The organism is Duganella sp. sic0402, assembly GCF_019219065.1.
Classification (GTDB): domain Bacteria; phylum Pseudomonadota; class Gammaproteobacteria; order Burkholderiales; family Burkholderiaceae_D; genus Rugamonas.
The window spans coordinates 111,842-168,662 of the sequence record NZ_JAHUWK010000004.1 but is presented as its reverse complement, the minus strand read 5'-3'; the positions used below and the strand labels follow the sequence as shown (position 1 = coordinate 168,662).

Annotated in this window: 49 protein-coding genes and 2 tRNA genes (2 of these 51 cut by a window edge); 20 read left to right on the top strand and 31 right to left on the bottom strand. The window is 61.7% G+C overall.

Going from position 1 to position 56,821, the window contains the following annotated elements:
• From KW842_RS12605 to KW842_RS12585, 5 genes are all read right to left on the bottom strand, one after another.
• Positions 1-3,226, bottom strand: partial view of a response regulator gene (locus KW842_RS12605; RefSeq protein WP_218304449.1) — the 5' portion only. It extends 173 nt beyond the left edge of the window; only the first 3,226 of its 3,399 coding nucleotides appear in the window; the start codon lies at positions 3,224-3,226; its stop codon lies beyond the left edge, outside the window.
• A 77-nt stretch (positions 3,227-3,303) separates the two neighbouring features.
• Complete coding sequence (locus KW842_RS12600; RefSeq protein ID WP_218304448.1) at positions 3,304-3,669, bottom strand: hypothetical protein; 366 nt, start codon at positions 3,667-3,669, stop codon at positions 3,304-3,306.
• A 93-nt stretch (positions 3,670-3,762) separates the two neighbouring features.
• On the bottom strand, positions 3,763-3,903 hold the full coding sequence (locus KW842_RS12595; protein ID WP_218304447.1) for a hypothetical protein: 141 nt from the start codon (positions 3,901-3,903) through the stop codon (positions 3,763-3,765).
• Positions 3,904-4,103: 200 nt separating this feature from the next.
• On the bottom strand, positions 4,104-4,244 hold the full coding sequence (locus KW842_RS12590; RefSeq protein ID WP_218304446.1) for a hypothetical protein: 141 nt from the start codon (positions 4,242-4,244) through the stop codon (positions 4,104-4,106).
• A 111-nt stretch (positions 4,245-4,355) separates the two neighbouring features.
• Positions 4,356-5,060 (bottom strand): SIMPL domain-containing protein, encoded by a 705-nt coding sequence (locus KW842_RS12585; protein ID WP_218304445.1) that lies wholly within the window; start codon positions 5,058-5,060, stop codon positions 4,356-4,358.
• A 113-nt stretch (positions 5,061-5,173) separates the two neighbouring features.
• Between KW842_RS12585 and KW842_RS12580 the strand changes: the two genes are divergently transcribed.
• The 6 genes from KW842_RS12580 to KW842_RS12555 all read left to right on the top strand — a co-directional run bounded on the left by KW842_RS12580 (position 5,174) and on the right by KW842_RS12555 (position 11,948).
• Positions 5,174-5,707 carry a UPF0149 family protein gene (locus KW842_RS12580; RefSeq protein ID WP_218304444.1) on the top strand — a complete coding sequence of 178 codons (534 nt, stop codon included), beginning with the start codon at positions 5,174-5,176 and terminating at the stop codon, positions 5,705-5,707.
• 63 nt (positions 5,708-5,770) lie between these two features.
• Positions 5,771-6,286 carry an RNA polymerase sigma factor gene (locus tag KW842_RS12575; RefSeq protein ID WP_218304443.1) on the top strand — a complete coding sequence of 172 codons (516 nt, stop codon included), beginning with the start codon at positions 5,771-5,773 and terminating at the stop codon, positions 6,284-6,286.
• 52 nt (positions 6,287-6,338) lie between these two features.
• Positions 6,339-7,484: a FecR domain-containing protein gene (locus tag KW842_RS12570; protein WP_218304442.1), complete on the top strand. Its 1,146-nt coding sequence runs from the start codon at positions 6,339-6,341 to the stop codon at positions 7,482-7,484.
• An 84-nt stretch (positions 7,485-7,568) separates the two neighbouring features.
• Entirely contained in the window at positions 7,569-10,025 is a 2,457-nt protein-coding gene (locus KW842_RS12565) for a TonB-dependent receptor (protein ID WP_218304441.1), read from the top strand.
• Positions 10,026-10,029: 4 nt separating this feature from the next.
• Positions 10,030-11,658: a PepSY domain-containing protein gene (locus tag KW842_RS12560; RefSeq protein WP_218304440.1), complete on the top strand. Its 1,629-nt coding sequence runs from the start codon at positions 10,030-10,032 to the stop codon at positions 11,656-11,658.
• Positions 11,655-11,948: a DUF3649 domain-containing protein gene (locus KW842_RS12555; RefSeq protein WP_218304439.1), complete on the top strand. Its 294-nt coding sequence runs from the start codon at positions 11,655-11,657 to the stop codon at positions 11,946-11,948. The genes KW842_RS12560 and KW842_RS12555 overlap by 4 nt, the downstream gene beginning before the upstream one ends.
• Here the strand turns inward: KW842_RS12555 and KW842_RS12550 are convergent.
• From KW842_RS12550 to KW842_RS12520, 7 genes are all read right to left on the bottom strand, one after another.
• Entirely contained in the window at positions 11,935-12,441 is a 507-nt protein-coding gene (locus tag KW842_RS12550) for a hypothetical protein (RefSeq protein ID WP_218304438.1), read from the bottom strand. The genes KW842_RS12555 and KW842_RS12550 overlap by 14 nt on opposite strands.
• A gap of 116 nt (positions 12,442-12,557) precedes the next feature.
• Positions 12,558-15,437 (bottom strand): TonB-dependent receptor, encoded by a 2,880-nt coding sequence (locus KW842_RS12545; RefSeq protein WP_218304437.1) that lies wholly within the window; start codon positions 15,435-15,437, stop codon positions 12,558-12,560.
• Positions 15,438-16,196: 759 nt separating this feature from the next.
• Complete coding sequence (locus KW842_RS12540; protein WP_218304436.1) at positions 16,197-16,643, bottom strand: hypothetical protein; 447 nt, start codon at positions 16,641-16,643, stop codon at positions 16,197-16,199.
• Between the two features lie 196 nt (positions 16,644-16,839).
• A tRNA-Ser gene (locus tag KW842_RS12535) sits at positions 16,840-16,929 on the bottom strand.
• Between the two features lie 40 nt (positions 16,930-16,969).
• Positions 16,970-17,059: transfer RNA gene (locus KW842_RS12530), tRNA-Ser, on the bottom strand.
• 80 nt (positions 17,060-17,139) lie between these two features.
• Positions 17,140-18,429 carry a serine--tRNA ligase gene (gene serS / locus KW842_RS12525; protein ID WP_218304435.1) on the bottom strand — a complete coding sequence of 430 codons (1,290 nt, stop codon included), beginning with the start codon at positions 18,427-18,429 and terminating at the stop codon, positions 17,140-17,142.
• A 92-nt stretch (positions 18,430-18,521) separates the two neighbouring features.
• A complete protein-coding gene (locus KW842_RS12520) occupies positions 18,522-18,728 on the bottom strand; it encodes a hypothetical protein (RefSeq protein WP_218304434.1) in 207 nt (68 codons plus the stop codon).
• 243 nt (positions 18,729-18,971) lie between these two features.
• On the opposite strand from KW842_RS12520, the gene KW842_RS12515 reads away from it, so the two are divergent.
• Positions 18,972-19,388 carry a hypothetical protein gene (locus tag KW842_RS12515; RefSeq protein WP_218304433.1) on the top strand — a complete coding sequence of 139 codons (417 nt, stop codon included), beginning with the start codon at positions 18,972-18,974 and terminating at the stop codon, positions 19,386-19,388.
• A 9-nt stretch (positions 19,389-19,397) separates the two neighbouring features.
• Here KW842_RS12515 and KW842_RS12510 read toward each other — a convergent pair whose 3' ends face one another.
• The gene (locus tag KW842_RS12510) at positions 19,398-20,228 is read right to left on the bottom strand and encodes an alpha/beta fold hydrolase (protein ID WP_218304432.1); all 831 of its coding nucleotides are present in this window, start codon (positions 20,226-20,228) and stop codon (positions 19,398-19,400) included.
• 130 nt (positions 20,229-20,358) lie between these two features.
• Between KW842_RS12510 and KW842_RS12505 the strand changes: the two genes are divergently transcribed.
• The 3 genes from KW842_RS12505 to KW842_RS12495 all read left to right on the top strand — a co-directional run bounded on the left by KW842_RS12505 (position 20,359) and on the right by KW842_RS12495 (position 22,815).
• On the top strand, positions 20,359-21,327 hold the full coding sequence (locus KW842_RS12505; protein WP_218304431.1) for a helix-turn-helix transcriptional regulator: 969 nt from the start codon (positions 20,359-20,361) through the stop codon (positions 21,325-21,327).
• Positions 21,324-22,274 (top strand): helix-turn-helix transcriptional regulator, encoded by a 951-nt coding sequence (locus tag KW842_RS12500; RefSeq protein ID WP_218304430.1) that lies wholly within the window; start codon positions 21,324-21,326, stop codon positions 22,272-22,274. The genes KW842_RS12505 and KW842_RS12500 overlap by 4 nt, the downstream gene beginning before the upstream one ends.
• Positions 22,275-22,350: 76 nt before the next feature.
• Positions 22,351-22,815, top strand: coding sequence for a hypothetical protein (locus KW842_RS12495; RefSeq protein ID WP_218304429.1), 465 nt, complete (start codon positions 22,351-22,353; stop codon positions 22,813-22,815).
• Here KW842_RS12495 and KW842_RS12490 read toward each other — a convergent pair whose 3' ends face one another.
• The 3 genes from KW842_RS12490 to KW842_RS12480 all read right to left on the bottom strand — a co-directional run bounded on the left by KW842_RS12490 (position 22,816) and on the right by KW842_RS12480 (position 27,235).
• Positions 22,816-24,120 carry a replication-associated recombination protein A gene (locus KW842_RS12490; RefSeq protein WP_218304428.1) on the bottom strand — a complete coding sequence of 435 codons (1,305 nt, stop codon included), beginning with the start codon at positions 24,118-24,120 and terminating at the stop codon, positions 22,816-22,818.
• A gap of 63 nt (positions 24,121-24,183) precedes the next feature.
• A complete protein-coding gene (gene lolA, locus KW842_RS12485) occupies positions 24,184-24,816 on the bottom strand; it encodes an outer membrane lipoprotein chaperone LolA (RefSeq protein ID WP_218304427.1) in 633 nt (210 codons plus the stop codon).
• A gap of 10 nt (positions 24,817-24,826) precedes the next feature.
• Positions 24,827-27,235, bottom strand: a complete 2,409-nt coding sequence (locus KW842_RS12480) for a DNA translocase FtsK (RefSeq protein WP_218304426.1) — start codon at positions 27,233-27,235, stop codon at positions 24,827-24,829.
• 216 nt (positions 27,236-27,451) lie between these two features.
• Here KW842_RS12480 and trxB point away from each other — a divergent pair, with 216 nt between their 5' ends.
• Both trxB and KW842_RS12470 read left to right on the top strand, forming a co-directional pair.
• On the top strand, positions 27,452-28,405 hold the full coding sequence (gene trxB, locus KW842_RS12475; RefSeq protein WP_218304425.1) for a thioredoxin-disulfide reductase: 954 nt from the start codon (positions 27,452-27,454) through the stop codon (positions 28,403-28,405).
• Between the two features lie 5 nt (positions 28,406-28,410).
• Positions 28,411-29,076, top strand: a complete 666-nt coding sequence (locus tag KW842_RS12470; RefSeq protein ID WP_218304424.1) for a Smr/MutS family protein — start codon at positions 28,411-28,413, stop codon at positions 29,074-29,076.
• A 2-nt stretch (positions 29,077-29,078) separates the two neighbouring features.
• Here the strand turns inward: KW842_RS12470 and KW842_RS12465 are convergent, their stop codons facing one another.
• A complete protein-coding gene (locus KW842_RS12465; protein WP_218304423.1) occupies positions 29,079-30,173 on the bottom strand; it encodes an NADH:flavin oxidoreductase/NADH oxidase in 1,095 nt (364 codons plus the stop codon).
• Between the two features lie 9 nt (positions 30,174-30,182).
• On the bottom strand, positions 30,183-30,695 hold the full coding sequence (locus tag KW842_RS12460; RefSeq protein ID WP_218304422.1) for an SRPBCC domain-containing protein: 513 nt from the start codon (positions 30,693-30,695) through the stop codon (positions 30,183-30,185).
• Positions 30,696-30,775: 80 nt separating this feature from the next.
• On the opposite strand from KW842_RS12460, the gene KW842_RS12455 reads away from it, so the two are divergent.
• Both KW842_RS12455 and KW842_RS12450 read left to right on the top strand, forming a co-directional pair.
• Entirely contained in the window at positions 30,776-31,678 is a 903-nt protein-coding gene (locus KW842_RS12455) for a LysR family transcriptional regulator (protein WP_218304421.1), read from the top strand.
• Positions 31,679-31,749: 71 nt separating this feature from the next.
• Complete coding sequence (locus tag KW842_RS12450; RefSeq protein WP_218304420.1) at positions 31,750-32,385, top strand: trimeric intracellular cation channel family protein; 636 nt, start codon at positions 31,750-31,752, stop codon at positions 32,383-32,385.
• Positions 32,386-32,387: 2 nt separating this feature from the next.
• Here KW842_RS12450 and KW842_RS12445 read toward each other — a convergent pair whose 3' ends face one another.
• The 4 genes from KW842_RS12445 to KW842_RS12430 form a co-directional block, all read right to left on the bottom strand.
• A complete protein-coding gene (locus KW842_RS12445; RefSeq protein WP_218304419.1) occupies positions 32,388-35,441 on the bottom strand; it encodes a TonB-dependent receptor in 3,054 nt (1,017 codons plus the stop codon).
• Positions 35,442-35,523: 82 nt separating this feature from the next.
• Positions 35,524-37,074 carry a tryptophan halogenase family protein gene (locus KW842_RS12440; protein WP_229223655.1) on the bottom strand — a complete coding sequence of 517 codons (1,551 nt, stop codon included), beginning with the start codon at positions 37,072-37,074 and terminating at the stop codon, positions 35,524-35,526.
• Positions 37,075-37,488: 414 nt separating this feature from the next.
• Entirely contained in the window at positions 37,489-37,827 is a 339-nt protein-coding gene (locus tag KW842_RS12435) for a P-II family nitrogen regulator (protein WP_019922031.1), read from the bottom strand.
• Between the two features lie 105 nt (positions 37,828-37,932).
• Positions 37,933-39,987 (bottom strand): NAD(+) synthase, encoded by a 2,055-nt coding sequence (locus KW842_RS12430; protein ID WP_218304418.1) that lies wholly within the window; start codon positions 39,985-39,987, stop codon positions 37,933-37,935.
• A 93-nt stretch (positions 39,988-40,080) separates the two neighbouring features.
• On the opposite strand from KW842_RS12430, the gene KW842_RS12425 reads away from it, so the two are divergent.
• Positions 40,081-41,214: a GNAT family N-acetyltransferase gene (locus KW842_RS12425; protein WP_373925175.1), complete on the top strand. Its 1,134-nt coding sequence runs from the start codon at positions 40,081-40,083 to the stop codon at positions 41,212-41,214.
• Here the strand turns inward: KW842_RS12425 and KW842_RS12420 are convergent.
• Positions 41,205-42,419 (bottom strand): hypothetical protein, encoded by a 1,215-nt coding sequence (locus tag KW842_RS12420; RefSeq protein ID WP_229223654.1) that lies wholly within the window; start codon positions 42,417-42,419, stop codon positions 41,205-41,207. The genes KW842_RS12425 and KW842_RS12420 overlap by 10 nt on opposite strands.
• A 276-nt stretch (positions 42,420-42,695) precedes the next feature.
• On the opposite strand from KW842_RS12420, the gene KW842_RS12415 reads away from it, so the two are divergent.
• A complete protein-coding gene (locus KW842_RS12415; RefSeq protein ID WP_218304416.1) occupies positions 42,696-43,310 on the top strand; it encodes a Crp/Fnr family transcriptional regulator in 615 nt (204 codons plus the stop codon).
• A gap of 26 nt (positions 43,311-43,336) precedes the next feature.
• Here the strand turns inward: KW842_RS12415 and ppa are convergent, their stop codons facing one another.
• The gene (gene ppa / locus KW842_RS12410; RefSeq protein WP_218304415.1) at positions 43,337-43,876 is read right to left on the bottom strand and encodes an inorganic diphosphatase; all 540 of its coding nucleotides are present in this window, start codon (positions 43,874-43,876) and stop codon (positions 43,337-43,339) included.
• Positions 43,877-44,001: 125 nt separating this feature from the next.
• Here ppa and KW842_RS12405 point away from each other — a divergent pair, with 125 nt between their 5' ends.
• Positions 44,002-45,063: an MBL fold metallo-hydrolase gene (locus tag KW842_RS12405; RefSeq protein WP_218304414.1), complete on the top strand. Its 1,062-nt coding sequence runs from the start codon at positions 44,002-44,004 to the stop codon at positions 45,061-45,063.
• A gap of 204 nt (positions 45,064-45,267) precedes the next feature.
• On the opposite strand, the gene KW842_RS12400 is transcribed toward KW842_RS12405, so the two are convergent.
• From KW842_RS12400 to hemC, 4 genes are read right to left on the bottom strand one after another with little or no spacing between them, the layout of a single operon-like run.
• Positions 45,268-46,464: a heme biosynthesis protein HemY gene (locus KW842_RS12400; protein ID WP_218304413.1), complete on the bottom strand. Its 1,197-nt coding sequence runs from the start codon at positions 46,462-46,464 to the stop codon at positions 45,268-45,270.
• Positions 46,465-46,466: 2 nt separating this feature from the next.
• The gene (locus KW842_RS12395; RefSeq protein WP_218304412.1) at positions 46,467-47,621 is read right to left on the bottom strand and encodes a uroporphyrinogen-III C-methyltransferase; all 1,155 of its coding nucleotides are present in this window, start codon (positions 47,619-47,621) and stop codon (positions 46,467-46,469) included.
• Positions 47,618-48,397, bottom strand: coding sequence for a uroporphyrinogen-III synthase (locus tag KW842_RS12390; RefSeq protein WP_218304411.1), 780 nt, complete (start codon positions 48,395-48,397; stop codon positions 47,618-47,620). The genes KW842_RS12395 and KW842_RS12390 overlap by 4 nt, the downstream gene beginning before the upstream one ends.
• Before the next feature lie 7 nt (positions 48,398-48,404).
• The gene (hemC, locus tag KW842_RS12385) at positions 48,405-49,439 is read right to left on the bottom strand and encodes a hydroxymethylbilane synthase (protein ID WP_255584099.1); all 1,035 of its coding nucleotides are present in this window, start codon (positions 49,437-49,439) and stop codon (positions 48,405-48,407) included.
• A gap of 146 nt (positions 49,440-49,585) precedes the next feature.
• Between hemC and ppc the strand changes: the two genes are divergently transcribed.
• Entirely contained in the window at positions 49,586-52,399 is a 2,814-nt protein-coding gene (ppc, locus tag KW842_RS12380) for a phosphoenolpyruvate carboxylase (protein WP_218304409.1), read from the top strand.
• Positions 52,400-52,431: 32 nt separating this feature from the next.
• Here ppc and KW842_RS12375 read toward each other — a convergent pair whose 3' ends face one another.
• The 3 genes from KW842_RS12375 to rpoD form a co-directional block, all read right to left on the bottom strand.
• Complete coding sequence (locus KW842_RS12375; RefSeq protein ID WP_229223653.1) at positions 52,432-52,671, bottom strand: hypothetical protein; 240 nt, start codon at positions 52,669-52,671, stop codon at positions 52,432-52,434.
• Positions 52,671-53,048 (bottom strand): GFA family protein, encoded by a 378-nt coding sequence (locus tag KW842_RS12370; RefSeq protein WP_218304408.1) that lies wholly within the window; start codon positions 53,046-53,048, stop codon positions 52,671-52,673. The genes KW842_RS12375 and KW842_RS12370 overlap by 1 nt, the downstream gene beginning before the upstream one ends.
• Positions 53,049-53,137: 89 nt before the next feature.
• Positions 53,138-55,603 carry an RNA polymerase sigma factor RpoD gene (gene rpoD, locus KW842_RS12365; protein ID WP_218304407.1) on the bottom strand — a complete coding sequence of 822 codons (2,466 nt, stop codon included), beginning with the start codon at positions 55,601-55,603 and terminating at the stop codon, positions 53,138-53,140.
• 420 nt (positions 55,604-56,023) lie between these two features.
• Here rpoD and KW842_RS12360 point away from each other — a divergent pair, with 420 nt between their 5' ends.
• Entirely contained in the window at positions 56,024-56,503 is a 480-nt protein-coding gene (locus KW842_RS12360) for a ProQ/FINO family protein (RefSeq protein WP_218304406.1), read from the top strand.
• An 82-nt stretch (positions 56,504-56,585) separates the two neighbouring features.
• Positions 56,586-56,821: the beginning of a 3'-5' exonuclease gene (locus KW842_RS12355; RefSeq protein WP_218304700.1), read on the top strand. Its footprint extends 349 nt past the window's final position; the window shows 236 of its 585 coding nt (coding positions 1-236); it begins with the start codon at positions 56,586-56,588; the stop codon falls past the right edge of the window.

Genomic DNA, 56,821 nt, shown 5'->3' with positions numbered 1-56,821 from the left:
GCAGCGCCGGCAGCGCGACAGCGAGATTCTGTTCTTCCTGCGCGCTCTGTAGTTGGGCGGACAGTTTTTCTGCTTCGGCGATGAAGCTGCGCAGCGCGATCAGGTAGACCGACTCCAAACCACCCAGACGCTTCAGTGCGGCAGCACTGTTCAGACCGGCTGCTGGCAAGGCGGCTGCGGCCGGCGCGGGGGATGCTGCTGGCGCGGCGCGGGCCGCTGGCTGGCGCTCTTCGCGGCGGACGTGCTTGAGTATCACTTCGATCAGCTGGTCCAGGTCGAACGGCTTGCCGATGTGGTCTACCATGCCGGCGTCCAGCGCGGCGATGCGGTCGGCCGCCATCGCGTTGGCGGTCATGGCGACGATCGGCGGCGCGCTCTTGCCCAGCTTGTCCTGCATCGCTTGCGTGGCCTGATAGCCGTCCATTTCGGGCATCTGGATGTCCATCAGCACCAGGTCCGGCAACGGTCCCGGCCGCGATACCACGCCCAGCGCCATGTGGCCGGAACTGGCCACTTCCACTTGCGCACCTTCATTGCTGAGCAATTCGCTGGCGACCTGCTGGTTGGCCGGGTTGTCATCCACCAGCAGCAGCCGCCAGCCAGCCAGCCGGCGCAGCGATGGCGCCAGCGCCGTTTCCAGCGGCTTGCGGTTGTCCAGCCGCGCGTCGGCCACGGCGTCAAACAGCATCGACGCCGTCACCGGCTTGACCACGAAGCCATCCAGCACCGGCGTGATTTCCTGCTGCCGCTGCGCCAGCATTTCGCGGTCGTGCGCGGTGACCATGACGATCAGCGGCGTCTTGCCCTCCGGCGCCAGCTGGCGGATGCGGCGGCTGGTTTCCCAGCCATCCATGGACGGCATGCGCCAGTCGATGAAGACCACGTCGTAGGCCTTGCGGCGGTTGAGCTGCGCGCTGATCGCGTCCAGCGCCTCATAGCCATCGGCGGCCACGTCTACCCGCCAGCCGAACGCACTCGCCATTTCGCGCAGCACCGTGCGCGCTACCGGGTTGTCGTCCACCACCAGGCAGGACAGGCCGCGCATCAATTCATCCGGCACCGGCAAAGCAGTTGCTGGTACCACATCAGGCTGCTCGGCCGAGACACCGAAGTCGACCGCAAAATCGAATACGCTCCCCTGCCCCACTTCGCTGACCACGCGCAGCGTGCCGCCCATCATGCGCACCAGGCGCTGGCTGATTGCCAGGCCTAGCCCGGTGCCGCCGAAACGCCGTGCGGTCGAGGCTTCAGCCTGCGAAAAGCCGTCGAAGATGTGCTCGCACTGCTCTGGCGCGATGCCGATGCCGGTGTCGCGGATCGCAAACGCCACCGATAGCGTGCTGTCAGTCTGCGCCACCAGCTGCGCAGACACCACCACTTCGCCGCGCTCGGTGAATTTGATGGCGTTCCCGGCCAGGTTGAGCAGGATCTGCTGCAAGCGCAGCGCGTCGCCGACCACCATCGCCGGCAACGCCGGATCGACCCGGAACAGCACTTCAATATTCTTGCTGCCGACGTTCGCCGACAGGATCACGGCCAGGTCGCGCCACAGTTTGTCCAGCCGGAACGGATGCGGGTCCAGCGCCAGCTTGCCGGCTTCCACTTTGGAGAAATCCAGCACGTCGTTCAGCAGTCCCAGCAAGGCGCTGGCCGCCGCGTGCGCCTTGTCGACATAGTCTTGCTGGCGGCCGGTCATGCTGGTCTGGCGCAGCAGTTGCAGCATGCCCAGCACTGCATTCATCGGCGAACGGATCTCGTGGCTCATATTGGCGACGAAGTCGGACTTGGCGCGGCCGGCCTTGTCCGCTGCTTCCTTGGCCTGCAACAGCGCGTCGTGCGCGGTGCGCAGTTCGGTGCTGTCGGTACTGCTGCCGACCCAGCTGACGATCTGGCCGTTCTCGTCGCGCTGCGACAGCGCGTGGTTATCGAAGATGCGCCACACGCCGTCATGCCGGCGCAAACGGCAGTCGCAACGGAATTCGCTGCCGTCGGCCAGCGCCCGCTGGCGCGCTGCGGCGATCACCGGCAAATCTTCCGGGTGAATGACCAGCGACCAGTCGCCGTCCGCCATCAGTTGCGCGGCCGGCAGGCCGCTAAAGCTCGCCCAGTGATGGCTCATGAAATCGATGCGCAGGTCCGGCCTGGCGGTCCAGACCATTTGCGGCAAGCCTTCGGTCAGCGAGCGCCAGCGGGTTTCCGACGCGGTCAGCTGCGCCAGCGACACTTGCAAAGCCTGGTCGGCCTCGCCCAGCGCGGTCAGGCCCTGGTATTGCTGGCGCAGGCTGAAACGCACGCCTTTCAGCAGCGCCAGCGAGAGGCCAATCAGCAGCACCAGGAAGATCGAGGCATTGCGGATTTCCTTGTACCACGGCGCCAGGAAGTCGTCGCTGGCCAGGCCGACAAACACATATACCGGATAGCCACCGATCTTTTCCACGCTCAGCGTACGCTCACGCTGGTCGCGCGGGCTGATCACCGTATAACTGGCGCTGCGCTGTTTGCCGTCCAGTATTGCCTGGGTGGCCGCATTGATTTTGATGGTGGCGCCAAACTTCATATCCTCGGCGTCGGGATAGCGGTGCAGCACCCGTTTCTTCTCATCCAGCAGCACGATCGCGCCATGCTGGCCGATATTCAGGCCGGAAAACGCTTCAGTGATCTGCGAGCTGTTCATCAGCACATAGGCGGCGCCGCCGAAGCTACCATCCGGCAAGGTCAGCGGATACACCAGCGGCAGCACCCATTCGCCGCTGATGCGCGACTGCACCGGCACGCCGAAAATCAGTTCATGCTCCTGCTGCGCCCGCGCAAAGAATTCGCGGATGCCCAGGTCTTGCGGATGTTTGAGGTCGATCTGCTCGCCGTAAATCACCTGGCCGGCCGTGTTGGCGCCGCGCACCGCCTGCGCATGCGGGATGCGCTCTTTCAGCGCACGCAGGTAGGCGCTGAATTTTTCATCGGAAAAGCGCTTCTGCTCGTGCATGGCGCGGAATTCCTGGTCGGCCCGGCGCATGGCCAGGTCCACTTCCTGGAAATGCGAATGCAGGAAATTTTCCAGCGAAATCGCCAGATTGTGCGAGGTTTCCTCGGCCGCCGCGTAGTAACGCAGCCGGCTCTGGTTGAGCACATGGGCGACAAATATACAGACGATCAGCAACACCGCCACCACGGCCGCGACCAGCACACGGAATAATTTGCGTAACTTTTGCAGCGTGTTGAATCTCATAGCCAAATGGAAGGTCGTATTGCTCTGTTATTGGCCATACAATACCGCAAAAAAAACGCTCCGTAGGAGCGTTTTTATCAGAAGCCTTGATTAGTGATGTCTTCCAGCGACTCGCGACCCTTGTCGCTGATCTCGAAACCGCCTTCGGCGCGCTGCAAAACGTGGGATTTTTTGCCCAGGAACAGGGCCACATCGGCATCCAGCGTGGCGCCTGGCTGCGCTGCCACAGCACGCAAACCCAGCACGCAACGGTGCAGGAAGATGGTTTGCTCGCCTTTGTCGGTCAGCGAAATGCGGCCGTTACGGGCGATACTGATCAATTTCAGGCCGGACAGGCGCTTGATGTTGCGGCCGACACACGCACTGACGCGGTCACCCTTGATGCCGCGCTGGACTTCGTACAGGGCGTCATACTCGTCCTGCGTGAATTTTTCATTCTTCATTGCCATTTTTTCCATAAGAGACTGCTGCGGCCCTCATGGTACGCGGTCGCCGTCGCGGCGGCAAGGCAACAAGACTGAAACTTGCTTATTTGATTACTGGAACGCCCGGATGACCAGCCACACCAGGCCGATGCTGGCAAAGGCGGCAACGCACACCATGGCTTGCACGCGCTTGGTGCTCAGCGCCACGCTGCGGCGGCCGAGGTAGATTTTATTGTGTAAGGAATTGCCCATGATGCTCTCCGTGAACAAAGACGTGACGAGATGACTAAATTATAGAAACTCTTTCATGACCCTAGTGTGACGCTCAACACAAATATGAATAAATGTATCCGTCGAGCAACGACTGTCACATCGATAGAGAGCGTGGAACCAGAATACCGTCCGTTCCACGCAACGGACGGTGCGCTGGCGCACACAGCAGCAATCAAAACTCAGGTTTTGATAGGTGGCTTGGGCGGATTCGGTTCCTCAATTGGCGCCTGTTCTGGCAGCGGGGTGTTGTCCGGCGGTGGATCTTTTTCCGGCGGTGGCGGCGGGACGTCCGGATCGGGGGTGGTATGGGCGCGGATCATGCTGGCTCCTCCTTGGTATGAACTTACCCTTAGTGTTGGGCAAGCGCGGCGATAAACAAGGAGGCAATGGCCGCCTGCGTGCGCCAGCACACGCAGGCAGGACGACACGGCTTATTTGATGCGGAAGATCACATCCACCGTCTGCGACCAGCGCAGCACGTCGGTGGCGAGGAAATCTTTGTCGGCCGGCGGCACGTTGACGCTACGGTTGCGCGGATACAGGTCGCCCGGCATCAGGCCGACCGCATGGGTCAGGTTGCGCAGCTGGCCGGATGAGATGGCCGTCACTGCGCCAACTTTCTTACCCAAGCCGGCGGCCATGGCCTCGGCGCGGCGTTCGGCGTCCTTGACGGCGGCCAAGGTCAGTTCCTTCTCGGCTTGCAGCCGGTCCTTGCGGCCGAATGTGGTCGCCATATGGTCGATATTCGGCATGGCCAGCAATCCCTGCATGATGTCACGCCACTGGCCCAGGTCGTTGACGGCAATGTGCACTGCGCTGCGAATCTCGTAGTCTGGCACGGCGTTGAGATCGGTCTGGCCGGATTTGCGCATCTCCTTGCGCATATTGTGGATGTCGACGCTGGCGTTGGCATCCGCCAGCAAGGCGCGAATCTGCGCCGCCCGCTCACCCACCAGTGCAACGGCGGCGGCAGGTTCCGGATCGTAGACACTGATGTCGAAGTCGATCTCGCCCAGGTCGGGCACGATCATCGCGAAACCTTCGCCGCTGGCGTGGATGAAGGGATAGTTCGGCAGGTCGGCGGCCTGCGCTGCGAACGGCAGCATGGCAACAACGAAAGCAAGCTTCTTGATCATGGGCATGGTTCCTAAATGGGGAAAGCGCAGTATCGAACAAGTAGACAATTTTGTCTACACGTAACACCACTATAAAACCATACAATGGCGGTTTTCCGATTGCCTCCCACGCCATGACTACCCCACTCAACGACGACGAATACGCGCAATTGGATGACTTGCTGGCCGCGCTTGGGCCGCAAGCCATGGACGTGGCCAGGCTGGAAGGCCTGTTGACTGCGCTGGTGGCCGGGCCGGCAGACCCGGCGCCTTCCGCCTGGCTGCCGCTGGTGTGGGGCGGCGCTGAAAGCAATGCCGAGGCCGAGGCGCTGGTACTGCGCCATCACGCCTATATGCAAACCTGGATGGCGAAAGATCCCAACAGCTTTGAACCCATCTATGAATGCGGTGGCAGCTGGACCGCCGACGCTTGGTGTGCTGGCTTCCTGGCCGGCGTACAGCTGGAGCATGATGCGTGGGCGCCGCTGCGCGCCGGCCAGCCGGCCCTGCTGGCGCCATTCCAGCAGGCGAACGCCGCCAAGGTGACGCAGGCTGTCATCCAGATCAACGCCTTCTTCCACGCGCCGCAAGCCAAAGTGGCCAAGGTCGGCCGCAACGATCCCTGCCCTTGCGGCAGCGGCAAGAAAGCCAAGAAGTGTTGCGGCTGACTTGCAAATTACGCCTCGCCGAATGATAATAAGAACCATTATCATTCGTTGGCAGGCAAGTTTGTGGATGTCCGGCATTACAATGAGTTGCTAGGTTTCTTCGTCCGCTCGGTGCGTGATGTGCACGAGGCGCAAGACCTGGTGCAGCAGACGTTTGAGCGCATGCTGTCGCGCGAACATGCCGGACGCAAGGCCGAACATCCTCGTGCGCTGATGTATGAAATCGCCCGCAATCTGCTGGTCGACCGCCACCGCCACCTGAGCGTGCGCCTGCACGACAGCGACGACACCCTGCACGATTGCCCTGCCCAGCCTGGCTGCGAACCGGAGATGGTCTACGCCGGTATGCAACGCGTGCGCCTGCTGATCGCCACCATTGAGACCCTGCCGCCGCGCTGCCGGGAAGCCTTTGTACGGCACCGGATTGACGGCCTGTCGCATGCCGACGTCGCCAGCGAAATGGGCATCAGCCTGAATATGGTGGAACGCCACATCATGCTGGCGGTCGCCACCTGCCGCAAGGCGCTGGGCGATGGACTGCCCTCCAGGCGGCCGGCGCCACAGCCATCGCTGGCCTGAGTCTTGCGTCGGCCGGGTGCATTCCCGGCAATGAAGTCGCTATAATCTCGCCATGACGCCACCCTCGCCACAGCCACATCCACAGCCGCCCGCGCCCGAGGGGCAGGATGAACCGTGGCTGGACGAGTCGCCGCTGGATGAGTTGTCGCCGCTGGAATTCGCGGCGCTACACTGGTCGGTACGCGTGGCCGACGGCCTGGACAGCGCAGCACAATGCCAATTCGACGCATGGCTGGCCGCCGATCCCGCGCACCGCACCGCCTACAATGACATGGCTGGCATCTTCGACGAAGTGGACGCCTTGCCCGCCAGCGGCGCAGCCCATCTGAGCGCGCGCGTGGTGATCGACTCCGCCGCCGCCTCGGCCGCCGCCGACCTGCAGCCGCGCCGTCCCGCTCCCACCACCACCACCACCACCAACCCGCCTGTCAACGTGCCACAATCCCAGGCCTCCGCCCAGCCGCGCCGCGCCTGGCTGCAGCCCACGCTGACTGGTGTCATCGCGCTGGTAGCGCTGGGCGCTGGCTGGAGCGGCTATCAGCACTGGCAGCGACAGCCAGTATTCGAGCAGTACTACGCCACCGCGCGCGGCCAGCAACTGAATACCGAACTGCCTGACGGCAGCCGCCTGCAACTCGACACCGCCACCCGCGCCGACGTCACGCTCTATCGCGACCGCCGCCGGGTGCGTCTCGCCGAAGGCCAGGCCGTGTTCAAGGTCCACGGCGACAAGGCGCGCCCCTTCGATGTCGAAGCCGGCCCATCGCGCATCACCGTGGTCGGCACCAAATTCTCAGTCCGCTACCTGCCCTCCGGCATGCAGGTCGCCGTGATGGAAGGCAAAGTACGTGTGGCCGGGGCCGGCGAAGTGCGCTTCCTGCTGCCCGGCCAAACCATCCGCGCCGGCCAGGATGGCCAGCTCAGCGAAGTGACCAGCATGCCGGTAGACGCCATGGCCTCCTGGCTCAGCGGCCGCCTCAGCGTCGACAACGCCGCGCTGAGCGAGGTGCTGGCGGAACTGGCGCGCTATGGCGACACCGGACTGCAAGTCCACGATGAAGCGATCGGCCGGCTGGCCGTCACCGCCAGCGTCAACCTGCGCGACCCGCAAGGCTTCGCGCGCAGCCTTTCGCGCGTGCTGCCGGTCAAGCTACGGCCGCTGGCCAACGGCGGCACGGAAATCGTCGCCGCAAAATAATTCAACTATTTTTCATCGCTGGCATCAGGGTAAGGCCAGCTGATACGTCTTCTCCATAACACGATCAACTTTGGAGAAAGCGTAATGCAGTCATCCCGTACCCGGTTAACCCTGGCGCCCCTGGCGCTGGCCGTCGCCATGGCGCTCGGCGCCGCCCCTCTTGCCCACGCCGCCGCTAGCGCCGACACCCTGGTCGAACTGACCATTGCTGCGCAGCCGCTGTCGCAGGCGCTGGGCGAACTGGCGCGCAAGACCGGGACCACCTTCGTCGCCGCGCCCGCCCTGCTGGCCAACAAACAGGCGCCGGCGCTGTCCGGCCGTCTCAGCTTGCGCCAGGCGCTGGACCGCCTGCTGGCCGGCAGCGGCCTGCTGGCCCATATCGACAACAACGCAATCACGCTGACGCCCGCCCCAAAGCCTGGCGCGGAAAGTCTGCTGCAAGAGGTGACGGTCAACGCCAAGGCCGATCCCTCGACTGAAGGCAGCGGCTCCTACACCGCGCGCGCGCTGACCATCGGCAAGGGCGTGCAGTCGCTGCGCGAAACGCCGCAGTCGGTTACCGTGGTCACGCGCCAGCGCCTGGACGACCAGAACCTGCAAACCGTTGGCGAAGTGATGCTGCAAACCACCGGCGTCACCGCCCAGGAACGCAACTTCGGCCATCTGACCTACAACGCGCGCGGCTTCAGCATCGGCAATTACCAGGTCGATGGCGTGCCGCGCGGCGAGTACGGCGGCATCGGCATCGCGCCTGATCTGGCTGTGTTCGACCGGGTCGAAGTGCTGCGCGGTGCACCCGGCGTGCTGATCGGCAATGGCGACCCCAGCGGCACCGTCAACTTCGTGCGCAAGCGCCCGACGGCGGAAAAACAGCTCGACATCATCGCCCGCGCAGGCCGCTGGAACACCTGGCGCCTGGACGTGGACGCTGCCGGCCCGCTGAACGCCGACGGCAGCGTGCGCGGCCGCGTGGTCGCCTCGCATGGCGAACGCGACTCCTACTTCAAGCACACCAGCATCGATACGCCGCTGCTGTACGGCATCCTCGAAGCCGATCTCAGCAAGGACACCATGCTGACCGTCGGCGCGCGCACCCAGTCCTATCATCAGAAAGGCGGCCGATTGATCGGCGGGCTGCCGCAGTCGGCCGATGGCAGCGACCTGCAACTACCGCGCGACACCACGCTGGCGCCAGCCTGGACCGGCATGGACACGCAAGCGCATGAAGGCTTCGGCGAACTGCTGCACCGCTTTAACGACGACTGGCAATTCAAGCTCAGCGGCAGCTACAGCCGCAGCTTCCGCCAGGACGTCGCCGCGCGCCGTGCCGGCTATGTGAATCCGGCCAGCATGACCGGCGTCAGCGTCAATGCCGTCGCCTATGGCGATGACGATTTCCGTTCCGGCGGCGTGGATGGCCAGCTGACCGGCAAGTTCAACGCCTTCGGTCGCCAGCACGGCCTGGTTGTCGGCGCCAACTGGGAGCGCGAGGAAACCAACAGCCGCAGCGCCCGCGTCAATTTCTCGCCGGTGCTGCCGATCAACTTCAACAACTACAGCGTGGACAGCCTGGTCGCGCCGGCGCGCCCGCCCTTCCCCGCCACCTACCGCACACTGATCAATACCCATGGCCTGTACGGCAACGTCAAACTGAACCTCACCGACCCGCTGAGCCTGATGCTGGGCGGCCGTCTGAGCTGGTACGAATCGAGCCAGGTACTCTTGCCGGACAACGTCAGCAGCTATGCCTACAAGCAGAGCCACGAGCTGACACCGTTTGTCGCCGCCATCTACAAGCTGAACCAGGACTGGTCGCTATACGGCAGCTATACCGATATCTTCCAGTCGCAAAGCACCAACTTTACCGCCAGCGGCCAGCCGCTAGCCCCGGCGATCGGCAAGAACTATGAAGCCGGCGTCAAGGGCGAGCTGTTCGACGGCAAGCTCAACGCGTCGCTGGCAGTGTTCCACATCACCCAGACCGGGCTGGCAGCCACCGACCCAAGCTCGCCGCTGGATTGCCCTGGCACGCCGGCAGCCGGCGGATGCTCGATCAACGGGGGCAAGGTGAAGAGCGACGGCTTCGAAGCTGAGTTAAGCGGCGAACTGCTGAAGAACCTGCAAGTGTCGGCCGGCTACACCTACAACAACGCCAAGAACGTCATCAACCGCGACGCAGATGGCAAGCCGACGCTGCAGGAGGGCCGTCCTTACGGCGCCGACTACAATCCGCGCCACCTGCTGCGCGTCTGGAGTTCATGGAAGCCATCCGGCGCACTGGCCGGCTACACCTTCGGCGGCGGCGTGTCGCTGCAATCGAAGCTGTCGGACCTGGACCAGTACGCGCCGGCCGGCATCGTGCCGCGCATCCAGGGCGGCTACGCGGTGTGGAACGCGATGGCCAGCTACCGCATTGCGTCCAACCTCAGCGCCACGCTGAACGTCGCCAACCTGTTCGACAAGCGCTACTTCCAGGGTTCCTGGCAGAGCTACTACGGTTCGCCACGCAACGTGACGCTGACCTTGCGCGCGCAATACTAAGCGCATGAAGGAAGGTTTCCGCCAGTGCATGGCGTGGCTGCACACCTGGGTCGGCCTGGTGACTGGCTGGGTGCTGTTGCTGGTGTTCGCCACCGGTACCGCCGGCTATTTCCAGTACGAGATCACGCGCTGGATGACGCCGGAGCTGCCGCTGCGGCCGGCCATGCCGGCGGTCACCACCGCGCAAGGCCTGGCCACCGCGCAGGCGCTGCTGGCGCGGCAAGCTGGCGACGCCGAGCGCTGGGTGATCCATGTCGATGGCGGCCGTGACAGCATGGACTGGCGGCTGCACTGGCCGGGACTGCAGGAAAACCTCGACCATGGCTACGGCAGCATCGTCATCGATCCGGTCAGCGGCACCAAGCTGAAAACCGAGGCCGGACGGCCGCGCGATACCGGCGGCGGCAACGCGCTGTACCGCATGCACTACGAGCTGCATGCGATGCCGCGTGAAGCGGCCATCCAGATCGTCGGCTTCAGCACCATGCTGATGCTGCTGGCCATCGTCAGCGGCGTCATCACGCACAAAAAAATCTTCGCCGACTTCTTCACCTTTCGCCCCGGCAAAGGCCAGCGCAGCTGGCTGGATGCACACAATGTGGTCAGCATCATGGCGCTGCCCTTCTTCCTGGTGATTACCTACAGCGGCCTGGTGTTTTTCATGGACCACTACCTGCCGGCCGCGATGCACGCCGAATACGGCTGGAACAAGCAATGGCCTAACAACGGCTACAGCACGCCGCTGAACCCGCGCGCGAATCCGCGCCTCGATCCTGGCTTCCGCCCCAATCCGGAATGGGACGATGCGCAGCCGGGTTCCGGCCAGCGCGCGGCGCTGGTGGACCTGCGCCTACCGCTGCGTGCTGCCGAAGCCGCCTGGGGCGCCGGCCAGGTCAGCCGCATCTGGGTCGAGCATCCGGGCCAGGCCGGGGCGCGCGTCACCATCTTCCGCCAGTTTCCCGGCCCGATGCGTAGCGAGCAGGCTATGCTGTTCGACGGCGTCAGCGGCCAGCCGAGCGCCGCGCCGATCCAGCGCAGCCACGCCAGCGGCGTCTGGCAAGTACAGAATCTGCTGACCGACCTGCACGAAGGCGTTTACGCAGGCTGGACGCTGCGCTGGCTGTACTTCCTCAGCGGCCTGCTGGGCTGCGCCATGATCGCCACCGGGCTGGTGTTGTGGACCGTCAAGCGCCGGCGCAAGCAGCAAAGCGAATTCAGCTTCCGCCTGGTGGACAGCTTGAACATCGCCAGCGTGGCAGGATTGTGGGCTGCGCTGGCCGCCTACTTCTGGGCCAACCGGCTGCTGCCGCTGGACATAGCGGGCCGCGCCGCATGGGAACAGCACAGCATGTACCTCGTCTGGGGGCTGATGCTGGCGCACGCCGCGCTGCGCTTGCGCTTTACCGATGCGCTGCGGGTGTGGCAAGAACAATTATGGCTGGCGGCCGCCGCACTATGCGCCGTACCGCTATTGAATGCGCTGACCACCGAGCGTCACCTGGGTGTGACCTTGCGAGTCGGCGACTGGGTGCTGGCAAGCGTAGACCTGACGTTGCTGGCGCTGGGCCTGTGTGTGGCGGCTGCCGCCGCCAAGGTCGGCCGCAAGCGGCGTGGCGCCGGAGCCTCGGCATGAGCGCGCCGCAACTGCGCCACTACCGCTGGCAAGTGTTCAGCCGGATCGTGGCCGCCGCACTGGGCGGCTATCTGCTGACCTCGCTGATCGTCATCGCGCTGGCGCAACTGCTGTCGCGCATGTTCGGCATGCTGCCGGCCGCCGCGGTGCTGAGCGCTACGCTGGGTGGCTTCGTGGTCTACACGGTGATTGTGTGCTGGGCCTTCAGCACGCGCAGCGCCACCCGCGCCTGGCTGGGCGTGACGCTGCCGAGCTTGGCGCTGGGTGCGGTGCTGCTTATTTGCCGTTGATGATTTCTTTGAGCAGCACGAACGTCTCGTGGTGGATGGCCTGCTCGTTGGCCTTGAATTCCTTTTCCGCTTTCAGATACGCAGGCTTCTTCAGTTCAGCCTGCTCGGCGGCGGTCGGCTTGGGCGCGGTCGGGAACATCTGCGCGCTGCTATTGTAGGTGTCGTGCAGCACTTTCTTGCCGTAGCTGGATTGGTAGAACCTGGTCATTTCCAGCGAAGTTTCCGTGCTCAGCAACTTGGCCACCGGCGTCGACAGCTTGTTGTAGACGAATTCCGGCTGCAGCTTGATCACCTTGTCCATCACCTGCTTGCGCTGTTCCGGCGACGAAAACTTGCTCATGCCGGCGGTCATGCGCATCATCTTCTCGGCCTGCATGGCGGCCAGCAGATCATGCGCGGCCTTGACCTGTGCGGCATCCGGATTGGGCGTGGCGGCGTGGGCGGCGCCACTCAGCATGAAGACGGCGGCAACAATGGTGGCGATAAATTTCATGGACTTCTCCTCTATGTTTTTTCGCATTCTAGCCGGAAAAATAAAATACCTACGCACCAATAAAAAAACGGATACCCGAAGGTATCCGTTTTCATCAGGCTAACTGACTTCTGTGATTAGAAGGTGTAAGCCAGGCCCAGGCTGAAGAAGCGGCCGATTGCGCCGGCTTGGTGCAGCGAGGCGTTGTACGACGTTTGGGTGGTCGCATTGCCGTAGGTGCTCAGGTCGAACGGTGGCTGACGGTCGAACAGGTTCAGGATCGAACCTTTCAGCGTCAGGTTCTGGCTAACCTTGTATTGCACGTTCAGGTTGGTCGAGGTGAACGACGACACCTTGCAGTACACGCCTGGCTGAACCAGGTTCTGGTAGTACAGGCGGCTGGCGATCACTTGCGCCGCTTTGCTGCAATCATTGCCGCCCTCAACCGATGGGTCCAGCGCCGAGAAGCTGCTGGTGTAGTTGAAGGTGGTGTTGACGTCCAGAGGACCTTTGGTCCAGCCCAGGCTCAGCTGCGCGCGGTTCTTCGGCGAACCGGTGGCGCCCGATACGACCGACGGGCCTTGGGTGCCGGCCAGCTGGTAGGTAACGCCAGCGATGGTCTGCTCGTAGCTGATGGTGTGCGCTGCGCTCAGGTTGGCGCGGATCACGCCCTTGTCGCCCAGGTTCCAGCGGTAGCCGATATCGCCTTCCAGGCCGGTGGTCTTGGTGACGCCAGCGTTGATGTATTGCGATTCAGCGAACAGGATAGGACCAACCGATGGCACGCCAACGACCGTACCCTCACCCACGCCGGTCGAGATATCGATCGGCACGGCTGGGCCACGCACGAAGGTCGGCGAGTAGCTTGGATCGTTACCGGCTGCGGTCACGATCTGGTTCTTCACGTCGATGCGGTAGTAGTCCAGGGTTGCGTTCAGGCCTTTGAACGGCTCCAGCACGACGCCCAGGGTGTACGACTTCGACTTCTCTGGCGACAGATCCTTGTTAGGACGCTGCACGTAGGTCGGGTTGATGCCGCAAGCGGTAGGCACGGTGCCGGCCGCGTTCTGGTTGCCGGTTGGGCACAGTACAGGGTCGTTGATACCGTTGAACACGAAGAAGGAACCGGAGTTGCCGGTTTCCGCCGGGTTCGGCGCACGGAAGCCACGCGCGAAGGTGCCGCGCAGTGCGAACTGCTTGGATGGCGCCCACTTGACGCTGGTCGCAGGGGTGAACGAGTGGTTGTTATCGAAGTGATCGTAACGGCTCGACACGTGCACTTCGACGTCCTTGATCGGGGTCGCTTGCAACTCTGCGAAGGCAGCGGTGTTGGTTTCTTCACCGAACACGAAAGCCGAGGTGGAAGCCACCTGGCCGTTGGCGGTCAGCGACGACGGTGGCGCGTTCCAGGTGCGTTTATGCCAGTGCACGCCGCCAGCCAGTGCTATCGGACCAGCGCCCCACTGGGTCAGTTCGCGCGAACCGACGAAGTCGAAGTAGTTCAGCTTCGATTCCAGGGTGTTGGTGAAGCGTGGCGATACCTGGTTGATCAGGTCTTGCGAGTTGCCGCCCAGCGGGTTCCACTTGCCGGCGTTCAGCAGGCTGTACAGGGCGCCACGGTCAACGTAGCCGCTGTAGTCGATTTCAGCTTTCGACTTGGTCAGGCCGCCAGCGACGTTCAGGTCCCAGCCATAAGCCGAACCACGCAGGTCCACAGCGAAGCGCGAGGTGGTGGCGCGGTTTTGCGCTTGCGACGCGCCGTCCAGGCCTGGAATGTAGCCGTACAGGCGGGTGGTGCCAGCGAACGGATTGGCGATGGTGCCGATGTTCTTGCCAGCGCCGAAAGTGGTGGTCATGGCACCGACGCCGGGATTCAGCGCGCCGTTGTTGTTGACGTTGTAACCGGCGAACGAGGTTGGCGAGTAGGCGCCTGGCAGACCACGGTTGCTCAGGTTGTCACGTTGGAAGATCGAACCTTTGAACGCCAGTTCCCAATCGTTACCCAGCTTTTTGGTGTAGCCAACCAGCAGGTTTTTGTTTTCGGTTTCAGGCTGGATATTGCCGTAGGTGTCTTCCACCGAGCAGCCGCCAGCGCGGTACAGGTTGAAGTTACATTTCGGGTCCAGGAACTGGTAGTTGGCCGGATTGTCGACGTTGGCGTACTGCTTGCCAGTGGCCGGATTGATCGGGTTGTTCGGGTTCTGGAAATACAGGAATGGCGAGCTGGCTGCGGTCAGGTAGCCGTTACGCGCGGTTGGCACGCCGTAGGTCAGGTTCTGGCCGCCGCGTTTGCTCCAGTCCAGGTCATCCCAGTCGTATTGCGAACGCTGCGAAACCTTGATCGCGTTCTGCTTGCGCCACTCGGCGGTCAGGAACACGTTGTAGCCGTCAGCGTCGATATCGCCAAAGCCGGTGCTCAGCGAAGCACGCTGGGTGCGGCCGCCACCGTGCTGGCTATTGCCTGCGTCAGCGGCAAAGCGGGTGCCGTTGAAGCTTTTCTTCAGCTTGATGTTGACCACGCCGGCCACTGCGTCCGAGCCGTACAGCGACGAGGCACCGCTCTTCAGCACTTCGATCGAGTCGATGGCGTCGAATGGAATGTTGGATACGTCAACAAAGGAGCGTTGCGAGTCATCGCCGATCGCGTAGGGAGACATGCGGTGGCCGTCGATCAGCACCAGGGTCGAGCCCACGGTCAGGCCGCGCAGCGAGACGCCGGACGCGCCGTTGGCGAAGGCGCCGGAGAAGCCGGTGCCCAGGGTGCCGGCGCCGTTGGCGGCCAGGTCTTGCAGCAGCTCGGCGATCGAGGTTTTGCCGCTGCGCTGGATGTCAGCGGCGGTAATCACCTGGACCGGTGCGGCGGTTTCGGTGTCGGTACGGCTGATCAGGGAACCGGTCACGACCACGCGTTGTACTGGCTCGGCGGCTGCCTGTTGGGCCATGGCCGGGGTCAGGGTAGCTACCGAGAATGCGCCGCTGGCGATCACTTGTAAGATGGCTACGGGCATCGATTTCATGCGTAACTTCATGTAAACAAAACTCCTTCTGTGTATTTCAAAGCGCTGGCCTCGGGTAAAGACCGTTGCTTCAGGATGTATCTATCTGTAACTTGCCAAACAAAAGCGTGACATAAGACCATAGGCTAACGAATAGTGTCAATTTGACGCCCCTCCCCTATGGAAATAAAACAACGGATAAATATAGAAAATCCGACTTTTGCCATAGCTTATTTGGCTTACATAGTGCAATTAGCGGCAACGATGCCAAGTTGCACCAAAATAGTGAAAATGGCGGAATTTTGCGCTGCAACAATTGGATACATGCTTAAAGCGGCTTCACTCTGCATTTTTACAAAAACCACCTAGCGCAACGCAGCATTAATGCACCAATTTGGTGATAAAAGAGGAAGTAAAGCAAGGAGAATGAAGAAAATTGAGCTTATGAAACTAACACAGGATTTCGATAAACTCGCGTATTGCCAAATTTAAATCAGATGATATTTGCCATGAAAGCACAAATAAAGAGCTTTCATACCCGTAACTTCAAGTTACAAAGTGATACAAAAAAAACGCCATCGCGGCGCTATTGCATTATTTGAGCAGCTAATCGGCATAAAAAACCCGAGCTTACTTGAAGAGGTTTAACCGATCTTCCCGGCCCTCTCGCCGCAGAGGCAGATCGAGTAGTTGAGATTAAATGAGGCGTGGCACGCGCCATCGCCACTTTGGACCTTGCCCCCAGCTAATTTAAGGACGGCCAAGGGATTAGCAGGTTAGTCACGAGGGATCGTTATGACAAAGGCGCTTCTCTAGCTGCACAACCCGAGCAAGTGCGTCATGTGCCTCATCGAGTACGTCTTCCGGCATGACATCGAATAGCAATTCCATTCGGTCAGCCGCCTCTAGACGGTCTATATCCGCAATGATAATGCCAGCATCTTTCTGCCCGATCTTCAAGGCCCCCAAGCTGATAGAACCTGGTGTAGCAAATCTGGCGGAATGAACGGACGACGAAACGAGTTGGAAAAACTTGGGAATGTCACTTGTCGCAAAGCTTGGGGTCGTCGCAGCGCGTGCACGCAAGGTAGCGAATCTTCTCTGCAGCACTGTGGTCAGAATTCCGCGATAAAAATCATCGTAAATCAGATGGGGACGCAAACTACAATAAGGAAGATACGAGTATAAAGACGTTGAAGCATAAAAAATGGCATCTGCAAAACTCACCTATGTTCACATCGGCCCGAAGACGCTGCTAACCGGGCTACCTGGACAGATCGGCGTCACGCGCTCGGCGGCCGGGCCAGAACCCGTGGCTGCGCTCACTAAAGATGGGATGGATCAGCGGTGGCAGTACCTGCAATAGTGCGCCCATGCTGGACGCACAATGAAAAAAACCCGCCGAAGCGGGTTTTTAGTATTTTGGCGGAGAGGGTGGGATTCGAACCCACGGTAGGGTCGCCCCTACGCTTGATTTCGAGTCAAGTACATTCGACCACTCTGCCACCTCTCCTGGTGACGCATTTGCTACATTTTTCTCACATCCAAACAGTTGGCGGAGAGGGTGGGATTCGAACCCACGGTAGGGTCGCCCCTACGCTTGATTTCGAGTCAAGTACATTCGACCACTCTGCCACCTCTCCGTTTTCCCACCTGCTGCTGCGAGAAGGCAAGATTATAGCAGGTGTGAAAGAAAATGGAAGGGCAATTTTGACGCTATTTTTTACGCTTTCAGATGCGTCAGGCCACCCATGTACGGGCGCAGCACGGCCGGGATCTCTACCGAGCCATCCGCCTGCTGATAGTTCTCCAGCACAGCGACCAGCGTGCGGCCGACTGCCAGGCCGGAGCCGTTCAGCGTGTGCACCAGTTCCGGCTTGCCTTGGGCATTGCGGAAGCGCGCCTGCATGCGGCGTGCCTGGAAGGCTTCGCAGTTCGACAGCGACGAAATCTCGCGGTAGGTGTTCTGCGCCGGCAGCCACACCTCCAGGTCATAGGTCTTGGTGGCGCCGAAGCCCATGTCGCCGGTACACAGCGACAGCACGCGGTAAGGCAGGCCCAGACGCTGCAAGATGGTTTCGGCGTGGCCGACCATCTCGTCCAGCACGGCGTAGGAATGGTCCGGATGCACCACCTGCACCATCTCGACCTTGTCGAACTGGTGCTGGCGGATCATGCCGCGCGTGTCGCGGCCATAGCTGCCCGCTTCCGAGCGGAAGCATGGGGTATGCGCGGTCATCTTCAGCGGCAGCGCTTCGGCGGCCAGGATGTCGTCGCGCACGATGTTGGTCAGCGAGACTTCCGAAGTCGGGATCAGGTAGAAGGTCTCGCCCTCGCCTTCCGCACCGCCCTTTTTCACCGAGAACAGGTCGGCTTCAAATTTCGGCAGCTGGCCGGTGCCGCGCAGCGAATCGGCGTTGACCATGTACGGGGTGTAGCACTCGGTGTAGCCGTGCTCGTCGGTGTGGGTGTTCAGCATGAACTGCGCCAGCGCGCGGTGCAGACGGGCGATGCCGCCTTTCATCACCGAGAAGCGCGAACCGGTCAGCTTGGTCGCGGTATCGAAATCCAGGCCGAGTGCGGCGCCGACATCGACATGGTCCTTGACTTCAAAGTCGAAGCTGCGCGGCGTACCGACTTTGCGGACTTCCACGTTGCCGGCTTCATCATTGCCAACCGGGACCGACTCGTGCGGCAGGTTGGGAATGGTTTGCAGGAAGTCCGACAGCTTGGCCTGCAGCTCACCCAGTTTGGCTTCATTGGACTTGAGCTCGTCGCCCAGGCCTGCCACTTCCGCCATCAGGGCGCTGGTGTCTTCGCCCTTGCCCTTCATCATGCCGATCAGCTTGGACTGCGAATTACGCTTGCCCTGCAGCTCTTCGGTGCGCGTCTGGATCGCTTTGCGTTCCGATTCGAGAGCGTTGAACGCTTCTACATCGAGCTGGAACTTGCGGGTCGCCAGGCGCGCGGCGACGTTGGCTATATCTTTACGGAGCAGTTGGATGTCAATCATGGGAACAAAGCCGTTATCTGTCGAAAAACGTTCATTGTACCAAGACGACGCCACTTCCTAGCGAGTTTTGCGCAGCCCGCCGGCTGCCGCCATTACAGCGCGGCTTTCTCGGCGGCGGTCAGGCGCTTGGCGGTGACGGTCGCGGTTGGCAGGTCCAGGTCGGCCTTGGCCACCACGGCGGCTTTGTCGGCTGGCAGGTAGACGTCAACGCGGCCGTCGGCGGCGGTGGCGAAGCTGGTGGCGCCGGCGATGATCGAAGCGGCCAGGAAGATGACTTCCATGTTTTTAGCGATGTTCATGATGTGCTCCTTCAGGTAGCGGGTTGATTAAGTGCTGCGGTATGGTTGTACTGTACCTAAAGGCGCTATGGCATGCGATGGGGATGCGACGAAGCGCCGGAAATGGCGCCTGAAATGCAAAAAACCGGCAGGAAAGCGCGCGCCAGCCTGGCTGTAGGATTTCTCCTACGCAACTAATCGTGCGCCATATGAGGCTTGAAATTTGTACTATGTATTCAACAGTACATTATTCGAGGAGAAGAAATGAAAACCAATATCCTGAACATTGCAGCGGCCAGCGCCGTGATGATGATTGCAGCGGGCTGCGCCTCCACCGGTGGCTCGTCGTGGGGCAACGAACCGCCGCCGCCGGCCAATCCGAACTTCGCCGGTGAGATGAACAAGTTCAACGCCCAGTTCCCGAACGACAAGGCGACCAAGTACGAAGAAGTTTCGCTCAACTATAACAACGCGAAAAAGCTGGACGAAGTGGGCAACTGCCATGACATCACCAAGCATCCGGTGGTAATCATCCTGACGCTGGACGCGGCTGGTAAAGTGACCCGCACCACCACCGACGTCGAAGGCAAGAAAGCCGAATGCTTCCGCCAGGCCTACGCCGGCGCGCAACTGCCGCCGCCGCCGTTCGCCCCGTACCAGAAACCGATTCGCCTGCGCTAAGCGGCGATCTTAGGCGGCGTCTTCCTCGGCGGCCGCCTCCGTCTCGGCGGGCTTTTCCAGCCAGCCGATGACGATGTCATTAAAGCGCTCCGGCTGTCGCGTCATCGGCCAGTGACCGGTTTCCATCGCCACCACCTTGCATCCCGGCTTGCCCGCCAGGTTCTCCGTCCATTGCGGCGAATGGAACATGAACGGCTTGTTGGTGCCGTAGATGAACAGCATCGGCACCTTGGGCACAAACGGCACCAGCGAGTGATATGAACCAGCCGCGCCTGCGGTCAGGATGTAATACGGGTAATTCATGCCGGAGCTGATATATTCCTTCGGCGACGGCGCGCCCAGCAGGCTGGCCATGCCACGGGTGATCGAACGCCCCAGCGGGCCGCCCATGGTCCACGCCAGCGCCAGCGTGCTCTGGTAGCCGGCAACCATCATCTTCTGGCCGATCGAGCGCGAGCGGCCGGTGGCGCGCGATTGCGCATCGCCGATATCCACGCCGATAATCGCCGACACCAGCGACTTGTTGCGCATGTAAAACTCATAGCCAAACACGCAGCCCCAGTCGTGCAGCATCAGGATCACCTTCTGCTTCTGGCTGACACTGTTCACGATATGCAGCAGGATGCGCATGGTCGCATCCAGTGAATACGAGCGGCGCGGCTTGTGGATATCAAAACCGGGCAGCGTGAAGCGCACACAGCGGTAACGGTGGCGCAACTCCGCCACCTGGGCATCCCACAGGCGATAGGTATCCGGCCAGCCGTGGATCATCACGATGGTTTCCGTACCCTCGCCTTCCACATGGATATCAATCCCGTCGACTACCAAGTCCTTGCTCATTACTTCTCCTGATGCGTTTTTTGGGCATAACGACATCATGCCAGCTTTGGCAATATTTTTGGTAATTGCCTATGGACAAATCATGTGACTATCCGTAGCATACGCTACTAAATTGGCAACTACTTTCTAATTGGAAATCTATAATCATCTGATCCTGGGCCTGTACGGCGCAGCACAGGAATGCACGCCAACCGAGTTTAGCGAGCAGGCCTTGTCACAGCTAAAGACCGCGCTGCACTTTGATTCGGGAGTGATGATGAATATCGATGTGGTCGGTGGCGACAAGCTGACCATCCGCAGCATGCACCTGTCCAATCAGCCGCTGGAGCAATTACTGGCCTGGGACCAGCTGGAGACGCCGGATTATGTACTGGACGCCGCCTTCCGGCAGCGCGGCGCCACGCTGACCAACATCAGCCGCGACACCTTCGGCGCCCATGCCGATTTCATGGATTACTGCCATCGCTTCGAGATCGCGCATACGCTGATTCAGATTTCCCAGCCGCTAGCGCCGAACAGCGTGGACCTGATGTCGCTGTGGCGCGCCCGTCCCGAGCAGCGCTATGTCGAGCGTGACCGCAAGCTCAGCGACCTGTTGCTGCCGCATGTTTTCCAGGCCAGCCGGGTCAGCCGCCGGTTGTTCGACCAGCCTGACGCAGGACCGCCGCAGCATGTCTCGGTGCTGGCCAGTCTGCACGGCTGCCTGCATACCGCTCCGGCCGACGCCATCACGCTGCTGCAACGCGAATGGCGCGAGTGGTCGCCACCACTCCTGCCGCCGCAATTGATGCGTCAACTCGCCAGCAGCCAGCAACTGCTGTACAACGGCGACCACATTGTCGTCAAAGCCGAGACCTTGGGGCCGGCCTTGCACCTGCAAATCGCCCAACGCCCGGCCACCAAGCTGACTGCCGCCGAATGGAATGTCGCCCAGCTGGCAGCGCAGGGGCTGAGCTACAAGGACATTGCCCGCCAGCTGGACAATTCCCCGGCCACCGTGCGCAACCAGTTACACAGCGTCTACAACAAACTGGGCGTAGAAAACAAAACCCAGCTGGCCGCCCTCTGGCCGGCCGTCATGCCGCAGACATTGTCATGAACCACAGCTTGCTTGAACTGTACGGCCGCGCGCAGGAATGCACGCCAGGCGAATTCATCGAGGAAGCGATGGGTATTATGCAGCGTGTGTTGCCCTTCGATTCGGGCGCGGCGGTGCGCGCCGAATTTTCCGACCAAGGTGAAATGCGCGTACACGCCATGCACGCCTATCGCCAGCCGGTGGAAAAACTGCATGACCGCGCCAGCCTGTCCACGCCCGATCCGGCGCTGGCCGAGGCGTTCGGCCGGCGTGGCCGCAGCATCAGCTTCGACTTCAGTCACATTGACCGGCGCAAACATCCGGATCTGATCGCCTATGTGCGTAAATACCAGGTCGCGCAAAGCCTGGTGTATATCCCGGCAACGCCGCTGGCACAGGGGCTGGGCGTGCTGGCTTTGTGGCGCGCCCAGCGCGACCGCCCCTACAGCGCCGCCGATGTCGCGCTGGCCGACCAGTTGATGCCGCATCTGTTCCAGGCACGCCAGATCAACGACCGCCTGCAAGGCGGCGGACGGCGCGATGGCGGCGCCCTGCTGCTGGTCACTGATCGCCAGGGCTGTCTGCAATTTCTGGATGACGAGGCTGGCCACATGCTGCAGGCCGAATGGCCGGCGTGGACGCCGCCGATGCTGCCGCCGGTACTGTTCCGCGCGCTCAGCACTTCCCGCAACGGCAGCTATACCGGGCGCACGCTCTGCGCCCGCATTCATCCGCAAGGCAAGCATCTGCACATCATGCTGGAACCGGTCACGCATCGCGCCCTGCTGACGCCGGCCGAACTGTCGGTTGCCGAACTGGCCGCCGCCGGCGCCAGCTACAAGGAAGTGGCGGCCGACCTGGGCATCTCACCGGCCACCGTGCGTAACCAGTTGCACAAGGTCTACGCCAAGCTGCAAATCTCCAACAAAACCGCGCTGATCGCGGCCCTGAACGCCATCGCGCGATAGCGGATAGAACATTTGTTCCCTAGTCCGGAGACAAGGGAGCTGCAAGAATCCTCCGTCTATTCATAACGGAGGTTACATGGCAATCAAGAGCTACAGCGGCAATCTGCGTGACATCGGACCGCATCAGTCGAACAAGGAAGGAATCAATTTCGTTTATATCGACCTCGGCGGCAACAACCTGCAGAATGTGAACTCCTCGGTGGTGGTCGGAGAATTCCTCCAGCGCGGACTGGGGATGGAAGGCGATAGCACACTATGGATTAGCCACCAGTTGGCAAAGAAGACGCTGCTCGGCGTGCAGTTGCCTAACGGGAAACGGGTACACCTGGACGTGTCCGCGCAAACCTCGCTGCTCTTTATCTATAGCCTGCTACCGATCGTACTGATCATCTGTGGCACGCAGATGGGCGGTGGTCATAATAGCAACGAGGCATCCTATTTCTCTTACTTCTTCGCACTGTTGGGCGCACTCTACCCTTACGTGCAGTGGAAAAAAGTGCAGGCACTCAAGCGCATTGCGCGCGGCGAGCTGTTCAACTGATCAGCGCTTGCCGGCGTCCTCGTCCAGCTGGCGCAGGAAGGCCATCTTGTCGGCGATCTTGCTTTCCAGACCGCGCGGCACCGGCTGATACCAGCCGGGCTCGCGCATATCGTCGGGGAAGTAGGTTTCGCCGGCGGCGTAGGCGTGCGGCTCGTCGTGGGCATAGCGGTACTCGTGACCGTAGCCCAGCTCCTTCATCAGCTTGGTCGGCGCATTGCGCAGGTGAACCGGCACTTCACGCGATTTGTCCTTACGCACAAACGCCATCGCTTCGTTGAAGGCGTTGTAGCCGGCGTTGCTCTTGGCGGCGATGGCCAGGTAGATGACCGCCTGGCCCAGCGCCAGTTCACCTTCAGGCGAGCCGAGCCGTTCGAAAGTGGTGGCGGCGTCGTTGGCCACCTGCATGGCGCGCGGATCGGCCAGGCCGATGTCTTCCCAGGCCATGCGCACGATGCGGCGCGACAGGTAGCGCGCGTCGGCGCCGCCGTCCAGCATGCGGCACAGCCAGTACAGCGCGGCGTCCGGATTGGAGCCGCGCACTGATTTGTGCAGCGCCGAGATCTGATCGTAGAAATTGTCGCCGCCTTTGTCGAAGCGGCGCGCGTTCAGCGTCAGCGCGTTCTGGATGAACTCGGCGGTGATCTGGTTGGTCTTGGCGGCGTTGGCGGCGGTGCCGGTCACTTCCAGCAGGTTCAGCAGGCGGCGCCCGTCGCCGTCGGCATAGCCGATCAGCGTGTCGATGGCAGCGTCCGCGAATTCCAGCTGCGTCAGCACCTTGTCGCGGGCGCGGTCGACCATCTGCCGCAGCTCGCTTTCGTCGAAGGACTTCAGCACATACACCTGGGCGCGCGACAGCAGCGCGGAATTGACTTCAAACGAGGGATTCTCGGTAGTGGCGCCGATCAGCGTCACCAGGCCGGATTCGGCGTATGGCAGCAAGGCGTCCTGCTGCGACTTGTTGAAGCGGTGGATCTCATCGACAAACAGGATGGTGTGCTTGCCCATGTCCAGGTTGTGCTGCGCCTGTTCCATCGCGGCGCGGATGTCCTTTACGCCCGAGAACACCGCCGACAAGGCGATGAACTCGCAGTCATAGGCCTTGGCGGTCAGCCGCGCCAGCGTGGTCTTGCCGGTGCCCGGCGGGCCCCACAAAATCATCGAATGCGGCTGGCCCGACTCGAATGCCAGGCGCAGCGGCTTGCCCGGCCCCAGCAGGTGGCGCTGGCCGATCACATCATCTAGCGTCTTCGGCCGCAAGGCTTCGGCCAGCGGCTGGCGCGGTTCGGTGGAAAATAAATCTGCCATGGTCTGCAATGTAAAAACGCCGCAGCGTCGCAGCTGCGGCGTTGCAAGGCTGTCGCCTGGTGCTTAATTATTGAATACGTCGGCGCCCTTCGGCATGACGAATTTAAAACTGCTGGCGTTCAGCGCCGGATTTTTTTCGATCTTGCTGAATTTCAGCACCGAAGTCTGGCCAAAGGAATCCTTCAGCTCCATCGCCGCCGGCAAGCCGTCTTTGAGGCCGATGGTGATTTGCTCGAAGCTGGTGTCCTTGGCTTTCGGCACCGCTTTCAGCCACTCCAGCCCATCGCGCGTGCCGCCTTCCGACAGCGTAAAGTTCTTTTCCAGGTCATTGCTGCCGAACAGGATGGCAGCCGGCGATGAGCCCAGCGCATCGCCCAGCTTCTTCACCGTGACCTGGTTCAGGTCCTTGTCGTAAATGAACAGCTGTTCGCCATCCGCCTGCAATACCTGGTCGTAGGGTTTGGCATAGGTCCAGATGAATTTACCAGGACGGGCAAACATAAAGGTGCCGCTGGAATTTTTGCCAGCCTTGGGCGCTTCGCCATTGGTGTTTTTCACCTGGGTCTGCACGAATTCGCCCTTGGCCGCCTTGGTCGACGAGACGAAGGATTTGAACTGCTCCAGCGCGCTGGCGTGGGCAAAGCCAGCCAGCAGCAAACCCGCACTCAGGGCGGCCAACGATTTCATACGCATCATACGATCCTTTTTATTCTGCACTGGCAACCGGAGCGAGAATCTCACGGTTGCCGTTTGATTGCATGGGTGACACCACGCCACTATTTTCCATTTGTTCCAGCAGGCGCGCCGCGCGGTTGTAGCCGATGCGCAGATGGCGCTGCACCAGCGAGATCGACGCGCGGCGGTTCTTCAGCACCACCTGCACCGCCTGATCGTACATCGGGTCGGCCTCGCCGCCGCCCTCTCCCGCCGCCGCGCCCTCGGCGCCACCGCCCTCGCCTTCCAGCGTACCGCCTTCCAGGATGCCCTCGATGTAATTCGGCTCGCCGGTGGTTTTCAGGTGCTTGACCACCCGGTGCACCTCGTCATCCGAAACAAAGGCGCCGTGCACGCGCACCGGCAAGCCGGTGCCCGGCGGCATATACAGCATATCGCCCATACCGAGCAGCGTTTCCGCCCCCATCTGATCCAGAATGGTGCGCGAGTCGATCTTCGACGATACCTGGAAAGCAATCCGGGTCGGGATATTCGCCTTGATCAAGCCGGTAATCACGTCGACAGATGGGCGCTGCGTTGCCAGAATCAAGTGCAGGCCGGCCGCACGGGCTTTCTGCGCGATACGCGCGATCAGCTCTTCCACCTTCTTGCCGACCACCATCATCAGGTCGGCCAGCTCGTCAATGATGATGACGATGGTTGGCAGTTTTTCCAGCGGCTCTGGCGAATCCGGCGTCAGGCTGAACGGATTCGGAATGTGTTCTTCGCGCTTCTTGGCCTCGGCAATCTTGGCGTTGTAGCCGGCCAGGTTACGCACGCCCAGCTTGGACATCAGCTTGTAGCGGCGTTCCATCTCGTTGACCGCCCAGTTCAGCGCATGGCCGGCCTGGCGCATATCGGTGACCACCGGCGCCAGCAGGTGCGGAATGCCTTCGTAGACCGACATCTCCAGCATCTTCGGATCGATCAGGATCATGCGCACATCGCGCGGATCGGACTTGTACAGCAGCGACAGGATGGTGGCGTTAATCCCCACCGACTTACCGGAACCGGTGGTACCCGCGACCAGCAAGTGCGGCATCTTGGCCAGGTCGGCCACCACCGGCTTGCCGGCGATGTCCTTGCCCAGCGCCACCGTCAGCGGCGACGGATTGTCGTTGTAGACCTTGGAGCCGACGATCTCGGTCAGGCGCACGATCTGGCGCTTCGGATTCGGCAGTTCCAGCGCCATGTAATTCTTGCCGGGGATGGTTTCCACCACCCGGATCGAAGTCAGCGACAGCGAACGTGCCAGGTCGCGCGCCAGGTTGACGATCTGGCTGCCCTTGACGCCGGTCGCCGGTTCGATCTCGTAGCGGGTCACCACTGGGCCCGGATAAGCGGCCACCACCTTGGCATCCACGCCGAAGTCGGACAGTTTCTTCTCGATCAGACGGCTGGTGAACTCCAGCGTCTCAATGGAAATGGTTTCCTGGGTCTCCGGCGCATCGTCCAGCAGCGACAGCGCCGGCAGCGCCTCGTCGCCGGCAGCGCGCGGCAGGTCGTTGAACAGGCTGGCCTGGCGCTCCTTCTCGACGCGCTCGGACTTGACCACGGTGGTGATCTGCGGCTCGACCTTGATGGCGGGCGCCGCGACCGGATGCTTCTCGACGTGCTTGGCGCGCTCGTGCACCACCACTTCCTCGCGCTTGACGGCCGCCACTTCGCCCTGGCGGCGGTCTTCGCGGTACTGGTAGCGCTGGATGAACCAGTCGACGGCGTTCTCGACCGCGCCGCCCAGGCGCTCGGCCACCGCCATCCACGATACATGGAAGAACAGGCTGAAGCCCAGGCCGAACATCAGCAGCAGCAGCAAGGTGGCGCCGGTGAAGCCGAAGGCGACATGCGCCGAATGGCCGATCAGTTCGCCCAGCACGCCACCCGAGCTGCGCGGCAGCTCGGCATGGCTGGTCAGCGTGCGCAGGCGCAGGAATTCCAGGCCGACGCTGCCGATGAACAGCAGTACGAAGCCGATGCCGCGTATCAGCGGTTCCTGCGCATGTTCCTGCTCAGGCTCTTTCGACAGCACATATTTATGGGTCAGCCCACGGTAGCCCTTCCACACCACGCGCAGCAGGCAGAACGCCCACCACCAGGCGGACACGCCGAAGATGTACAGCAGCAGGTCGGACAGCCAGGCGCCGGCGCGGCCGCCGAGGTTGTGCACCTCGGGCACCAGCGTGCCGTGCGACCAGCCCGGGTCCATCTTGTGATAGCTGGCCAGGATCAGCACGAAATACAGTCCCAGGACGGCCAGCGCCAGCCACCGCGCTTCCGACAGCAGCCGCACCAGCCGGTTCGGCAGGGGCTGGCGCTCGGTCGGAGTGCGGGTATAGCCAGACGAGGAAGCGCCGGCGGCTGCGGTGCGTGGCGTGCGTTCCTGAACTTTTTTACTGCTCATAGATATCTTGGTGTTGCAATGTTGGCGGTCAGGAAATATTCCTATAGCGGTATTCTAAGGCATAAGGGCAACAACCGCCCCCACGATTCGTCCCAATTCCCTGCTTGCTCTATAATCTTGTATTGCTTGCGTAATTGCAATAGCGGCATCCCCTTGCCGCCCTTGCTTGCGCCCCCACATTCGGATTAATCCAACATTATTTAGAAGAAGCCCGCCATGACCACTCCAAAACACGCTCGCGTACTGATTCTCGGCTCCGGCCCTGCCGGCTACAGCGCCGCCATTTACGCGGCCCGCGCCAACCTGAAGCCGATGCTGGTGACGGGCGTTGAGCAAGGCGGCCAGCTGATGACCACCACCGACGTGGAAAACTGGCCAGCCGACCCGCTGGGCGTGCAAGGCCCGGACCTGATGCAGCGTTTCCTGCAGCACGCCGAGCGCTTCAACACCGACATCGTGTTTGACCACATCCACACCGTCAAGCTGCAAGAAAAACCGATCCGCCTGATCGGCGACAGCCACGAGTACACCTGCGATACGCTGATTATCGCCACCGGCGCGTCGGCGCAGTACCTGGGTCTGCCTTCGGAACAGGCCTTCATGGGCAAAGGCGTGTCGGCTTGCGCGACTTGCGACGGCTTCTTCTACCGTGGCCAGCAGGTGGCCGTGGTCGGCGGCGGCAATACCGCCGTCGAGGAAGCGCTGTACCTGTCCAACATCGCCACCAAAGTGACGCTGATCCACCGCCGCGACAAATTCCGCGCCGAAGCGATCCTGATCGACCGACTGAACGCCAAGGTTGCCGAAGGCAAGATCGAGATCAAGTACAACCACACGCTGCATGAAGTGACCGGCGATGACGGCGGCGTTACCGGCGTCAAGATCCAGTCGACCGAAACCGGCGCCATCACCGATGTCACCGTGCACGGCCTGTTCGTGGCGATCGGCCACAAGCCGAACACCGGCATCTTCGAAGGCCAGCTGGAGATGCACAACGGCTACATCAAGACCAAAACCGGCACCGAAGGCATGGCCACGGCGACCAGCGTACCGGGCGTGTTTGCCGCCGGCGACGTGCAGGATCACATCTACCGCCAGGCGATCACCAGCGCCGGCACCGGCTGCATGGCCGCGCTGGATGCACAGCGCTACCTGGAAGGCCAGGAGTAAGCACGATGAAAGACTTCGCAGACCTGAAATCGTTGAGCAAGCAGCTCAAGGAGCAGGCTGAGGCACGCGCCACCGCCGAGGCGGAGCGTGCCAAACAGGTGAAAAAGCAGGTGGTGGAAGCCAATCTGTTCCAGTCATCGCTGGGCGGCGTCAAGCGCATGCCGGTATCGGACCGCTATGTGCCGCCCAGCGTGCCCAAAGGCGTTGCGCCGTCGGCCGCACCGGCCCGCAAGCTGACCCAGGCCGAGGATGATGCGGCGGTGCTGCGCGAGTCGCTGTCGGACCTGTTTGAAGTCGATCATTATCTGGAAGACGATCCGGCGCTGAATTACTCGGCGCCGGGCGTTGGACCGGATGTGATGAAGAAGATGCGCAAAGGCCATTGGCCGGTGCAGGATGAGCTGGATTTGCACGGCATGAACCGCGACCAGGCGCGCGATGCGCTGGGCGATTTCCTCACCAAGGCCGGCCTGCGCAATCACCGCTGCGTGTGCGTGATTCACGGCCGCGGCTTCGGCTCGCGTGGGCAGGAGCCGGTGCTGAAATCGATGGTGCACAGCTGGCTGGTGCAAAAAGGGGTCGTCGCCTTCTGCCAGGCGCGCAACAGCGAAGGCGGCGAAGGCGCACTGATCGTGCTGCTGCGCGCCGCCCTGCAACCTACACGCTACTGATATCAGCCACGCTGGTAGCGCTCCAGCCAGTGTGCGTAAGGCGCTGGCAGCACCCACGACGGCTGCTCCTGTTTCAACGCCATCGCCGCATGATAGGCATAATGCGGATTCGACAGGAACGCCCGGCCGATCATCACCAGATCCATCTGCTGGTCAGCCACCACCCGGTTGGCCACTTGCGGATCATCTATCCCCCACGATGACGCCACCGGCACACCGGCTTCCTTGCGCACCCGCTCGGCGATCGGCGCCAGGAAGGCCGAACCCCACGGCACATTGCCGTTCGGCGTCGAGAAGCCGACGCTGACATTCAGCATATCCAGCCCGCCCTCGCGCATTGCCCTGGTCAGCGCAATCGCCTCATTCAAGGTCTGCTCGTCGCGGCCATCGTATTCAATCACGCCAAATCGCGCGGTCAGCGGCAAATCCTCCGGCCACACCTTGCGCACCGCCGCCAGCGTCTCCAGGATAAAGCGGCTGCGGCCTTCAAAGCTGCCGCCGTATTCGTCGGTGCGCTGATTGGCTTCGACCGAGAAGAAACTCTGCGCCAGATAGCCATGCGCAAAGTGCAGTTCCAGCCACTCGAAACCAGCGTCGCGCGCGCGGACCGCCGCATCGACAAAGTTCTGCGTGACGCGCGCGATATCGTCCTTGCTCATTGCCTGCGGCACCTTGGGCAGATGCTTGCCAAACGCCACTGCCGATGGCCCGATGATGTCCCAGCCACCCGCGTCGGACGGAATATGGTCATCCCCTTCCCACGGCTTGTTGGCGCTGGCCTTGCGGCCGGCGTGCGCGATCTGGATGCCGGGCACGGCGCCGCCGGCCTTGATGGCGGCGGCAACCCGCTGCAGGCCGGCGGCCTGTTCGTCGTTCCACAAGCCCAGGCAGCCGGGGCTGATGCGGCCTTCCGGTGCAACAGCGGTTGCTTCAACAATCACCAGGCCAGGACCGCCACGGGCGATGCTGGTGTAATGCGATTCATGCCAGTCATTGACCAGGCCATCGACGGCGCTGTACTGGCACATTGGCGGCACCGCGATGCGGTTGCGCAGGGTAACGCCTTTCAGCGTGTAGGGTTTGAATAATGCGGTCATGCGATTCCTTTACTGTTGAGCGCGCTTGGCGGCGGCAGCCAGGCCGTCTATCCATTCCTGGTGCGCATTGAGCATCGGATTCGGTTTGGTGACGGCCAGGCCGCGGGCAGGCTGGCCGTTCTGGGTTTCCTGGGTCAGGATGCGCACGCGGCCATCTGGCAGGTCTTCAAACAGCCAGGCGTGATGCACGTCCAGGCGCGATGTGGCGTCGCCTTCCACCCAGCCATGCCACGCGATGCGCGCAGCCTGGCCGTTGGCAGGCGGTACATACTCTACCACTTCCGCCTCAACCGCGAAGCCGAAGGTGGTAAACCGGAAGCGCGCCCCGGCGCTCAGCAGCGGACCGCCGCCATCGTAAAAGCGGATCCCGGATGCGTTGCTGTAATAACCAGGCCAGGCGCGGGTGTCGTCCAGCTGCCGCCAGACCTCGGCGGCGCTCAGGCCGGCCACGGTGATTTCATTGGATACGTAGTTGTCGGTGGTGCCGGGCAGATAGGCCGGCGGCCAGATAATGTCACTCATCAAGGGCTCCTTTGGGTCAAGACCGCATGATGCGCTTTGGTCTAAAATAAAACCAATCGATAATTTTTATTCAAAACATCATGCCAGCTGATATCAGAACGTTTGACTTCAACCTGCTCAAGGCGCTGGACGCCCTGCTGGACGAGCGCAGCGTCACCGCCGCCGCAGAGCGCCTGTCGCTGACCCAGCCGGCAGTCAGCGGCATCCTCACCCGCCTGCGCGAACATTTCGACGATCCGCTGTTCGTGCGCGCCCAGCGCGGCATGGTGCCAACCAGCCGCGCGCTCGCACTGGCCGGGCCGGTCAAGCAACTGCTGGCGGAAGTGGAAAGCATGCTGCGCCCGCAGGGCTTCGATCCAGCCACCGCCAGCATGACGCTGACCATCGCCGCCACCGACTACGCGCTGCGCGCCGTGATGGTGCCCTTCCTGTCGGCGCTGCGCAAACAGGCGCCCGGCATCCGCGTCGCCGTACAGCCAGTTGAAAACAGCCTGCACGCGCAACTGGAACGCGGCGATGTCGACCTGGCGCTGATCACGCCGGAAACAGCGTCGCCAGATTTGCACACCCAGTTCCTGTTCGATGAACGCTATGTCTGCGTGCTGCGCGCCGGCCATCCCGACGCCACCGCCCCGCTCTCACTCGACCGTTTCTGCGCGCTGGACCACGCGCTGGTGTCGTACAGCGGCAGCCCGTTTGCGGGCGCCACCGACAAGGCGCTGGCCGCCATGGGCCGCGAACGGCGCGTGACGCTGTCAGTCACCAGCTTCCTGGTGCTACAGGACTTCTTGCGCGTCAGCGACCTGATCGCCGTGGTGCCGCATAAACTGGCGCTGGTGACCGACGGCCTGGCGGCGCTGGAAGCGCCGCTGCCCATTCCCGGCTTCACCAAAATCGCCGCCTGGCATGAGCGCACCGAGCGCGATCCGGGCCGCAGCTGGGTGCGCGCACTGTTGTTTGAAACCTGCCAAACGTTAATATGATGCAACAACTCTACCGGACACGAAGCGGCCATGTTAACCTACGTGCATTGCAACCTTGTCCATAAGCCTAGATGAAGCACGTACCGGTCCACGTCTCACTGATCACCATTATCGAAATCATGGCGATCCTGGTCGGTGCCTTGTCGGGATTCGTGGAAGCGCGGCGCAAGCGCATGGATATTGTGGGCGTCTTCACGGTCGCCTTTATCGCGGCCTTCGGCGGCGGTACGCTGCGCGACATCCTGCTCGACAAGCGGCCGCTGTTCTGGGTCATGCACCAGGAATATGTGATCCTGATCTTCGTGCTGACGCTGGTCGCCACACCGCTGATGAAAACAGTGCGCCAGATTATTTCCGAACGGGTGATTGTGGTAGCCGACGCTGTCGGTCTTGGCCTGTTTGCCGTGGCCGGCGTGGCGCAGGCGCAGGCGGCGCATATGCCGCTGTTCATCGCCTCGATGATGGGGGTGATCACCGGTATTTTCGGCGGCGTGCTGCGCGACATCGTCTGCAACGAAGTGCCGATGGTGCTGCGTGACGGTAAACCTTATGCCATCTGCGCCTTCTTCGGCACCTGGCTGTTCATCGGTCTGCAATACATCGACATGGTATCCGATGACGCGGCGCTGTGGATCAGCGCCGCCTTCATCGCCATACTACGACTGGTGACCTGGAAGTTTGAACTCCACCTCCGCAGTCACCATTAAGCTTAGAACGAGTACTGCGCCAGCACGGTGTAACGCGGACCGCTCATGAACACCTGACGGGTGAATTCACCCGAGTGCTGTTGCATGATCTGACGCGTGTACGAGTTGGTCAGATTGGTGCCTTCCAGTCCGACCCGGAACTTGTCCGTGAAGTCGTAGAAGATCGACGCATCCACCTGACCATACGACGCCTGGTACAACGGCAGACCGAAGGCCTGATCGTTGTTGGTGGTCGGGATCAGGAAGCGGTCCGCACCGGAGGCCGGATTGGTGTTCAGGCCATTGTTGCCACGGCTGCCCCATTGGTTCACACCCAGCAGGTAACGCGAACGCCAGTTGTAGGCCACGCGCATCGACAGACCGTGCTGCTCGTACATGATGGCCAGATTGACCGTGTTGCGCGACAGGCCCTGCAACGGGGTCTTGCCGAACGCCCGTCCATCGGTATCGCAACCGTTGATGCTCAGGTTGAAGTTGGAGGAGGCGTCATTGCCCGAGCACCATGCCTCGAACACCGGATCTTTCAGCGTGCGCTCGCTCTTCACATAAGTCCAGCTAGCCTGGGTGCCGATGCCGCGCAGCCAGTCCGGTACGAAATCATAGTACTGCTGGTGGGCCAGCTCAAAACCGCGGGCAAAGCCCTTGGCGCCGTTGACCGGACCAGTCACCACAAAGGTTTGCTCCTTGCCGGTGACGTCTTTCGCCTTGTAGCCGTAGTTCTTGGTGATGATGATGTCGTTGAGGTCCTTGTTGAACAACGAGAACGTCAGCGAACCAGCCTTGGCGAAGTACCACTCGGCAGTCAGGTCGACGTTGGTCGAGGTGGTCGGCTTCAGCAGCGGATTGCCGTCGCTGGTGCCGGTCAGGGTGGTGCCATCGATCCGCACGCCGGTAACGTTGCCGGACGCGTCGCGGGTCGTGGTTTGCAGGTGCTGCGCGCTCAGCGTGGTCTGCACTTGCAGCTGGTTAAAGTCTGGACGCGAAATCGCCTTGGCGACTGCAAAGCGGAATTGCAGTTCCGGATTGACCTTCATGCGCAGGTTCAGGCTCGGCAGCCAGTTGTCGTAGGAATTGCTGAACGACTGCGCTTGCGCGAACTGCGCGATATTGATCAGTTTTTCCTGGCCGGTCACCGGCGCGCCGGCAGGGATCGACGGCGTAGACGGCGGCGTGAATGCGACATAGCCGCTGCCGTTGCCGCGGGTTCTCACGTAGCGGATGCCGACGTTGCCGTCGATCGGGTACTTGAGATCATCCCAGCCGAAGCGCAGCTGCGTGTAGGCGGCGCGGGTCTTCTCGGTCTGGGTGTTGGTGGCGGCCGGGTCGTTGAAGGTCGCTGCCTTCCACGGATCGCAGGTCGAGCCTTTTTCGGCGCACAGCACGTCGTGGTAGGCGTGGATCTTGCTCCATTGGTCGGGGAAGCCGCGCACCGTCGCCTCGTCAGCAAACAGCATCGCCGGCAGGGTGTATTTGCCGCCGAAGAAGTTGTCGATGGTTTGCAGCGAAGCACCGCCGGCGAAGCGCGGATCGTTCAGGCGGGCCACGCCGTTGATCTGCCAGCCTTCCATCCACGGGAAAGTAATCGCCTGCCAGTTGTAGAACTTCTGCGCCTTGTGATTCTCGCCTTCGCGGTCGGCCATGCGGAAGCCGAAGCGGACGTCGCGCAGCACCGGATCGTCGAAAGTGTATTTGACGTCGGATTTCCAGGCTTTCTGGGTGGCCTTGGCGTTGTCCAGCGCTTCCTGGGTATAGGCCCAGTAGTAGTTTTTCGGATCGGCCATATAGGCTGCCGAACCCAGACCAATCTGCGGCACTTTGCCGGTCATGTCCATGGTCTGATTCGGCAGGATGAAACCGGTCGAGACGTCAGCGTCAAAGCCTTCGGTGGTCGAGCGGACGTGCTGGAAGTCATTGGTCCAGGTCAGGTCCGGCGTGGCGCGCCATTGCACGTTCAGCGACAGATCGCGGGTGCCGGATTCACGCACGTTGATACGCTGCGAGCTGTTGAACGGTGAACCGCCATAAGTCGGGTTGGAGATGGTGCCGCTCTGGAACGCGCCATTGCTGTCGAACTTCGAGTCGGCGCTGGCCACCTGCTGATACCACTTGTCCTCGGACGAAGCCACGACGTGCTCGTCCAGGTCTTCCTTGTACTTGGTCTTGAAGTAGGTCAGCGCGGCGGTCAGGTCTTTGTTCGGACGCCACTGGAAGGCAGCATAGTCGCCGCGACGGGTACGGTCGAAGTCCTGCGAGCGGTAGCCGACGCCGAGCGGTATCCATTTGGTCTTGGATGGGTCGTATTTGGTCGGGTCGGTGGAATTCACGTGCGGGAAGTACGGGTCAACGCCGACGCCGTCCGAACGGCTCGGGCTCTTCGCATGGGCGAAGTCCACCAGGGCGCCGAATTCGCCGAAGTCGGTGGTCCAGCGGTTCGACAGCAGCACCGTGCCGGTCGGCGAAGGCTTGCCCTTGCGCAGGGTCGAATACGATTCCGAGACGCCTACTGTGCCCTTGAAGCCCTTGTAGTCGAACGGCATGGCCGTGCGCAGATTGACCAGCGCGGCCACCGCGCCTTCAACCTGCTCGGCGGACGGATTCTTGTAGACGTCGACGCCCGACATCAGCTCCGGCGCCACGTCGGCGAAGCCGAGCGAGCGGCCGCCGCCAGCCGAGAACGCGTCGCGGCCGTTGATTTCAGAACGCACATAAGTCAGGCCGCGCACCGATACGCCGGAGCCTTCGACCGACTGGCGGTTCGGGTCGCCGGCCATATTGCGGTCGATGGTCACCCCGGCAATACGTTGCAGCACCTCGGTGACCGAACGGTCCGGCAGCTTGCCAATGTCTTCGGCGACGATCGAATCGACAACCTCGTCCGCCTCCTGCTTGAGTTTTTGCGCGGATTGCAGCGCGGCGCGCTGGCCGCTGACCACCACCACCGGGCCCTTGGCCAGATCGGTGTTAGCGTCTGCCGTTTGCGCCAACACCACGCCGGTGTGCAGCACAAAGACCTGTGCAACCGCAGCGGCGATCGCAGTTTTCTGTAGCTTATTCAATTTGTGTCTCCCTCTTATAGGTGTTTTTGTATTGCCTACCACTTGTTGATCAATGATCGTTGTGCATACCTCCTATCAGTTGTCAGGCGGCCGCGCGGGATACGCCGCTCGCCGCCTGGCTGGCGACATAGGCGCCGTGATCCGGCATTTTCGCTACGGCCTTGGTGATCATGTCGCGCAGCTCGGCGAAATGGCCGTGCACCGCGCGGATGTCGACCCGGTCAGCCAGCGGGTCGTAGCGCTTCGGCGTCACACCGAGGCCCATCATCATCGCCACGAACGAAGGCTCGGCGAAGCCGCCGCGATCGACGATCGCCACGCGCCCCGTCTCGCGGAACAGTTCGATCTGGTGGCGCAGCGAATCCGGAATCGCCATGCTGGCGCAGTGACGCCAGAATTCGGTATCGTCGCGGGTGGTCAGCTTGTAGTGCAGCACGATGAAGTCGCGCACCGATTCATAACGCAGGCCCATGAAGCGGTTGAACTCATCGGCCAGCGCGGGGCTGCAATCACGGTCCGGGAACAATTCCAGCAGCTTGCCCACCGCCGTTTCGATCAGATTGATGCTGGTCGATTCCAGCGGCTCGATGAAACCTGCCGACAGGCCGATCGCCACCACGTTCTTGTCCCAGGACTTGCGGCGGCGTCCGGTGACGAAACGAATCTGGCGCGGCTCATCCAGCGCGGCGCCGTCGATGGCGTTGAGCAGCACGCTGCGCGCCTGCTCGTCGCTGGTGAAGTTGTTGCTGTAGACGTAGCCGTTGCCGGTGCGGTGTTGCAGCGGGATGCGCCAGGTCCAGCCGGCCTGCTGCGCAGTGGAACGGGTGTAAGGCGTCAACTGCGGCACCGAGGCGCAGGGCACGGCCAGCGCGCTGTTGCAAGGCAGGTAGTTGCTCCAGTCCTCATAGCCGGCCTTCAGCGCACCCTCGATCAGCAGGCCGCGGAAGCCCGAACAGTCGATAAACAGCTCTCCTTCGACACGGCGGCCATCGCGCAGTTTGACGGCGCTGACGAAGCCGCTCTCCGGATGCTGCTCGACCTCGACGATCATGCCCTCGATGCGCTGCACGCCGCGCGCCACGGCATAGTCGCGCAAATAAGCGGCGTACAGGCTGGCGTCGAAATGCACACCGTAGGAATAGGCATCGGTCATGCCTGGCGTTTCCTCGTTCGGTGGCGTGAACTTGTTGTGGCGCGCCATGATCGATGCCACCGACCAGTTCTCCATGTCGGGCATCTTGTCAAAGGCCTGCGCCAGCCGCAGCCAGTGCTGGTGCGCGCCGATGCCGGCCAGCGCCGGGCCAAAATCGCCGAAGGGATGGAAAAAGCGGTTGCCAACGTGGCCCCAGTCCTTGAATTCAATGCCCAGCTTGTAGCTGGCCTGGGTCTTGGCGACGAAGTCGTCGGCATCCAGGCCCAGCGCCGCGTTGTAGACGCGGATGGTCGGCAAGGTGGCCTCGCCGACGCCGATGGTACCGATTTCAGGCGATTCCACCAGGGTGATCTCGCAAGGCTGGGTCGGATGGCGCGCCAGGCGCTGGGCCAGCGGCGCGGCGGTCATCCAGCCGGCGGTGCCGCCGCCGACGATGACGATTTTTCGTACCGCGCCGCCGTGCATGTCATTGCCGTTCATCGCGCCTCCTCAGAATGGACTTGCTATGACAACGTTTTCATTTCCGCGCGAAACAGGGGCGCTTGGGGTATATGCGGCGCAGGCCAGGGCGAATTGGTCCATGGCCAAGACCATGGCCGTCTGGTGTAGTGTGCTCAATTTTGTCTCCCGTATTTTTATATCCGACTGCGAGGCCGGTGATCCCAAGCTAACATTAATGCAAGCAACGAACAAATGATTCTGGTTTCAGGAAGCCTGTTTAACTTACATCACTAAACACAGTCTAGCCGAATAAAACTATGGTGTAACACACATTGGAATAAAGTTTTTTCGGCCTAAAACACTTCCCACAGAATCGGTAGCGCTTCCACGGGGAAAGTCAGCGCAAAAAAAATGCCGGCAAAGCCGGCATGTGGAGTGTGTCGGAAAAGCGACTCAGACGGCGTCCGGACCAGTCTCGCCGGTGCGGATGCGGATCACCTGTTCAACGTTCTGCACGAAGATTTTGCCGTCGCCAATCTTGCCGGTACGGGCGGCCTTGATGATGGCGTCCACCACTTGCTCGGCCACACCGTCATCCACCACCACTTCCACTTTGACTTTCGGCAGGAAGTCGACCACGTATTCGGCGCCACGATACAGTTCGGTATGGCCTTTCTGACGGCCAAAGCCTTTCACCTCGGTGACGGTCAGGCCAGTAACATTGACCTCAGCCAGTGCCTCACGCACCTCGTCCAGCTTGAACGGCTTGATCACGGCGGTAATCTGTTTCATGACTTCTCCTTGTATCTAAATCGAAAATCTTGGTGCAGCTGACTGCATGCTTTGGTTCTATTGTAATCGACACAGCCGCTGTGTCCATGTACATAAGCTTATTCTTTACTCATGCACAGGAATGGTGCGCAGTTCATCCATCCATACAACGCTTTGCGCGTCGCTTGGCGCGCGCCAGTCGCCGCGCGGCGACAGAGAACCGCCGCTGCCCACCTTCGGCCCATTCGGCACGCAGCTGCGCTTGAACTGGCTGGTGCGGAAGAAGCGGTCGAGGAAGATGCCCAGATTCCTGGTAATCGCCGTCAGGTCGTACTGATTGCGCGTGACGTGGTCGCCGTCCGGCCAGCGGCCCTGCTCTTTGTCCTTCCACGCGGTGTGCGCCAGGAACGCCACCTTGGACGGATTGAAGCCGAAGCGCAGCACATAATACAAGTTGAAGTCCTGCAGCTCGTAAGGACCGATGGTGCTTTCGGTGCGCTGCTCCGGCTGGCCATCGGCAGTGCCCGGCACAAGCTCGGGGCTGATCTCGGTGCCGAGAATATCCAGCAGCACCTGTGCGTCATTGCGGCCAATCACGCCGGACTCCGCCACCCAGCGTACCAGGTGCGAAATCAAGGTCTTCGGCACGCTGGCGTTGACGTTGTAGTGCGACATATGATCGCCCACGCCATAGGTGCACCAGCCCAGCGCCAGCTCGCTCAGGTCGCCGGTGCCGATCACCAGCCCGCCGTGATGGTTCGCCAGGCGGAACAGATGGTTGGTGCGTTCGCCGGCCTGCACGTTTTCAAACGTGATGTCGTACTGCGCCTGCCCTTCCGCATACGGATGGTTCAGGTCTTTCAGCATCTGGATGCAGCTTGGACGGATATCGATTTCCTGCGAAGTGCAGCCAACCAGCTTCATCAGCGCGTGCGCCTGCTTCAAGGTGCGCTCACTGGTGGCGAAGCCGGGCATGGTGTAGGCCAGGATATTGGTGCGCGGCAGTTTCAGCTTGTCCATCACGCGCGCGCAGACCAGCAACGCGTGGGTCGAATCCAGCCCGCCCGACACGCCGATCACCACTTTCTTCAGGCCGCTGGTGGTCAGGCGCTGCGCCAGCGCCTGCACCTGGATATTGTAGACCTCGTTGCAGCGGTCGTCGCGGCGGCGCGCATCGGCCGGCACGTAAGGGAAGCGTTCGACGCAGCGCTTCAGCGCCAGCGGCTGGTCGCGCTCGATCTCCAGATGGAAGAACACGGTGCGGAACTTGCCCACTTCGGCCGCGTGGCGCTGCACCGATTGCGCGAAGGTGTTCATGCGCATACGCTCGCGCGACAGGCGCTCCAGGTCGATATCGGCAAAGGTCAGCGCCGGCTCGTCGATGAAGCGCTTCGGCTCGGCCAGCAGCTCACCGTTTTCGTAGATCACGCCCTGCCCGTCCCACGCCATATCGGTGCTGGACTCGCCGCCGCCGGCCGAGGTGTACAGATAAGCCGAAATGCAGCGCGCCGACTGCTGCCCCACCAACTGGTTGCGGTAGTTGGACTTGCCCACCAGCGCGTTCGAGGCCGACAGATTGACCAGCACCGTGGCGCCGGCCAGCGCGGCAAACGATGACGGCGGCACCGGCACCCACACGTCCTCGCAGATCTCGACGTGGAATTTGAACATCGGCAGGTCGCCCACTTCAAACAGCAGGCCCGAGCCGAATTGCACGCGCTCGCCCAGCAGATCGATTTCGGTGGCGGTCGCGTAATCGCCGCTGCTGAACTGGCGCGCTTCGTAGAACTCGCCGTAATTCGGCAGATAGCTCTTCGGCACCACGCCCTGGATCTGCCCGTTGGCAATCACCACCGCGCAGTTGTACAGCTGATGCTCAACCCGCAGCGGCGCACCGACCACCACCGCCATCTTCCATTGCAGCGAGGCGTCGAGAATCGCAGCCAGGCCGTCCAGCACGCCGTCCAGCAAGGCGCGCTGGTGGAACAGATCGTCGCAGGTGTAGGCAGCCAGTCCCAGTTCGGGAAACGCCACCAGCGCCGCGCCTTGCGCTGCGGCCTGCTCAGCCAGCAAAATGGTCTGTTCGGCGTTGTAGGCCGGATCGGCAATACGGCACACCGGCGCAGCAATCGCGACGCGCGCGAAATCGTGGGTGTACAGATTGAAGAAATTATGGGCCATGTCAGGTCTTCCGCGTTGGCAAAATCCGATTATCGCACGGGCAAAGCTTGCCCGCATGCGCTAGACTGGCGCATCAACAAGCATGGAGGCAGTGTGGCGGAAGCAGAGTTTACGATCATCGACTCATTGGCAGAGATCGACCCGGCGCAGTGGCAGGCGCTGGCCGGCGACAATCCCACACTCAGCTATGCCTTTCTGCACGCGCTGCACGAGACACAATGCGCCTCGCCGCGCACCGGCTGGAGCCCGCGCTACCTGATCCTGCAACGCGACGGCCAGCTGCACGCGGCCATGCCGCTCTACCTGAAGGAACACAGCCGTGGCGAATACGTGTTTGACCACGCCTGGGCCGACGCCTTCCATCGCAACGGCCTGCCCTATTATCCCAAGCTGCTGTCGGCGGTGCCGTTCACGCCGGTAAGCGGCAGCCGCCTGCTGGCGCGCAACGCCGAAGACCGGCAACTGCTGGCGCGCGCCGCGCTGCAAGTGGCGCAGCAGCTGGAAACCTCCTCGCTGCACATCCTGTTCCCGGACGAACAGGACAAACAGGCGCTGGCCGAAGCCGGTTATATGCTGCGCGAAGGCGTGCAATTCCACTGGGAAAACCACGGCTACGCCGACCTGGACGCCTTCCTCGCGACCATGAAGATGGAAAAGCGCAAGAAACTGCGCCAGGACCGCCGCCGCGTGGCCGATGCAGGCATCCACTTTGAGCATCTGGCCGGCGCCGCCATCAATGAAGAGGTATTGCGCTTCTTCTACAGCTGCTATGTGTCGACCTATCAAGCCCACTACTCCAAGCCCTATCTGTCGCTGGCATTCTTCCAGTGCCTGCTGGCCGAGATGCCGGACAATCTGATGCTGGTGCTGGCCAAGCGCGGCGAGACGCCGGTGGCAGTGGCATTCAACCTGGTCGGCGGCAACGTCATGTACGGCCGCTACTGGGGCACGACCGAGTTTGTCTCGGGACTGCACTTTGAAACCTGTTATATGCAATCGATAGACTATTGCATCCGCCACGGTCTCGCCAGCTTTGAAGGCGGCGCGCAAGGCGTGCACAAGATGTCACGCGGACTGGTGCCGACACCCACCTGGTCAGCCCACTGGATTGCTGATGAACGCTTCGCCGATGCGATTGCGGACTTCCTGTCGCAGGAAACCGCCGCCATGAATGATTACATCGACGAATTGTCGGAGCATATTCCGTTCAAAGCGCCTCAGAAATAAAAGCCGGCCTGGAGATTGATCCTGCGTGTGAAGCCGTCATGCTGGCGGGAAGTCAACGCCAGGCCACCACCGTCCGGCGACAGGTAGGGATGATGCTTGCCCCACATGAAATCGGCATAAAACAGCCATTTCCCGGCTGAGAAACTCATGCCGCTGACATTCTGCACCGAGTTTTTATAACCGGCGACACGCTTACGCAGCACGCTGTAATCGTTGTACAGCTTGAAACCGCTGAACGGTCCCAGCTTGCCCGGCAGGTCGTAACTCAGATTGGCGATGTAGATATCGCCTTTCGACGCGACCGGATAGGGATAGCCAAACCCGCCCAGCATCACAAAGCTGTTCGGATCGAGTCCGCCATATGTTTGCTGCGCGCCATGGCTGGTTTTGTAGTTGTAGCGCAAGGCTTCCAGCGCCACATTCCAGCGGCCAGCGCCGCCTCGGTAGTGCACCGCCAGGGCGTTGCGGCGGGTGTCCCTGCCCTCGCTGCGGGTGGTATTGCGGATGGTCCCCGTCAACGCCGAGAGTCCCACCTCATTCCGTCCGTCGCCATCCATTTTCAGCGCAACGCGGCCAATCAGCGTATTGCGTTCCTGATCGCGCTGGCCAGTTCCGTAGCCCTGCTGGTCATCATCGGCAACGATATTATAGGAATAGCGGTTGGAAGCACCGGCCGTGTTGCCGCCACCGCCATAGGAGCCGCCATCGCGCGGATAAAAGCCTACTTGCCATTCCACCGGGCCAGGTTTGCTGGCGTAGGTAAGGCCCAGGTCAAACTTGTCCTCGAACCCGGCGTAGAAGGCGATTGACTCGTAGAAATTATTGGATGTGAACGGCTGCAGGCCAAACATATTCCGGTCCAGGCCCACATGCAGTGTGCTCTTGTCGGCGAATCGCATACCAACCCAGCCGTGTTGCAGGAAGTGCTGCCAGTAGCCGCCCTGCCCTTTCGGAAAGTGGTTATAGCGGTATTGCGCCGAGCCGATCACTACGCCATCGTCGTATTTGACATCCAGGCGCGCTGTGTCCAGCCCGAAAAAGCCATTCGGATAATCGTCCTGCCAGCTCTTGTGCTCGTAGTTAAAGCGGACCGCGCCGCCCAGATTCCACGGTGTATCAGCCGTATCAGCCGCCGCCACGCCGCCCGATAGCAGCATCAATGCCACCATTGCCGCACCAGTGGTGCTTGCATTCTTCTCAGACATAAGTCCCTCGTTCTGATTAGGGGGCATTATTGTAAGGCAAGACATCGGGCAAGCCGCGTTCAATTGGCCGGCTGGATGAACATACATCAGGGAAACCCTTATACGGTAGAATAGCGGTATGCACATCTCCCTGGTTTAAGTATGAATCCAGTTTTCTTCACAGCAATTTCCGTCGCGGCTATACTTTGGCCCCCTTGGAAAGTTTTCTAGGAACGTGGCAAAAACAGCATGAATGCAGATTTCATAAAACAACGCAGTCGATTCAAATCCGCCACCATGAAGCGGATCGATGTCAGCGAAGAGGCGTACACCAACGTCACCAATATCCTGGCGACCATCGCCAAGCCATTCCATGTGCGCAAGGGTGAGTACCTGCAGCGCGCCGGCGTGCCGGCCACGCAAGTGCATTGGCTGGCCAGTGGCGTGGCGCGCAGCGGCTTCTTCAACCGCGACGGTGTCGAAATGACGCTGCGCTTCTACCGCGAAGGCGAATCGGCCACTACCCTGACCGATCTGATCAGCGGGGAAAACGGCCAGCCGGCGGTGCAGTTCCTGATCGCCGAAACGCCTATCCACGGCTTCACGCTGGACTGGAAAATGGCGTGCGAACTGCGCGCGCAGAACGAAGTCATGCAGAACTATCACCTGCACATCGCCATGCACGGCCTGCAAACGCTGGCCCAGCGCGCCTACAACAGCGGCGAGACTTCAGCGCAGGAGCGCCTGACCGCCTTCCGCGAGGAATATCCGGGCCTGGAAGCGCGCATTTCGCAGCGCGCCATCGCCTCCTACCTGGGCATCACGCCGCAATACATGTCGCGCCTGCGGCGCGAGGCGGAAGCCAGCGCGGCCGAGGCGGCGGAAGCGGTCGATACCGCCCGCCAGGCGTAAAAAAAAAGCCCCTTGCGGGGCTTTGATTATGCTTGCTGGTCTTTCTGGTAGTTGGCGACGCCGGCCAGGATTTCTTCCTTGGCGGCTTCCGGGCCGTGCCAGCCTTCGATCTTGACCCATTTGCCTTTTTCCAGGTCTTTGTAGTGCTCGAAGAAGTGCTGGATCTGGCGCAGGCGCAGTTCGTTCAGGTCTTCCGGCTTCTGCCAGTGGCTGTAGATCGACAGCACTTTGTCGACTGGAACGGCCAGCACTTTGGCGTCTTCACCGGCTTCGTCGGTCATTTTCAGCACGCCGATCGGACGGCAACGGACCACCACGCCAGGAATCAGCGGGAATGGGGTAATTACCAACACGTCCACTGGATCGCCATCGGCCGACAGCGTGTTCGGCACGTAACCGTAGTTGCATGGGTAGTGCATGGCGGTGCCCATGAAACGGTCGACGAAGATCGCGCCCGATTCCTTGTCCACTTCATATTTGATCGGATCGGCGTTCATCGGGATCTCGATGATCACGTTGAAATCGTTCGGCAGGTCTTTACCGGAAGACACTTTGTTCAAGCTCATGGATTTTCCTCTGTTTGCAGGCTGTGTTTAACCGCGACATTATATCGAAGTAGAGGCGGCTTGTGCGGCGCAACACCATTGAACATTTGTTATGATGAGGGCTGTCCTTATTCAGATAACGAATTATGATTTTCCGCCAACTGTTCGATCCGACCTCTTCCACCTACACTTATCTGCTGGGGGATGGCGACGAGGCGCTGCTGATCGATCCGGTCTATGAACAAGTGCCGCGCGACTTGGCGTTGTTGCAGGAGCTTGGGCTGAAGCTGATCGCCACGCTGGACACCCATGTGCACGCCGACCACGTCACTGGCGCCTGGCGCTTGCGTCAGCGCGCTGGCAGCAGGATTGCGGTGTCGGCTGCCGGTGGCGCCAGCGGTGCGGATACGCCTTTGCAGCAAGGCGACCGCATCACCTTCGGCGCACGCCATCTGACGGTGCGCGCCACGCCTGGCCATACCAGCGGTTGTCTGACCTATGTACTGGATGATGAAAGCATGGCCTTCACCGGCGACAGTCTGCTGATACGCGGCTGCGGCCGCACCGACTTCCAGCAAGGCAGCCCGCAGCAGCTGTTTGCGTCAGTACATGAACAGATTCTCAGCCTGCCGGGTGCCTGTCTGCTCTACCCCGGCCACGACTATCGCGGCATCACGGTCACCAGCGTGGCGGAGGAGCGCCGCTACAATCCGCGCCTGGGCGGCGATGTGGACGTGGGCGATTTCACCGGCCACATGAACAATCTGAACCTGCCGCATCCGAAGTTAATTGCGGTGGCGGTGCCGGCCAATCTGCGCTGCGGCAAGCCGGAAGGCGATGCGCCGACCGATACGCCAACGTGGGCGCCGCTGACGCTGCGTTTCAGTGGCGTATGGGAAATCGAACCGATGGCGCTGCTGGAGCAGCAGAACAAGGTGCAGATCGTTGATGTGCGCGAAGCGCCGGAGTTCATTGACCAGCTGGGCCATCTGCACGGCGCCACGCTGGTGCCCTTGTCGCAGCTGACCGGACGCATGGACGAGTTCGACAAGGAGCAGCCGATCGTGGCGGTCTGCCGCTCCGGCGTTCGCTCCGCACAGGCCAGCGTGATGCTGGCCAAGGCCGGCTTCAGCAAGGTCGCCAACCTCGCCGGTGGCATGCTGCGCTGGAAACTCGAAGGCTTCCCGGTCGATTCCGACCCCGCCTGAGCCAGCGCAACAGCGAGGCGGAGCGCCCAAGCTAAACTACAGGTTTAGCGCACCGCCCAGAGGTTCCGCTCATGATTTCCTCGAACAACAAATGGCTGATCCACACCCTGCTGGTCGGCCTGATCCCTATCCTGACACGATTCGTCATCTGACAAGGAAAAGGTATCCGGGAAAGAAAATGGCCGGTGAGGACCGGCCATCTGTTTAGAGGATGGTTGCCAGTGCGCACTGGCGGTAGTGGTTGGCGGCTTCTTCTTGCTGGCCTAGTGCTTCGTGCAGCTGCGCCAGTTTGAGGTGGGATTCGCGCACCATGCGTGGATCGGAAGCGTCCGACAAAGCTTGCTCCAGATAGCGCTGCGCCTTGCCCCACAGTTTTTGCTTCAGGCACAGCGAGCCCAGCGTCAGTGCCAGTTCGGCGTCGGTCGGGCGGGTATTGGCCCAGCCCTCGCAGTGTTCGATCTGCATCAGCAGCGCGGCTGAGCCGGCCGGAGCGGCGGCTTCGCGGTAGGTGCGGACTACGCGGTCGTCCCAGTCTGCGGCCAGCGATTCTTCGGCGACGCGGCGCGCTTCGTCGTGCAGGCCGCGCGCGTTCAGCGCGGTGGCCGCGCGGCAGGCAACATAAGGCTTGATGCGGTCCGAGGTCGGCACCGTAGCCCAGACCCGCAGCAGCGATTCGGCATCATGGCTGGTGTCCGACAGCAAATCGTCGTAGGCCAGCTCGCGCAGACGCGACGACAGCGCCGGATGCAGCGCGCGGTGCTTGTCCAGCGAGCGCACCAGACGCAGCACTTCCGGCCAGTTCTTGGCCTGCTGCTGCGCTTTCAGCGACATCTGCAAGGCGTGGATGTGACGGGTGCCGCTGGCGTTCAGCTCACGCACCGCTTCCAGCGCCTGCTCCGGCTGGTGGTCATCGACCAGCAACTCGGTCATGGTCATCAGGCGCGCGGTCTTCATCGCGTTGTCGTCGACCAGCTTGTTCAGCCATTGATCGCGGCGCGCCGACTGGCGCATGCGGTGCGCCGCGCGGGCGCCGATCAGCGCCGCCACGCCGGCATTCTCAGGCAGCTCGGAGGCGCGCAAGGCGGCCTTTTCGGCGTGGCCGAAGCGGCCTTCAAACAGCGCCTTCAGCGCTTCGCGCAGGCCTTTGTTGCCGTCGCGCTCGCGCTTTTGCTGACGGTAGGCCGCCACCTTGCCCGGCATCTTGACCGTCGCGCGGAAGGCGCGGATCACGACATACAGGAAGGCGAACAACGCCACTTCCAGCACCACGAAGAAGTTCAGCGACAAGTCGAAACGGTACGGCGGATAGAACAGCACCACATTGCCCGGATTGAAACGCGCCGTCACGGCAATGCCGATGGCGGCGGCCATCATGGCGACTAACCAGAGGAATAAACGCATGACTATGGCTTCGCTTTGTAGTTGCGCACGGCGTTCAGGCTGTCCGACAAGGTCGGCATCTCAATCGCCAGATTGCTGCTCTGGACCTGGCGCAGCAGCGTCTGCACGGTCTGGGTGGAGCGAGCGCGGGTGTCGAAATACTTGGTCAGCGCTTCCTGCGCCGCGATCAGGTCGGCCCGGAAAGCGCCTTCGTTACGCGACAGCAGCGCCATGCGGGCATTCAGCAGGCGCAGCTTGAGGTTCTCGCGCATGAAGTAAGCCTGGGTCGGCGACATCATCAGCGCTTCCGGCGTTTCGACATTACGCACGCGGATCAGCTGACGCACATCGGTCCACATCTCGCTGCTCCAGCCGGTCCAGCCGTCCTGCAACGATTGCAGCCATGGGCTGGTGACAGGTTCTTCCACCTTGACCGGTTTGCCATGCTTGTCGTGCGCGACCTTGGCCGGCTTGGCTTTCTTTTCAGGCGGCGCCGGCAGCGTCGGTTTTTCGTCCGACAGCATCGGCAGCGTGTCGATTTGCGCGATGGCGTTGTCCAGGCGCAGCGCCACGCCGACCGAATCCACGCTCGGCAGCGCTTTCAGCTTGTCGGTGTCGCGCGCAATGGCGCGGCGGATGGTGATGAATTGCGGCTTGTCCGAGCGCGACAGGCTGCGGTCGGCATTTTGCAGCGCGATCAGCGCGCCCGGCACATTGCCGGCCAGTTGCAGCTGCTGCGATGCGGTTGAGAGCACTTGTTCGATTTCCGTCAGCGCCCACTCATCGCGATTTTTTGACAGGTCCTGGTACAGCTGCTCCAGCGCCAGTTGCTGGCTTTGCGCTTCCAGCTGTTTGCTCTCCAGCAGCGCCACCTTGGTCTGCAGCTCCTTGGTGCTTTCTTGCACGTTGCGTACCAGATTGCCGGTGTCGGCATTCAAGGCGTCGCCTTTTTGCAGGCGCGTCGCCATTTCCTCGCGCAGCTTGTTGACGCGCGCATGCGACGACCAGGTCTGCGCCGCCAGCATGATCACCAGCATGGCGATGCCGGCCAGCAGCACTTGCGGCTGCTGCAAGGTCTCAAGCAAGCTCTGTTCAGGCTGCGACGGCGGCGCAGGCGGGGTTTCGGCGGCCTTGGCGGACGAAACGGCTGGGTCGGGTAAGGTAGGCAAATCGTTCATAGGCGTGATTGTAACGCGGCCAGCAGGCGTTCGTCGCCTGATCCTGTGAGCGTCAGCTTGGAAAATCCTAAATTATTTGCCGTTTCGGCAATTCGGGCGTGTGGCACAATCAAATGCTGCTGTTGCATAGCTACAACGCTATTGTGCTGCATCGCGTTAGGATGCTGCAAGTCAACTTTTGCAAGAAGGTCGCACAAACCGCGCAAAGCCTCGGAACTGGTGATGATCCAGTCGTTTTGCTGCGTCAGCAAACGTTTCAGCCGGGCGGCCAGTTCCGGCGTCAGCGCCGGCAACGAGCGGCGGTAGGCTGGCGCCACGTCGACCACCGCGCCGGCGTCGCGCAAGCCATCGGCCATCAGTTCGCGGCCGCTTTCGCCACGGATGATCAGCACCGGCTTGCCCTTCAGCGCCGCCAGGTCGAGTGTTTGCAGCAGATGCTCGGAATCGCTGTGGGCGCTGTCGGCCGGGCTGATGATGTCGGCCACGCCATGGGCCGCCAGCGCGGCGCGGCTGCCCTCGCCCACCACGGCCGCCGTGACGCCGGCCGGCCATTGCCGGATATGCGCGAAGGCGGCATCGACCGCGTTCGGCGACACGAAAGCCACCATCGCGTACTGGTCCAGCCGCGCCAGCGCCGCCAGCAGCTGCGCCTGATCTGCCAGCGGGGCGATTTCCAACAGCGGCAATATTTCGACTTCCCGGCCCAGCGCGGCAACGCGCTGCGCCAGCGGTGCGGCTTGCGCCAATGGACGGGTGATGACGACAGCGCCGGTCATCCCCGGATCACGCGCCCGGCTTGCCCGCGCCGGCCAGCGTGGCCGAACGGGCGTCGGCCTCGGCTTGCGCCGCTTCGCTCAGGCACGACGACAGGATATCTTCCGCATCCTGCGCGCGCAGCAATTCCGCGGCTTGCGCGCCCAAGGCTTCAGCCTCGGCGGCGGCGCCGCGCACTTCGGCGCTGGCGATGCGCAGGCCGTCCGGCGTGGCGACCATGGCGCGCAGATGCATGTCCGTGCCGTCCACCGTTGCGTAAGCAGCCAGCGGCACCTGGCAGCTGCCGCCAAACACTTTGGAGACTTTGCGCTCGGCGGTCACAGCTTGTTCGGTGGCCGTGTGGTTCAACGGCGCCAGTATCGCCATCAGATCAAGGCCGTCGCTGCGTTCGGCGATTTCAATCGCCATCGCGCCCTGGCCGGCGGCCGGCAAGCTGCTGGCAGGGTCGAGCAGCGAGCGGATGCGATGTGGCAAACCCAAACGCTTCAGGCCAGCGGCGGCAAGGATGATCGCGGCGTAGTCGCCCCGGTCCAGTTTGGCCAGCCGTGTATCCAGATTACCACGCAGCGGCTTGATCACCAGTTGCGGATAGCGTGCGGCGATCAGCGCCTGGCGGCGCAGGCTGCTGGTGCCGACAATGGCGCCAGCCGGCAGTTCGTCGAGCGAAGCGTAATCGTTGGAAACGAAGGCGTCGCGCGGGTCTTCGCGCTCCAGCACGGCGGCCAGCGCGAACCCTTCCGGCAGCTCCATCGGCACATCCTTCAGCGAGTGCACAGCCAGGTCGGCGCGGCCTTCGGCCATGGCCACTTCAAGTTCTTTAACAAACAGTCCTTTGCCGCCGACTTTGGACAAGGTGCGATCCAGAATTTGATCGCCACGGGTCGTCATTCCGACAATTTTGACATCGCACTGCGGATATAATAATGTCAAGCGATCGCGGACATGTTCTGCTTGCCACATGGCGAGCCGGGACTCACGCGAGGCGATCACTAATCTGGATGGGGAGTTCTTAGGGTCAACGGAGCCCAATTCGGATGTTTTCAAAACCAGTTCTTTCGCTGTAGCTGACGCTTACCGGCACAAGCCAGTACCACGCGCGTGTTTAAGATCACAAATTTTAGCATGCTCACTTTGCAAAACCGGGTTAAGCGCCCGTGCACCGATATTTTCACCTCTTTGTGGCTTAACACATGGCAAATCAATCTAGTGCATTCAACGAACCAACTGCTGAACAACCGGGCGCCGATAAGGATGCCCCTCTGAAAGAAGACATTCGCTTATTAGGTCGCCTGCTGGGCGACGTCTTGCGCGACCAGGAAGGCGAGGAAGTCTACGCCGTGGTCGAAACCATCCGGCAAACCGCCGTGCGCTTCCGCCGCGAAGCCGACGCCGGCGCCGCCAAAGAGCTGGATGGCATGCTGAAAATCCTGACCAAGGAGCAAACCATCTCGGTGGTGCGCGCCTTCTCCTACTTCTCGCACCTGGCCAATATCGCGGAAGACCAGCACCACATCCGCCGCCGCCGCGCGCACCTGCTGGCCGGTTCCAATCCGCAGCAAGGCAGCGTCAACTACGCGCTGTGCAAGCTGAAACAGGCGGGCGTCGCGCAGGAAACCGTGTCCACCTTCTTCCAGGAGGCACTGATCTCGCCGGTACTGACCGCCCACCCGACCGAGGTGCAGCGTAAATCCATCCTGGATGCGGAACACGACATCGCGCGCCTGCTGGCCGAGCGCGACCTGCCGCTGACGCCGAAGGAAACCGCCGCCAACCTGCATCTGCTGCGCGCGCGCATCGCCACGCTGTGGCAGACCCGCATGCTGCGCTACTCCAAGCTGACGGTGGCCGACGAAATCGAAAACGCCCTGTCCTACTACCGCATCACTTTCCTGCGCGAGCTGCCGGGGTTGTACGATGACATCGAACAGGACATCGCCCATCACTACGGCACAAGCGTGCAACTCGACGCGCCGTATGTACAGATGGGCAGCTGGATCGGCGGCGACCGCGACGGCAATCCCAACGTCAACGGCAATACCATGTCGCACGCGCTGACGCGCCAGGCTACCACCATCCTCGACTTCTATCTGGAAGAAGCGCACACGCTGGGCGCCGAATTGTCGATCTCGACCCTGATGATCGCCTGCTCGCCGCAACTGCAAGCCTTGGCCGACCAGTCGCCGGACACCTCCGATCACCGCGCCGATGAGCCCTACCGCCGCGCGCTGATCGGCATTTATGCGCGCCTGGCCTCGACCGCGCGTGCGCTGGGCGCCACCAACATCCTGCGCAAGGAAGTTGGCCACGCCGAGCCGTACGCCGACGCGCGCGCCTTCGCCACCGACCTGCAAGTGCTGATCGATTCGCTCAACGCCAACCACGGCAGCGTGCTGGTGCAGCCGCGCCTGGCCACGCTGAAGCGCGCCGCCGACATCTTCGGCTTCCATCTGGCGTCGCTGGACATGCGCCAGTCGTCGGACATCCACGAGCGCGTGCTGGCCGAGCTGTTCTCCACCTCCGGCGTGCAGGCCGACTACGCCGCGCTGGACGAAGACGCCAAGGTCAAGCTGCTGCTGAGCGAACTGGCGCAACCGCGCCTGCTGAATTCGCCGTACGTGAATTATTCGGCCGAGACGGTTTCCGAACTGGGCGTGCTGCGCGCGGCGCGCGAGATCCGCGCCCGCTATGGTTCACGCGCGATCCGCAACTACATCATCTCGCACACCGAAACGGTTTCCGACCTGCTGGAAGTGCTGCTGCTGCAAAAAGAGCTCGGCCTGCTGCGCATCGCGGAAAAAGAACTGGACCTGATGGTGATCCCGCTGTTCGAAACCATCCCCGACCTGCAACGCGCCTCCGGCATCATGGAAGCGGTGATGGCGATTCCACTGGTGAAAGAACTGATCGCCAAGCAAGGCCAGATCCAGGAAGTCATGCTGGGCTATTCGGACTCCAACAAGGACGGCGGCTTCCTCACCTCCAACTGGGAACTGTACAAGGCCGAAACCAATCTGGTGACCGTGTTTGAAAAAGCCGGCGTCAAGCTGCGCCTGTTCCATGGCCGTGGCGGCACGGTCGGCCGTGGCGGCGGTCCATCGTACGACGCCATCCTGGCGCAGCCGCATGGCACCGTCAACGGCCAGATCCGCCTGACCGAACAGGGCGAGATCATCGCGTCGAAGTTCTCCAACAAGGACATCGGCCGCCGCAACCTGGAGCTGCTGGTGGCGGCGACGCTGGAAGCCAGCCTGCTGCCGCAGCCGGAAGACTCCGAGCACAGCAAGCAGCTGCGCCAGTTCGAAACCATCATGGCCGAGATTTCCGATCGCGCCTACAAGGCCTACCGCAATCTGGTCTATGAAACTCCGGGCTTCACCGACTACTTCTTCACCGCCACGCCGATTGCCGAGATCGCCGAGCTGAACCTCGGTTCACGCCCTGCTTCGCGCAAATCGACCAAGCGGATTGAAGACCTGCGGGCGATTCCATGGGGCTTCTCGTGGGGCCAGTGCCGTTTGCTGCTGCCGGGGTGGTATGGTTTCGCCAGCGCCATCGGCGGCTGGATTGCCGACGGCGACAAGGCCGAGCGCCTGGCGCAACTGCAAGCCATGTTCAAGCACTGGCCACTGTTTGCCACGCTGCTGTCGAATATGGATATGGTGCTGGCCAAGACCGACCTGGCAATTGCTTCGCGCTACGCTGAACTGGTGCAAGATAAAGAGCTGCGTGAACGCATCTTCAAGCGCATCACCGAAGAGCACGCGAACACCATCAGCATCCTGGAAAGCATCACCGGCGCCGGCGAACGCCTGGCCGGCAATCCGCTGCTGGCGCGCTCGATCCAGAACCGCTTCGCCTACCTCGATCCGCTGAACCACTTGCAGGTCGAACTGATCAAGCGCCACCGCGCGCTGTCGTCGGAAAGCAAGGCCGATGAGCGGGTGCATCGCGGCATTCACTTGTCAATTAATGGTGTCGCGGCAGGTTTGCGCAACACTGGCTAAGAAGCAGCGCCCCGCTCAGTCGGGGCGTTTTCTTATGCGCGCAGTTCTTCCAGAATACCGGGCACGGCGCGCTCAGCTTCCGCTTCGGCAGACTGCTGATCGGTAAAGGCCTGGTCGGCCGCCACCCGCCGCTTCGGGTAGACGTTATTCATATGCATCGGGTTATCTGACGGCGCGAAGATGGAAACGTAAGCGCCCCACTGCTCGCTACCTTCCAGCAATTCGCCGGTGAACTCGACCTCGTAGCCATCCATCTCCTTGACAGGCATCATCAGCCTCCATGCGGTAGCCAGGCGGGCTTGGTATCGATGTACAGCTCGCGCTCGACCGGACCGGCATATTCCGGCTCCAGCGTGCCGAGGGTGATGGCGATCCGGTCTGGCGACGCCGTGCTGCGCCAGAACAGCGTCGAACCGCAAACACGGCAAAAGCCGCGCCGCCCCTCAGCGGACGAAGCGTATTCGGTAATCAACTCGGCGCCCTGCTGCACCACAAAACCAGCGCGGGCCATATTGGCGTAGCTGCCGGCTGCCGCGCCATGCTGCTTCTGGCACATGGTGCAATAGCAGTGGCTAGAATGAAACACCGGCAACGCCGCCTTGTAGCGCACGCCGCCACATAAACAACTTCCGTGCAACTGACTGTCCATCGCGATCTCCTCCGCAGTGTGCGGGCGATCTTAGCATGACGAAAAAAAGGGAGGCGCATGGCCTCCCTTTTCCTTGACTCCGCTGACGCTTAGTTTTGCGTCAGGAAGGTTTTCAGTTTGTCCGAGCGCGATGGCTGGCGCAGCTTGCTCATCGCCTTGGCTTCGATCTGGCGGATACGCTCGCGGGTCACGTCGAATTGCTTGCCCACTTCTTCCAGCGTGTGGTCATTCGACATTTCCACGCCATAACGCATGCGCAGCACTTTGGCTTCGCGCGGGGTCAGCGAATCCAGCACTTCCTTGATGACGTTGCGCATCGAGGCGTGCAGCGCGGCATCCAGCGGCGCCAGCGTGGTGTTGTCTTCGATGAAGTCGCCCAGCTGCGAATCGCCGTCCTCGCCCATTGGCGTTTCCATGGAAATCGGCTCTTTAGCGATCTTCATGATTTCGCGGACTTTGTTTTCCGGCATTTCCATCTTGACCGCCAGGGTCGCCAGGTCCGGCTCGCTGCCGGTTTCCTGCATGATCTGGCGCGAGATGCGGTTCATCTTGTTGATAGTTTCGATCATGTGCACCGGCACACGGATGGTACGCGCCATGTCGGCGATCGAACGCGTAATGGCCTGACGTATCCACCAGGTCGCATAGGTCGAGAACTTGTAGCCGCGACGGTATTCGAACTTGTCTACCGCCTTCAGCAGACCGATATTGCCCTCCTGGATCAGATCCAGGAATTGCAGGCCGCGGTTGATGTACTTTTTGGCGATCGAGATCACCAGACGCAAGTTGGCGACGGTCATTTCGCGCTTGGCCTGACGGGCGCGTTTCTCGCCGGCAGCCATCTGCTTGTTGATCTTGCGCAGGTCGGCCAGCGGCAGCGCCACGCGTTGCTGCAGGTCGATCATTTTGCGTTGCAGTTCTTTCACGGCTGGCACGTTACGGCCCAGCACGGTGCTGTAAGGATAGCCAGCATCGACTTCGCCATCGACCCAATCCAGATCGGTTTCATTGCCAGGGAAGACTTTGATGAAGTGCGCGCGCGGCATGCCGCAACGGTTGACGCACAGGTCCAGCACGGCGCGTTCGATCGAACGCACTTCTTCCATCTGGCCACGCAGCGTGTCGCACAGCTTCTCGACCACTTTGGCGGTGAAGCGGATGCCCAGCAGTTCGGCCGAAATCGCTTCTTGCGCGGCAACGTAGGCCTTGGAGCCGTAGCCGCCGGATGCCTTGCGCATTTTCTCGAACTGGCCGGAAATGAAGGCGAATTTGTCCAGCGCGGCGATTTTCAGCTGCGCCAGTTGCTCGGTCGAGTAGCCGGCAGCACCGCCGCCCACGTCGCCATCTTCTTCCTCGCCGTCATCTTCGTCTTCTTCGTCCTCGTCATCCGAGCTAGCGGCGGCGGCCGGGGCCGGCGCTGCTTCGTCGGGATCAACGAAACCATCGACCACATCGTCCACTTTCATTTCGTCGGACTCGATCTTGTCAGCCAGCGCCAGGATTTCGGCGATGGTGGTCGGGCAGGCGGAAATCGCCTGGATCATGTCTTTCAGGCCTTCTTCGATACGCTTGGCGATTTCGATCTCGCCTTCGCGGGTCAGCAGCGCCACGGCGCCCATTTCACGCATATACATGCGGACCGGGTCGGTGGTACGGCCGAAGTCGGAGTCAACGGTCGACAGCGCGGTCGCGGCAGCCGCTTCCACCTCGTCGTCCGAGGTCACGGTGGCGACGTTATCGCTCAGCAGCAGCGCTTCCGCATCCGGCGCGCGCTCGTAGATCGCGATGCCCATGTCGTTGAAGGTGGCAATAATGCCTTCGATCGCTTCCGGATCGATGATGTTTTCCGGCAGCTGGTCGTTGATCTCGGCATAGGTCAGGAAGCCACGTTCCTTGCCCATGTTGATCAGGTTCTTGATCTGCGCGCGGCGTTTCTCCAGCTCTTCAGCCGAAGCTTTCGGGTCCAGGCCCAGCAGATCGGCGCCGCCCTTGGCCTTGCGCTCGCGGGCTTTCGACACGGCCTTCAGTTCAGCGCGTTCAACCGCGTTCAGTGCCGCGACTTCATCGTTTTCCGGCGTGAATTCAGATGGCTTGCGGCCACGGCGGCCTGGCACTTTGACGCCTGGCAGCAGATAGCCCGAGGTGTCGATCGAGGCCAGCGTAGCGGCATCGGTCACCTGGCTGACAGCCGGACCAGCGGTGGAGATGACCACCGGCGCAGGTTCCACCTTGGCCTTGACCAGTTTCGACTTCGGCGCCGACTTGACCACAACCGCCGGCGCGTCCACCGCAGCCGTGGCCGTGGTCGAGGCGCTCTTGCGCGCGACCTTGACGGCTTTCGCCGGCTCATCCGCCGTCTCGACCGCAGCCACATCCACCTGGGCGGCTTCCGCAGCGGCGCTCAGGCGGGTTTTCTTTTTGACTACCGTTACTTTGCTCGCTGCCTCTTCGTTATCGATCACATAAGATAGAGTCGTCTTCGGCACCACCAGTGGCGCAGCGGCAGCGCGGGCAGGCTTCTTGACGGACAACGTTAAAGTTTTCGGTTTTGTCATTAAAAATCTCTCAATGCGTATTCGTCAGAAATTACAAAAAAGCTGGCCCCGCGCCGACCGCGAGCGGTGCGCATGGGTGGAAATGTTGTAATTTAGCTGACGATTTTCTGCGGAATAAAAAAAGCCCGCTTTCCAGCCACGGGCTTGTTTCTCTTTTCAGGGAAGAATGAGAAGGGCAAATGAGAAGGGTTGAAAACCCTTGGTCAGACCATCCGAATCGCATCCTGTTCCAAGCTGAACCACACCGTTACTGCATTAGTGCGTCGAGCATTATACACGTTTTACGCCCCGAACGCACGTCCGCGCGCCGGCTTAACCGTATCCTAAGCATGATTCCGGGATGATCAATTCGATACAGTGGCCGAAAATGCACTGCAATCCGCTGGGCTGCATGATATGCTGACGGCTGTTGCTTAACCTATGAAGTCGATGAACACTAGTCTTACCCCCCAGCCACCGGCCACCGAGCCAGCAACCGCTGCCTCCGCACCGGCGACTGCCGCCCTGACCCCGCGCAGCCTGCTGAAACAGTTGCAAACCCAATTCCCCGCATTCCGCGATTTCTTGCCGCTGGCTATCGGTATCGATAAACAGCTGCTGGCCGTGATGCCGGACCTGGACCGTAAAGTCATGCGCACCGCGCTTGGCATCCATACAGGCTCGCTGCGCTACCTGAAAGTCATGGAAAAAGCCAAGGTCCGCCACGACCTGGACGGCAAGCCTGGCGCCGAAGTGACCGATACCCATCGCGCCCACGCCACCCAGGTGCTGCAGGAACGCTACAAAAAAGAAGCCGATCGCAAGAAAGCCGAGCGCGAAGCCAAGGCCGCCGAGGAAGCCGCACGCGTGCGCGCCGACAAGCTGAACCAGCTGGCCGCGAAGTTCTCCAAGAAGGGCTGAGTTGGAGCAGCAGCCCTTGCCGGCGGTAGCGGCGGAAGACGATCTGCCGCCCTACACCGGCATCGACATCGCGGATGTTTACATGGTGGTCACGCCAGAGCAGGCTGTCGTCGCGCGCGACGCCCTGCTGGTGTGCGACGCCATCGGTTTCGATACCGAGTCCAAGCCGACCTTCACGCGTGGCGAAACCTCGACCGGGCCGCACCTGATCCAGTTTGCCACCGACCGCAAAGCCTATTTGTTCCAGATCGGCGACAGCACCGAGCCACACATCCGCGCGATGCTGCTGGCGGTGCTGGAGCGGCCGCTGCCGCTGAA

What these genes read in the sequence shown, in the direction of transcription:
- KW842_RS12600 (WP_218304448.1), bottom strand. Translation starts at nt 3,669, where the DNA reads ATGAAGAATGAAAAATTCACGCAGGACGAGTATGACGCCCTGTACGAA.
- KW842_RS12595 (WP_218304447.1), bottom strand. Translation starts at nt 3,903, where the DNA reads ATGGGCAATTCCTTACACAATAAAATCTACCTCGGCCGCCGCAGCGTG.
- KW842_RS12590 (WP_218304446.1), bottom strand. Translation starts at nt 4,244, where the DNA reads ATGATCCGCGCCCATACCACCCCCGATCCGGACGTCCCGCCGCCACCG.
- KW842_RS12585 (WP_218304445.1), bottom strand. Translation starts at nt 5,060, where the DNA reads ATGATCAAGAAGCTTGCTTTCGTTGTTGCCATGCTGCCGTTCGCAGCG.
- KW842_RS12580 (WP_218304444.1), top strand. Translation starts at nt 5,174, where the DNA reads ATGACTACCCCACTCAACGACGACGAATACGCGCAATTGGATGACTTG.
- KW842_RS12570 (WP_218304442.1), top strand. Translation starts at nt 6,339, where the DNA reads ATGACGCCACCCTCGCCACAGCCACATCCACAGCCGCCCGCGCCCGAG.
- KW842_RS12565 (WP_218304441.1), top strand. Translation starts at nt 7,569, where the DNA reads ATGCAGTCATCCCGTACCCGGTTAACCCTGGCGCCCCTGGCGCTGGCC.
- KW842_RS12560 (WP_218304440.1), top strand. Translation starts at nt 10,030, where the DNA reads ATGAAGGAAGGTTTCCGCCAGTGCATGGCGTGGCTGCACACCTGGGTC.
- KW842_RS12555 (WP_218304439.1), top strand. Translation starts at nt 11,655, where the DNA reads ATGAGCGCGCCGCAACTGCGCCACTACCGCTGGCAAGTGTTCAGCCGG.
- KW842_RS12550 (WP_218304438.1), bottom strand. Translation starts at nt 12,441, where the DNA reads ATGAAATTTATCGCCACCATTGTTGCCGCCGTCTTCATGCTGAGTGGC.
- KW842_RS12545 (WP_218304437.1), bottom strand. Translation starts at nt 15,437, where the DNA reads ATGAAATCGATGCCCGTAGCCATCTTACAAGTGATCGCCAGCGGCGCA.
- serS (WP_218304435.1), bottom strand. Translation starts at nt 18,429, where the DNA reads ATGATTGACATCCAACTGCTCCGTAAAGATATAGCCAACGTCGCCGCG.
- KW842_RS12520 (WP_218304434.1), bottom strand. Translation starts at nt 18,728, where the DNA reads ATGAACATCGCTAAAAACATGGAAGTCATCTTCCTGGCCGCTTCGATC.
- KW842_RS12515 (WP_218304433.1), top strand. Translation starts at nt 18,972, where the DNA reads ATGAAAACCAATATCCTGAACATTGCAGCGGCCAGCGCCGTGATGATG.
- KW842_RS12510 (WP_218304432.1), bottom strand. Translation starts at nt 20,228, where the DNA reads ATGAGCAAGGACTTGGTAGTCGACGGGATTGATATCCATGTGGAAGGC.
- KW842_RS12500 (WP_218304430.1), top strand. Translation starts at nt 21,324, where the DNA reads ATGAACCACAGCTTGCTTGAACTGTACGGCCGCGCGCAGGAATGCACG.
- KW842_RS12495 (WP_218304429.1), top strand. Translation starts at nt 22,351, where the DNA reads ATGGCAATCAAGAGCTACAGCGGCAATCTGCGTGACATCGGACCGCAT.
- KW842_RS12490 (WP_218304428.1), bottom strand. Translation starts at nt 24,120, where the DNA reads ATGGCAGATTTATTTTCCACCGAACCGCGCCAGCCGCTGGCCGAAGCC.
- lolA (WP_218304427.1), bottom strand. Translation starts at nt 24,816, where the DNA reads ATGATGCGTATGAAATCGTTGGCCGCCCTGAGTGCGGGTTTGCTGCTG.
- KW842_RS12480 (WP_218304426.1), bottom strand. Translation starts at nt 27,235, where the DNA reads ATGAGCAGTAAAAAAGTTCAGGAACGCACGCCACGCACCGCAGCCGCC.
- trxB (WP_218304425.1), top strand. Translation starts at nt 27,452, where the DNA reads ATGACCACTCCAAAACACGCTCGCGTACTGATTCTCGGCTCCGGCCCT.
- KW842_RS12470 (WP_218304424.1), top strand. Translation starts at nt 28,411, where the DNA reads ATGAAAGACTTCGCAGACCTGAAATCGTTGAGCAAGCAGCTCAAGGAG.
- KW842_RS12465 (WP_218304423.1), bottom strand. Translation starts at nt 30,173, where the DNA reads ATGACCGCATTATTCAAACCCTACACGCTGAAAGGCGTTACCCTGCGC.
- KW842_RS12460 (WP_218304422.1), bottom strand. Translation starts at nt 30,695, where the DNA reads ATGAGTGACATTATCTGGCCGCCGGCCTATCTGCCCGGCACCACCGAC.
- KW842_RS12455 (WP_218304421.1), top strand. Translation starts at nt 30,776, where the DNA reads ATGCCAGCTGATATCAGAACGTTTGACTTCAACCTGCTCAAGGCGCTG.
- KW842_RS12450 (WP_218304420.1), top strand. Translation starts at nt 31,750, where the DNA reads ATGAAGCACGTACCGGTCCACGTCTCACTGATCACCATTATCGAAATC.
- KW842_RS12440 (WP_229223655.1), bottom strand. Translation starts at nt 37,074, where the DNA reads ATGAACGGCAATGACATGCACGGCGGCGCGGTACGAAAAATCGTCATC.
- KW842_RS12435 (WP_019922031.1), bottom strand. Translation starts at nt 37,827, where the DNA reads ATGAAACAGATTACCGCCGTGATCAAGCCGTTCAAGCTGGACGAGGTG.
- KW842_RS12430 (WP_218304418.1), bottom strand. Translation starts at nt 39,987, where the DNA reads ATGGCCCATAATTTCTTCAATCTGTACACCCACGATTTCGCGCGCGTC.
- KW842_RS12420 (WP_229223654.1), bottom strand. Translation starts at nt 42,419, where the DNA reads ATGTCTGAGAAGAATGCAAGCACCACTGGTGCGGCAATGGTGGCATTG.
- KW842_RS12415 (WP_218304416.1), top strand. Translation starts at nt 42,696, where the DNA reads ATGAAGCGGATCGATGTCAGCGAAGAGGCGTACACCAACGTCACCAAT.
- ppa (WP_218304415.1), bottom strand. Translation starts at nt 43,876, where the DNA reads ATGAGCTTGAACAAAGTGTCTTCCGGTAAAGACCTGCCGAACGATTTC.
- KW842_RS12405 (WP_218304414.1), top strand. Translation starts at nt 44,002, where the DNA reads ATGATTTTCCGCCAACTGTTCGATCCGACCTCTTCCACCTACACTTAT.
- KW842_RS12400 (WP_218304413.1), bottom strand. Translation starts at nt 46,464, where the DNA reads ATGCGTTTATTCCTCTGGTTAGTCGCCATGATGGCCGCCGCCATCGGC.
- KW842_RS12395 (WP_218304412.1), bottom strand. Translation starts at nt 47,621, where the DNA reads ATGAACGATTTGCCTACCTTACCCGACCCAGCCGTTTCGTCCGCCAAG.
- KW842_RS12390 (WP_218304411.1), bottom strand. Translation starts at nt 48,397, where the DNA reads ATGACCGGCGCTGTCGTCATCACCCGTCCATTGGCGCAAGCCGCACCG.
- ppc (WP_218304409.1), top strand. Translation starts at nt 49,586, where the DNA reads ATGGCAAATCAATCTAGTGCATTCAACGAACCAACTGCTGAACAACCG.
- KW842_RS12375 (WP_229223653.1), bottom strand. Translation starts at nt 52,671, where the DNA reads ATGATGCCTGTCAAGGAGATGGATGGCTACGAGGTCGAGTTCACCGGC.
- KW842_RS12370 (WP_218304408.1), bottom strand. Translation starts at nt 53,048, where the DNA reads ATGGACAGTCAGTTGCACGGAAGTTGTTTATGTGGCGGCGTGCGCTAC.
- rpoD (WP_218304407.1), bottom strand. Translation starts at nt 55,603, where the DNA reads ATGACAAAACCGAAAACTTTAACGTTGTCCGTCAAGAAGCCTGCCCGC.
- KW842_RS12360 (WP_218304406.1), top strand. Translation starts at nt 56,024, where the DNA reads ATGAAGTCGATGAACACTAGTCTTACCCCCCAGCCACCGGCCACCGAG.